We start from the raw sequence: 46,287 nt of genomic DNA, 5'->3' as shown, positions 1-46,287 counted from the left end.
TTCGCACCGGCCGATGGGCCCGGGACCGCGGACTGATGGACCTCTCCTTCCTGGTAGCTCCTGCCGCCGGGCATGCCCGGTGGGGTGACGGGTAGGGCCGATCCGTACGGGGTGTCGTGCCCCAGTGGTCGTGGAACGAAGGGTGGTCGGAGTGATCCGAAAGCTGCAGGCCGTCGCGCTGGACTGTGCTGATCCGGTGCGGCTCGCCGAGTTCTACGCGGAACTGCTCGGCGGCCGGGTGGTCGCGGACCCGGAGGAGCCCCGGTGGGTCGAGGTGCACGGTTTCGAGGGGGTCCCGCTGGCCTGCCAGCAGGCGGACGGTTACCGGCCGCCCGCATGGCCCGACCAGGAGCGTCCGCAGCAGCTCCACCTGGACTTCGACGTCGACGACCTCGACGCGGAGGAGGATCGGGCGCTCGCCCTCGGTGCGACCGTGCTGGAGCGGACGGACCAGATCCGCCCGGGGGCCAACTGGCGGGTCTACGCGGACCCGGCCGGCCATCCGTTCTGCCTCTGCCGGCACTGAGATCCGGACTGGCACTGTCTCGGCGGACTCCGGAGGAGTCGGGCGCTTAATGCTTTGCCGCCGGCCGGGCCGGTCGGATAGGAAGCTCGCATGCTGAAGGGCACCAAGATCGGGCTGAGGGCCCGGCACGAGGAGGACATCCCGGTCCTGCGGGCCGAGTTGTACGACGACGTGGTCAACGCGTCACGGGCCGAAGGCGGGCCGTGGCGGCCCATCACGCCGGGCTCGAAGGATCCGCGGCTCGTGGTGGACGACACGGAGCAGGGACACGTCCCGTTCTCCGTGGTGGAGCTGGCCGGCGGCACGCTGGTCGGTACCGCGACGCTGTGGGGCATCGACCACCACAACCGGGCCGCGCACATCGGGCTGGGCCTGCTGCCGGCCGCCCGGGGCAAGGGCTACGGCACCGACGTGGTCGCGGTCCTGTGCCACTACGGCTTCGTCGTAAGGGGCCTGCATCGGCTGGGGATCGAGACCCTGTCGGACAACGCCGCGATGCTGCGCTCCGCCGAGCGCAACGGCTTCGTCCGCGAGGGCGTGCTGCGCTCCTCGGCCTGGGTGATGGGCGAGTTCATGGACGAGGTCCTGCTCGGACTGCTGGCCCGGGACTGGAAGGCGGATAGGCACTAGAGCAGCGGTGCAGGCCCCGGGTACGCCCGTTCGGTGTGCCCGGGGCCGTTGTGTTCCCCCGCCGGGATGGTCAGGCGTGGGTCAGACGCGCTGCCACGGGGCCGGGACGTTCGGGGGCTGCCAGCCGGGCTGGGCCTGGTGGCCCTGGAGGCAGCGGTAGGTGGTGCCGCCGTAGGTGACCGTGTCGCCCGCCCGGTAGACGGTGCCCGCGGACCAGGTGCCGCCGGGCTCCTCCTCCCCGGGCGGGTCGTCATCGTCGCCGCCGGTCGTCTTCAGGGTGAGGCCGTAGTTCTGGAGCAGCGGGTTGATCGGCTGGTGGAAGGTCGCCCGGCACAGTCCGACCGCCCGGCCGACCTGCACCAGGTGGACCAGGGAGGAGGTGTCCGTCTCGTACATCCGGAGCGGGGTGAAGCCGGCCCGGGCGCAGGCCACGGTGAAGCAGTCCCCGAAGCAGCCGTCGCCGGGTACGCAGGCCCATTCCGCACCGGCCAGTTCGGCCAGGTCGACCTCGACCGCCCCGGCGAGGGCGTGCCCCTCCGGGACCATGACGAACACGGGGTCGACCGCGACCTCCTGCCAGACCAGTCCCTCCGCGCCGGGCGGCGGGGCCGAACCGCAGGTCCCCGCGAGGGCGAAGTCCAGCCGTCCTTCGGTCAGCAGCCCGGCCAGTTCCCGCTCGGACCAGGAGATGCAGGTCGTCACCCGGGCGTCGGGCACCACGCCCGCCAGCCGGTCCACCACGGCGCCCAGCAGCGGGCCGTGGGTGCCGCCCAGCCGGAAGCACGCCGTCGCGTGGGGCGCCCGGGCGAACCGGCTGCCTCCTGCTGGAGTTCGGTCACCGCGGGCAGCACGATCCGGCTGCGCTCCAGCACCAGTTCGCCCAGCGCGGTGGCCCGCACGCCGTGCCGGCCACGCTCGAACAGGGCACCGCCCAGGGCGCGTTCGATCCGCTTGAGCTGTGCGCTCAGCGCGGGCTGGGCAAGTCCCAGTTCGGTGGCCGCCCGGGTGAGGCTGCCCGCGTCCGCGATCGCCCGGATCGTCTTCAGATGCCGCAACTCCAGCTCCATGAGGGGAGCTTGCGGTGTAGCGGGGGCGGGGGCAAGAGGTTGGTACGGACCTGCTGTCCGGTCGGTCCCGCGGCCTCGTCGGTCCCGCGGCCCGGTCGGCCGTCAGTCCGGTCGGCGCAGCCCGTCGACGAGGACGCCGGCCAGTCGGCGTGCGTCGTAGTCGGGGTCGCTCTCCGCGCCGATGCAGAGGTTGCCGACACCGCGCATGAGGGTGAGGGCGTCGATGTCGGCGCGGATCTCGCCTGCGGTGACCGCGGAGTCGAGCAGTTCGGCGCAGACGGGAAGCAGGCGGTCGAGGAAGTAGTCGTGCAGTGCCCCGAATCCGGCCTGGTCGGAGCGCAGGACGGCGGCGAGGCCGTGCTTGGTGACCAGGAAGTCGACGAAGAGGTCGATCCACTGCCGCAGGGCGGAGTGCGGGGTCGCGGCGGTGGCCAGCAGGGCCGGTCCCGCCTCGGCGCAGGCTTCGACCTGGTGCCGGTAGACGGCGATGATCAGGTCCGCCCGGGTCGGGAAGTGGCGGTAGAGGGTGCCGAGACCGACGCCGGCGCGGGAGGCCACGTCGCGCACCGGGGCGTCCACACCCGAGGTGACGAAGACCGCGGCGGCCGCCTCCAGCAGCGTCTCCTTGTTGCGCCGGGCGTCCTTGCGCCGTGACGGGGCCGCCGGCCCCGCACCCTCGTCGCTCTGCTTCACCGCGTCGTTCCTTCCACCTCTCGCACGCCCCCGCATGGTCTCACGCAGGCTCGCGCGTGCCCATGCTTGCCAAAACGGAACAGTGTTCCGTATCGTCGGGGTGTACCGGAACGGTGTTCCGTTTCGGGTTCAGTCTGCCATGAGGAGATACGGACATGCAGTACCGCACCCTGGGCCGGACCGGCGTACAGGTCAGCGCTCTCGCGCTCGGCGCGATGAACTTCGGTGCGATCGGGCGCACCACCCAGGACGAGGCCACCGCCCTCGTCGACGCGGCCCTGGAGGCCGGCGTCAACCTCATCGACACCGCCGACATGTACAGCGGCGGGGAGTCGGAGGAGATGGTCGGCAAGGCCATCACCGGTCGGCGCGACGACATCGTGCTGGCCACGAAGGCGACCATGCCGATGGGGGAGGAGCGCAACCACAAGGGCGGCTCGCGCCGCTGGCTGGTCACCGCGCTGGACGACAGCCTGCGCCGGCTCGGCGTGGACCACGTCGACCTCTACCAGATGCACCGCTGGGACCCGGAGACCAGCGACGAGGAGACCCTGTCGGCGCTGACCGACCTGCAACGCGCCGGGAAGATCCGGTACTTCGGTTCCTCCACCTTCCCCGCGTACCGCATCGTGCAGGCCCAGTGGGCCGCCCGCGACCTGCGGCTCGGCCGGTACGTCACCGAGCAGCCCAGCTACTCGATACTGCAGCGCGGCATCGAGGCGGACGTCCTGCCGGTGACCGAGGAGTACGGACTTGGCGTACTGGTGTGGAGTCCGCTGGCCTCGGGCTGGCTGTCGGGCGCGGTCCGCAAGGACCGGGACGTCACGACCCACCGCTCGACGTTCATGCCGGACCGCTTCGACCTCACGCAGTCCGTGAACAGGACCCGGCTCGACGCCGTCGAGCGGCTGGCCGCGGTCGCGGACGAGGCCGGACTGACCATGATCCAGCTGGCGCTCGGCTTCGTCACCGCGCACCCCGGGGTGACCAGCGCGCTCATCGGCCCCCGCACGCCGGAACACCTCCGGTCGCAGCTCGCCGCCGCCGACACCGTGCTCTCCGCCGACGTGCTCGACGCGATCGACGAGATCGTCGCTCCCGGTGTCGACCTGGCCGCCCACGAGAAGTTCGACACGCCGCCCGCGCTGCTCGACGCGTCACTGCGCCGCCGCCACTGACCGTCCGGAGGTCCGGCAGTCCATGTCACCCGCACCCGCACTACGACCCCGTTTCGGGATCATGACCGCCCCCACGCAGGTGGGCTACGACGACATCCTGCGCGTCTGGCACGAGGCCGACGCGATACCGGAGATCGAGCACGCCTGGCTGTTCGACCACCTCATGCCCATCTTCGGCGACCCGGACGGGCCGGCGTACGAGGGCTGGACGCTGCTCTCCGCCCTCGCGGCGCGGACGCGGCGGCTGCGGCTCGGTGTGATGGTGACCAGCAACCGGTTCCGGCCTCCCGCGCTGCTCGCCAAGATCGCGACGACCGTCGACATCGTCTCCGGCGGGCGGCTCGACTTCGGCATCGGCGTGGGCTCACGCCCGAACCCGCCCGAGGCCCGGCGCGAGTACCCGGCCCACGGCCTGCCCTTCCATCCCCCGGCACAGGCGGTGGAGAGCCTCGCCGAAGCCTGCACGGTGATCAAAAGGCTGTGGACCGAGCCGGAGCCCTTCGACTTCCACGGCCGTCATCACCACCTCACCGGGGCGTTCGGCAACCCCAAGCCCGTGCAGCGGCCCTACCCGCCGGTCCTCATCGGCGGACGTTCCTCCGCGACGCTGCGCGTGGTCGCCGAGCACGCGGACCTGTGGAACATCCCCGGTGGGGACATGGCCGACGTGGTCCGCCGCAGCGCCCTGCTGGACCGCTACTGCGCGGACATCGGCCGCGACCCCGCCTCGATCGTCCGCTCGATCCACGTGCCCGTCGACGTCGACCGGCCCGGTGTCACGCGGGAGGCGATCGGCGAAGCCCTCGACGCCGGATTCCGGCATGTCGTCCTCGGGCTGCCGGTGCCGTATCCCGACGGCATCGCACGGTGGGCCGCCGACGAGCTGATCCGCCCGTCGCTCTGAACACCGCGCCTCTGCCCGTGCCGCGCCTCTGCCCGTGCCGCGCCTCTGCCCGCGCCGCCCCTCTGCCCGTGCCGCGCCTCTGCCCGTGCCTCCGATCGCGCCTCGCCCCCGGTTCGCGCCGGGGGCGAGGCGCGTCGGCGTGCGGACGACCGTTCGGCTACTCATCCACGCACGGGTATTGACGCGCCGTTCGGCCAGACCGTACCGTCCGCCCATCCCTAATGTTTCGAAGTCGATTTCGAAATATTCGAGAACGACGATGGGAATGAGACTCCCCGCATGAGATCCATTCGTTTCGCCACCGTGGCCCTCGCCACCGCCGCCCTCGCCCTGCCGCTCATGGCGGGCTCGGCGGCCGCCGATCCGTCGGCCGGACGGACGGCCGCCCCGCACTCCCACGCCACGTCCGACCGGCTGCGCGCCGCCGCTCCCGAGGGCTTCGTCGTGGGCACCGCCGTGGCAGGCGGCGGCCACCACCTGGAGCAGGACTACCCGGACCCCTTCACGTACGACAGGGAGTACCGGAAGGTCCTGGCACGCCAGTTCAGCTCGGTCTCCGCCGAGAACCAGATGAAGTGGGACTACATCCACCCCGAGCGCGACCGCTACGACTTCGGGCAGGCCGACGCCATCGTCGAGTTCGCCAAGCGCAACAAGCAGGTCGTACGCGGCCACACCCTCCTGTGGCACAGCCAGAACCCGGCGTGGCTGGAGGAAGGCGACTTCTCCAGAACGGAACTGCGCGCCATCCTGCGCGAGCACATCACCACCGTCGTCGGCCGCTACGCCGGCCGGATCCAGCAGTGGGACGTCGCCAACGAGATCTTCGACGACCAGGGCAACCTGCGCACCCAGAACGACATCTGGATCCGTGAACTGGGACCGGGCATCGTCGCCGACGCCTTCCGGTGGGCCCACCAGGCCGACCCCGGGGCGAAGCTGTTCTTCAACGACTACAACGTCGAGGGCCTCAACGCGAAGAGCGACGCCTACTACACCCTCATCCAGGACCTGCTGGAGCAGGGCGTGCCCGTGGACGGCTTCTCCGTACAGGGGCACCTCAGCACGCGCTACGGCTTCCCGGGCGACCTGAAGGACAACCTGGACCGCTTCGACGCGCTCGGCCTGGAGACCGCCGTCACCGAGCTGGACGTCCGCATGGACCTGCCGGAGAGCGGCGAGCCGACCGAGGAGCAGCAGCGGAAGCAGGCCGACTACTACCAGCGGACGCTCGAGGCGTGCCTGGCCGTCGACGGCTGCAACTCGTTCACCATCTGGGGCTTCACCGACAAGTACTCATGGGTGCCGGTGTTCTTCGAGGGCGAGGGCTTCGCGAACGTCATGACCGACGAGTACGAGCGCAAGCCCGCCTTCTACGCCCTGCGGGACACCCTGAAGGAGGCGGCGCGGGAGGACGACTGCGAGAAGCACGGCAAGCACCACCACCGGCACGGGAAGGGCTGAGACCGCCCCTCCCTGCGGACACCCCCGGGACCGGCGGCCCACACCCGGCCCCGGGGGTCTCCCCGCGCGTGACTCACCCCTTGCGGGCCACCGCCACATAGGCCCCGCTCCGCACGCCCTCCGACCCCGGCACCGGCTCACCGAGCTCCGGGTGCCACTCCTCGGCCGCCACCATGCCGGGCTCGACGACCTCCAGGCCCTCGAAGAACCGGGCGAACCGCTCCCGGCTGCGCATGTCCATGGTGAGCCCGCCCGCGCGGTAGAGGCCGACCACCTTCTTCGAGGCCTCCTCCGGGTGGAAGTCGGGCGTGAGGTGGGACATGATCAGGTAACTGCCCGGCGCCAGCTCCTCCTTGAGCCGCTCGACCAGCTCGTACGCCCCGTCCTCGTCGCCGATGAAGTGCAGCAGCGCGATCAGGGACAGCGCGACCGGCTTCTCGAAGTCCAGTGTCCTGCGCGCCTGTTCGACGATGGCGGCGGTGTCACGGGCGTCCGCCTGCACATAGTCGACGACCCCCTCGTCGGTGCCCCGCAGCAGCGCCTCGGCGTGGACGAGGACGATCGGGTCGTTGTCGCAGTACACGACCCGCGCGTCGGCGGCGACCTCCTGAGCCACCTGGTGCAGGTTCGGCTCCGTCGGTATCCCGGTCCCGATGTCGAGGAACTGGCGCACGCCCTGGCCCGCCACCCAGCGCGTGGCGCGGTGCATGAACGCCCGGTTCATCCGTGCCATGACCGGGATGACCGGCGCGAACCCCACGAGCTGCCGGCCCAGCTCCTCGTCCACCGGGTAGTTGTCCTTGCCGCCGAGGAACCAGTCGTACATCCGCGCGGGATGCGGCTTGCTGGTGTCGATCCGTAGGGGAGCGTCCCTGCCGGAGTCCTGCTGATCCACCGTGAGTCCCCTTGTCGCGCGCGGGAGTTGATCTGTGAAGGTGATGTGGACCGCCACGATAGCCAGCCCCGGGCCGGTGTGATCGGCCGGGCGTGACGCCCGCCCGGCTCCAGGGGTGGGAGCGGTCAGCGCCTGGGGACCTGGACGCTGATGTACCAGCGAACGGACTCCTCCGTCGTCACGGTGACATGGGTCCGTTCCGCTGCATCCAGAGTCAGCCGGTGACCCATCCTCTCGACCTGGACACCGGCGCACTTGCTGGTGAACGCCATGACCCCGTCGAGAGAGACCTCGAACCCGACCGGCTTCGACAGCGATATGCAGTTCACCGCGACCCAGAGCTCGCCCCTGGGCAGTCCGATCGTGCCGAACCGCCGGTCGCCGCGGTGCGGGCCCTCGGAGAGGACCTCTTCGTGTCCGTCCTCCGCACCGGGCGCGGTCAGCGGTTCCTGGGGAGGTGGCGCGACGCCGGACGGGGACGGGTCCGGGACGTGGGGCGTGTCCGGTCCGCCCTCGTCCGTACAGGCGGTCAGTAACGCGCACAGCGCGAATGCCGCAGCGAGCAGCGAACGCTTCATGTCATCCCCCACGATGGATCTGCCCGTGGCCGAAGGCTGGTCCGTCCCCCGACCCGTCGGTCGTGATCACATCACGAACCGGCCTCCCTGCGTCGTCGTACGAAGGAACGCATCCGTACTCCGTACAGGCTGTCCATATAGCGGACATTACGGCCCGGCCCTTGGTATCGCGTTAACGCAGGGGTAACACTGGGAGGGTCGGCCGACCTGTCGTATACAACGGGGCGGCCGCTGTCCCGCGGTCGGCAACGGCGCCGAGCGCCCCTCACCGGTCCCCGGACCGGTGTCCGCCGTGCCAGAAAGGGACCCCGTGACCCCACGCCCCGATCCCAAGAGCTTGCTCGACCGGCTGCGCGTCGAGGTGGAGCGCCGCAACCCGGCGGAGCCCGAGTTCCACCAGGCCGCGCGTGAGGTGCTGGAGACGCTCGCACCGGTGCTGACCGCCCGGCCCGAGTACGCGGTGCCCGGACTCGTGGAGCGGCTCGTCGAGCCGGAGCGGCAGATCATGTTCCGCGTGCCGTGGCAGGACGACGCCGGTCAGGTGCACGTGAACCGCGGCTTCCGGATCGAGTTCAACAGCGCCCTCGGCCCCTACAAAGGAGGCCTGCGGTTCCACCCCTCGGTGAACCTCGGGATCATCAAGTTCCTCGGCTTCGAGCAGATCTTCAAGAACGCGCTGACCGGGCTCGGCATCGGCGGCGGCAAGGGCGGCAGCGACTTCGACCCGCAGGGCCGCAGCGACGCCGAGATCATGCGCTTCTGCCAGTCCTTCATGACCGAGCTGTACCGGCACATCGGTGAGTACACCGACATCCCGGCCGGTGACATCGGCGTCGGCGCCCGCGAGATCGGCTACCTGTTCGGCCAGTACCGGCGGATCACCAACCGCTGGGAGGGCGGTGTCCTCACCGGCAAGAGCGCCGGCTGGGGCGGCTCGCTGATCCGCCCGGAGGCCACCGGATACGGCAACGTGCTGTTCGCCGAGGCCATGCTGCGCGCCCGCGGCGAGGACCTGGAGGGGCAGACCGCGGTCGTCTCCGGCTCCGGCAACGTCGCGATCTACACCATCCAGAAGCTGGCCGCCCTCGGCGCCAACCCCGTGACCTGCTCCGACTCCAGCGGCTACGTCGTCGACGAGAAGGGCGTCGACCTGGAACTGCTGCGGCAGATCAAGGAGGTCGAGCGCGGCCGGGTCATCACCTACGCCGAGCGCCGGGGCACCTCCGCGCGGTTCGTGCCCGGCGGGCGGGTGTGGGAGGTTCCCGCGGACGTCGCCCTGCCGTCGGCCACGCAGAACGAGCTGACCGCCGACGACGCCGCCGCCCTGATCCGCAACGGCGTGAAGGCGGTCTCCGAGGGCGCGAACATGCCGACCACGCCCGACGCCGTCGACCTGCTCCGGCAGGCCGGTGTCGCCTTCGGCCCCGGCAAGGCCGCCAACGCGGGCGGGGTCGCGGTCAGCGCGCTGGAGATGACGCAGAACGCGTCGCGCACCTCGTGGAAGGCGGACCAGGTCGAGCAGGAGCTGGCCCGCATCATGACCGACATCCACACCACCTGCGCCGAGACGGCCGAGCGCTACGGCTCCCCCGGCGACTACGTGACCGGCGCCAACATCGCCGGCTTCGAGCGGGTGGCGGACGCGATGCTCGCGCAGGGCGTCATCTGAGGCGTGCCGTCCGGCCCGGGAGGCGGGAAACCGGCGACGCCGTGTCCGTACCGCTGAGCGGGGCCGGACGGGCGTGCCGGACCCCGCGTCCGCGGCGCGGCCCGCACGGCGCCCCCGGGACACACGCACCCGCGTCACGGGGGGGGGAATGCCGGCCGGACGGGCCGGCCGGCCGAAGCGGGCGGGGACGCCCGGTGAGTACAGCACGCTCACCGGCTCCCCGGCCGGCGCCGGCGGACCCGCCGCCGTGATCAGGTCCTGCTCGCACTCCACCAGCTCGGCCCGCTCCAGCGGCCAGCGCGGATGCGCGTTGGGCAGATACACCGACCGCCCGAAGAACGCGCCGTGCATGCCCCAGCGGACGGTGACGAAGTGCATACGGCACCCCCGGCAGCCGCAGCCACCCCACCCGGTGCATCCGGAACGCGACCAGCCCCACGTACGTGACCCCGTCCAGTGTGTCGGGCACCGTACCCGGCGGCGGCAGACCGGCCACGTCGGCCGGGTCCACCGCCCAGTGCACGAACGTCAGGTCGAGCCAGGACTGCGTGAGCAGCGGACGTGCGATCGCCTCCGGCGGGTCGGGCGTGATGGGCTCCGGGGGCAGCGGTGTCGACGGCACAGCGCCAATATCACGGAGGGCCCCGCCGCCCGGTACGGCCCTACGACCGACCGTGGCCGACACCACGATGTGCCCCACATGGCCCTGGTAACTTCCGTGCCTGTGCGGGAAGGCTTGCAGCCATGCAGAAGCTCTCCCTCGACGCCCTCGCCCGCGAACACCTGGAACGCGCCGCCGCCTCCAACGGCCGCAGCGCCACCACCGTCTACGGCGGCCACGAACACACCCTGCACCAGACCCTCCTCGCCCTGACCGCCGGCACCATCCTCGCCGAGCACGAGAACCCCGGCGAGGCCACCCTCCTGGTCCTGCGCGGCCGCGTGCGCCTCACCAGCGGCGACACGGAATGGGAGGGCCGCACCGGCGACCTCATCACCATCCCCCCGGCCCGCCACGCCCTGGGAGCCCTGGAGGACGCGGCGGTCGTCCTCACGGTGGCCAAGACGGGCTGAAGGCCCACCCGGTCCGGCTGTCCTGCGGTCCTCGTCACGGGGACCGCAGGAGAACAGGCGCCGCCCTCGCGCCGGTGCGCGGGCCGGGACGCTTTCCGTGGGACGACAGACCGGGCCTCCGTGACGGCGGACACCGCGCGACGGGACGATGTCCGGACGGTCGACCGAGTCATCGAGTCACCGAGTCATCGAGCCAAGGGGGCGTCGGCGCCATGGCCCGCTGCCGGAGGCGCTGACCGTCGAACGGGGCGGCTTCCGGATCAAGGTGCCGGAAACATGGTGGGAGTTCGACGTGCGGCCGGAGTCGCGGGACGACTCGATCCGCCGGATGGTGAACGAACGCCTGTGCGAGCACCCGGAGCTGGCCCCGCACCGGGACACGTACGTCTCCTTCCTGCGGAAGGCCGCCGCGGACGCCTGGAAGTCGGGCGCACTGTACTGCGGCCGCATGGCGGAGAGCTTCGGCGGTGAGACCCCGATCACCGGATCGGTGACGGTGTCCCTGGTCGGCGGCCGTACGAGCAAGGGTGACCCGCTGCCCACCGACCCGGCCGCCATCGCTGCCCAACTCGTCGTCAAGGAGGCGAAGAAGCCGGGCGACTCCTGGCGCAAGGTCACCACCGTCGAGATACCCGGCGTGGGCCCGGCCGCACGGACGTACGGCATCGAGGACATCCCCGTCCCGGGCGACGAACCCGACCGGACCATCCGCGCCGTACTGATGCAGACCTTCATCCCCGTGCCCGGCCAGGAGGGCAAGGTCGCCCTGGTCGCCGGCAGCAGCCAGGTACTGGACCTCGCGGACTCTTTCTTCGACATCTTCGACGCGATCACGACGACGTTCCGGTTCGTGGACTGAGTGCCGTGGCGGACGGGTGGGACTGGGCGACCGGTGAAGGGTTGCTGGGTGTCGACGACCCCTCCGATTGGGATGCCGCGTACGGGCGCGGTGCGGACCATCTCGGTACGGCGGCGATCGGGTTGGCCTTCAACTGTCCGCTGGAGGAGGCGTCGCCCCGGATCGTCCGGGGCGACGCGGTTGCCGGATGTCGCTCAGCGCGGGTTTGCCTTCACGGCGGTGGGTACCGCGGCCCGGATCAACGGGGCGTTGACACCGGAGCTGTACGCCGTGTTGCGGGCGGCAGGCCCCGGACGCGGGAGCATCGCTGAGAACGCTGTCGACGACACCCTGACCTTTGTGCCCTTCCGGGAGCTGCCGCTGTGGCTCAAGTGGTGGAAGGTGGTGTCAAACGTGCTGGACAAACTGGAGGCCTGGCGGCTGGAGTGCGCCTGCGCGGTCAGTGACGCATGGAAGGCCCTGCGCGGTCGGCATTCCTGAGGAGTGACGGGCCGGGCCTTTCCGTCGGGCTTCAGGAAAGGTGCGAGGAAACGCACGATGACAGTGCCGGGCGGGCCGGATTCTTTGCGCCGGCACGCGGCGGGGGAGCTGGGCATCGAGGACGAGCTCGGATTCGATGAGGATGACACGTTCGGCGGGGCGTAGGCGCCATGGGCGTGGCACGTCAGGGCGCTGCACTCGCGGACCTGAGGCGGCTCCTTCCTCACTTTGCTCTGTGACGGCGGTACCACAGGCATGGACCTGACTGCGCACGCCGTACGACAGCAACCGGGCACCGCCGATCTGAGCATCGTCTCCGAGCGGGACCCGTACGCGGACCGGGCGAGGGCCGAGGTCCGCATCTGGACGCTGGAGGCCACGATGGGGACGTGGGCCGAGCTGCCCTCGCACGGCCGTCACGCGCCGAGCCGAGTCTTCGGTCACCGGGGCGGGACGACGGGCCGGGAACCGGCGGACCCGGTCCCCACCTCGGCCCAGACGGTCTTGAGCGGGGGTGGCCCGGGGACGACTCCCCAGCGGTCGGCGAGGGCGTCCACGAGCAGCAGACCGCGGCCGGACTCGGCGTCGGTGGCGGAGTGCTGTGGGCACGGCATCCGGTCACCGCGCGTGTCGGTGACCTCGATGCGGAGGATGCCGCCGACGACGTACAGCAACAGCCGGAAGTCCCGGCCGGAGACGCGGCCATGGGTGACGGCGTTGGCCGACAGCTCCGCGACGACGAGTTCCGCCGGGTGCGTCGGCAGTCCCCACGTGCGCAGTTGCTCGGTGGCGAGCAGCCGGGCGAGACGGGCGCCGCGCGGTGTGGAGGACAGCTGGAGGCTGAGGTTACGGACGGGGACGGCGGCAAGTCGGGTTGTGGGGTCACCGTGCGGCGCGGGACAGCATGAGATCGACCCGGCCGGGCCGACCGTCCTCGCGCAGGACAGGCCCCGGCGCGGGAACCTCACGGCCGAGCAGCCGACAGTGCTGGACGAGTACTTCGTGGAGGCTGCGATCACTGGCGTGCAGCGCGTACTCCTCGCCGAAGACCCAGCAGCTGTCCTCCAGGACGCGGTGGAGTTCGTCCCGTTCCTTGACGCGCGGTTTCGTCTCCGGAGCGAAGACGAGGTGTTCCAGGGCGGTGAGGAAGTCGATGCGGTCGGCCACCGCGGTCGAGGCCTTGATCAGCGCTGAGAGGGTGGTCCGCTCCAGGAGCCGGATCAGTTCGTCCCTCTCCTGCTTCGACAGGGCGAAGAGCTCGTCCGCGATCCGCAGAACGTCCGAAGGCTCATGCGCCAGTACCGACTGCAAGAGCGCGAAGGTCGTTCTGCGCGTGCCCTTCGACTTCGGCAGGTGACGGAAGACGGTGGTGGCCACCGCGTCGAAGGTCTCGCGCTCCGCCCGTTCCCGTTCGTCGGCCGGATCGGCGGAATAGGGGTAGATGCCGTCGCGCTGCCACTCGGCGACCTGCTCCCGTCGTCGTTCGTCGACACGGGCGCGGAAGTGGGTGCGCAACTGCTCGCGCGCTGCCGCGAGCATCTCGGTCAGGGGGCCGTCCGGCGCCCAGTCGGTGAAGGCGAGCTGCTCGGAGTCGACGTCGTCGAAGCCGCTCCAGCTCAGATGGGCGGTGAACTCGAAGCCGGGAGCCTGGATCCCCGGTTTGAGGTGGGCGCGGGACATCCCCTCGGCGTCGCACAGAAGCGGGACATCCCCTCGGCGTCGCACAGAAAGAGTGCGCGGGGGACCGGCCTGCGTCACTCGACGACTCTGAGCCGCGCGGGCCCGCCGCTCCCGCCGGAGGGTGCGTCGAGGAGGTAGTCGCCGGCGTGCAACTGTTCCGCCGCGGGGTCGAGATCACGGCCGTCGTACTCGATACGGACGCCCGGATACTTCTCCAGGTAGGTGGTGAAGGTCGCGGTGAGCGAGGATCTGGCGCGCTCCTCGGCGAGCACATCAAGCTCATCGCCGCCGAAGGCTTCGAACAGTGTGCCCGTGGGCTCGTCCGCCGGCTCGGGCTCGCCGATGTCGAACTCGTCCATGGAATGCCTGTCGGCCTCGATGACGAGTTGTCGTCTCCCCTGAGAGGTATCGCTCACGCTGGTCCGGCGTACGAAGGTACCCAGGGCGAAGGCGCGTACCCGACCCCGTCCGTTCTTGCCGTGCAGAGCGCGGTTCCCGACCGGTGTGCCCTTCGCCCGCTTCTTCCAGGACGAGCCGATCGGCCGGAAGTACTCTTCGCACTCTTCGGCGGACATTCCATGACCGTCGTCCTGGATCCGAACACGGTCCGCACCACCGAGGTCGTTTCGCTCCAGGGTGCGACGACGCATCCGCCGTCGGCGTCGAGGGCATTCCACAGCAGTTCTTCGACCGCACCGACCGGATCCCGCAGACGTGCCAGCTCGGCGACGTGCTCACGGCTGGTCTCCAGCCTCACCCTGACCATGATCGGGACCTCCCGTGTCCGTGATCCGTGAGAGCTCAGTCTGCCCTGCTCACATCGCGACGAGGGCAGCGATTCGGTGAGATCACCCGACAGTGGAAGTGATCCGGTACCCGAAGGATCTGCGCGTTGCCCGGCGGCACGCCTCGAAGCGGCGAGCCGGGTGCCGGCCGCTCCCGCGTTTGATCCACATCACCCCCGGGGTAGTGTCTTCCGCCCGATTGGCCAGGGGCCCGCCCACTGTGGCAAACTGTCGGAGTTGCTCGGTCGAGTGTTGATGCTGCGCGCCTCCCGCCGGGAGGGCTGGAAGCGAGTCCCACGGTACTCGTCGCCCCTGATGAGGGGCGGACGTACGGGAATCTTCCGGAAAGCGTGTGTGCGATGCCGACCAGGCGCCCGGTGGGCCTTTCGCCCCCGGTCCGCGGTTCTGGTAGGGCCGTGTCAAATCCCGCAGGGATGTTCGAACGTAGGACATCCATGTCAGCGAGAGTGCGACACGCCCGACCGCGTGGGTCGGAGGACGAGAGTGTGGAACGCCGGATGCCAGAGCGTTGAGAGAAACAGGACTACGGAGTAGCCATGGCGGGACAGAAGATCCGCATCCGGCTCAAGGCCTACGACCACGAGGTCATCGACTCTTCGGCGAAGAAGATCGTCGAGACGGTGACTCGCACTGGTGCGTCGGTCGCGGGCCCGGTGCCGCTGCCCACTGAGAAGAACGTGTACTGCGTCATCAAGTCGCCGCACAAGTACAAGGACTCGCGCGAGCACTTCGAGATGCGCACGCACAAGCGCCTGATCGACATCCTCGACCCGACCCCCAAGACCGTTGACTCTCTGATGCGACTCGACCTCCCGGCCGGTGTCGACATCGAGATCAAGCTCTGAGGGCGGTGATCTGAAGATGACCAAGCAGATCAAGGGCATCCTGGGCGAGAAGCTCGGCATGACGCAGGTGTGGGACGAGAACAACCGTGTTGTTCCGGTCACCGTCGTCAAGGCCGGCCCGAACGTCGTCACCCAGGTCCGTACGAACGATGTCGACGGCTACGAGTCGGTCCAGATCGCCTTCGGCGAGATCGACCCGCGCAAGGTGAACAAGCCCCTCAAGGGCCACTTCGCCAAGGCCGACGTCACCCCCCGTCGTCACCTCGTCGAGATCCGCACCGCGGACGCCTCCGAGTACACGCTGGGCCAGGAAGTCACCGCCGAGGTCTTCGAGTCCGGCGTGAAGGTCGACGTCACCGGCAAGAGCAAGGGCAAGGGCTTCGCCGGTGTCATGAAGCGTCACAACTTCAAGGGCCTCGGCGCCGGTCACGGCACCCAGCGCAAGCACCGCTCGCCGGGCTCCATCGGTGGCTGTGCCACCCCGGGCCGCGTGTTCAAGGGCCTCCGCATGGCGGGTCGCATGGGCAACGAGCGGGTCACCACCCAGAACCTGACCGTCCACGCCGTTGACGCGGAGAAGGGTCTGCTGCTCATCAAGGGCGCGGTTCCCGGTCCGAACGGCGGCCTCGTCCTGGTCCGCACCGCGGCCAAGGGGGCCTGAGGTAACCGATGAGCACTGTTGACATCCTTTCGCCTGCCGGCGAGAAGACCGGAAGCGTCGAGCTCCCCGCGGAGATCTTCGGCGTGGAGAAGATCAGCATTCCGCTGATCCACCAGGTCGTCGTCGCGCAGAACGCCGCTGCCCGCCAGGGCACGCACAAGACCAAGCGTCGCGGTGAAGTCCGTGGTGGCGGCCGCAAGCCGTACCGCCAGAAGGGCACCGGCCGCGCCCGTCAGGGTTCGACCCGCGCCCCGCAGTTCGCCGGCGGTGGCGTCGTCCACGGCCCGCAGCCGCGTGACTACTCGCAGCGGACCCCGAAGAAGATGAAGGCCGCGGCCCTGCGCCACGCCCTCACCGACCGGGCCCGCCACAACCGCATCCACGTCGTCACCGGCGTGATCGAGGGTGAGACGCCCTCCACGAAGGCCGCCAGGACGCTGTTCGGCAAGATCTCGGAGCGCAAGAACCTGCTCCTGGTCGTCGACCGCGCCGACGAGGCCGCGTGGCTGTCCGCCCGCAACCTGCCCCAGATCCACATTCTGGAGCCGGGCCAGCTGAACACGTACGACGTTCTCGTCTCGGACGATGTGGTCTTCACCCAGGCCGCTTTCGAGTCCTTCGTCGCCGGCCCGAACAAGGCCAACGACAACGAAGGGAGCGAGGTCTGATGGCTGCCCGTCACCCCTCGATCGCCTCGAAGGCCGCCAAGGCGGCCAAGGCCCGTCGCGTCGCCAAGGCGCGCCGCCACGAGGCCGAAGGCAGGAACACCGTCGTCACCCCGGTGAGCAAGTCGTACACGGACCCCCGTGACGTGCTGCTCAAGCCGGTCGTGTCGGAGAAGAGCTACGCGCTGATCGACGAGAACAAGTACACGTTCCTCGTCGACCCGGGCGCGAACAAGACCCAGATCAAGCAGGCCGTCCAGGCGGTCTTCGAGGTCAAGGTCACCGGGGTCAACACGATCAACCGCATCGGCAAGCGCAAGCGGACCCGCACCGGCTTCGGCCAGCGTGCGGCGACCAAGCGCGCGATCGTGACCCTCGCAGAGGGCGACCGTATCGACATCTTCGGCGGTCCGACCGCGTAAGCGGTCAGGATCGTCCAGATTTCGGAATAGCTTCCGAGGACTGAGAGACAATGGGTATCCGCAAGTACAAGCCGACGACTCCGGGCCGTCGTGGCTCCAGCGTCGCCGACTTCGTCGAGGTCACGCGGTCCACGCCGGAGAAGTCGCTGGTCCGTCCCCTGCACAGCAAGGGCGGCCGTAACAATTCCGGTCGTGTGACCGTCCGCCACCAGGGTGGTGGCCACAAGCGCGCCTTCCGCGTGATCGACTTCCGTCGTCACGACAAGGACGGCGTGCCGGCGAAGGTCGCGCACATCGAGTACGACCCCAACCGCACCGCGCGCATCGCGCTGCTGCACTACGCCGACGGCGAGAAGCGCTACATCCTCGCCCCGCGCAACCTGCAGCAGGGCGACCGCGTGGAGAACGGTCCCGGGGCCGACATCAAGCCGGGCAACAACCTGGCCCTCCGCAACATCCCGGTCGGTACCACGATCCACGCGATCGAGCTCCGTCCCGGTGGCGGTGCCAAGTTCGCCCGCTCCGCCGGTGCCTCCGTGCAGCTGCTCGCGAAGGAGGGCTCGATGGCCCACCTCCGCATGCCGTCCGGAGAGATCCGCCTGGTCGACCAGCGCTGCCGCGCCACGGTCGGCGAGGTCGGCAACGCCGAGCAGAGCAACATCAACTGGGGCAAGGCCGGCCGTAAGCGGTGGCTGGGCGTCCGCCCGACCGTCCGTGGTGTCGTGATGAACCCGGTCGACCACCCGCACGGTGGTGGTGAGGGCCGGACCTCCGGTGGCCGTCACCCCGTGTCCCCCTGGGGCAAGAAGGAAGGCCGTACTCGTTCGCCCAAGAAGGCGTCGAACAAGTACATCGTCCGCCGCCGCAAGACGAACAAGAAGCGCTAAGGACGGGTTGAGATGCCTCGTAGCTTGAAGAAGGGACCCTTCGTCGACGACCACCTGATCAAGAAGGTGGACGTCCAGAACGAAGCCGGTACCAAGAACGTCATCAAGACCTGGTCCCGTCGCTCGATGATCGTCCCGGCGATGCTGGGCCACACGATCGCGGTGCACAACGGCAAGACCCACATCCCGGTGTTTGTCACCGAGTCGATGGTCGGCCACAAGCTCGGCGAGTTCTCGCCGACCCGCACCTTCCGGGGCCACGTCAAGGACGACCGGAAGTCGAAGCGCCGCTAGTCGGCGGGGTGCAATCGACCATGACAGACACTGAAGGGACAACCATGGAAGCCAGGGCCCAGGCGCGGTACATCCGCGTCACGCCCATGAAGGCCCGCCGCGTGGTGGACCTCATCCGTGGCATGGATGCCACGGAGGCTCAGGCGGTCCTGCGTTTCGCCCCGCAGGCCGCGAGCGTGCCGGTGGGCAAGGTGCTGGACAGCGCCATTGCCAACGCCGCGCACAACTACGACCACACCGACGCCGACAGCCTCTTCGTTGCCGAGGCCTACGTCGACGAGGGCCCGACCCTGAAGCGGTTCCGTCCGCGTGCCCAGGGCCGCGCCTACCGGATCCGCAAGCGGACCAGCCACATCACCGTGGTCGTCAGCAGCAAGGAAGGAACCCGGTAATGGGCCAGAAGGTTAACCCGCATGGGTTCCGGCTCGGCATCACCACCGACTTCAAGTCGCGCTGGTACGCCGACAAGCTGTACAAGGACTACGTCAAGGAAGACGTCGCCATCCGTCGGATGATGACGTCCGGCATGGAGCGCGCCGGCATCTCGAAGGTGGAGATCGAGCGCACCCGTGACCGGGTCCGTGTGGACATCCACACCGCGCGTCCGGGCATCGTGATCGGCCGCCGTGGCGCCGAGGCCGACCGCATCCGCGGCGACCTCGAGAAGCTCACGGGCAAGCAGGTCCAGCTCAACATCCTCGAGGTCAAGAGCCCGGAGACGGACGCTCAGCTGGTGGCCCAGGCCGTCGCCGAGCAGCTGTCCTCCCGCGTCTCCTTCCGTCGTGCCATGCGCAAGAGCATGCAGGGCACGATGAAGGCCGGCGCCAAGGGCATCAAGATCCAGTGCGGTGGCCGCCTCGGCGGCGCCGAGATGTCCCGCTCGGAGTTCTACCGCGAGGGCCGTGTGCCCCTGCACACGCTCCGCGCGAACGTGGACTACGGCTTCTTCGAGGCCAAGACGACCTTCGGCCGCATCGGCGTGAAGGTCTGGATCTACAAGGGCGACGTCAAGAACATCGCCGAGGTCCGCGCCGAGAACGCCGCCGCCCGTGCCGGCAACCGCCCGGCCCGTGGCGGTGCCGACCGCCCGGCCCGTGGTGGCCGCGGTGGCGAGCGTGGCGGTCGCGGTCGCAAGCCGCAGCAGGCTCCCGCTGCCGAGGCCCCCAAGGCCGAGGCTCCGGCTGCCGCTCCGGCTGAGAGCACCGGAACGGAGGCCTGACCGACATGCTGATCCCCCGTAGGGTCAAGCACCGCAAGCAGCACCACCCGAAGCGCCGTGGTCAGGCCAAGGGCGGTACGACGGTCGCGTTCGGCGAGTACGGCATTCAGGCCCTCACGCCGGCGTACGTGACCAACCGCCAGATCGAGGCGGCCCGTATCGCGATGACCCGCCACATCAAGCGTGGCGGCAAGGTCTGGATCAACATCTACCCGGACCGCCCGCTCACGAAGAAGCCGGCCGAGACCCGCATGGGTTCCGGTAAGGGTTCGCCGGAGTGGTGGATCGCGAACGTGCACCCGGGCCGGGTCATGTTCGAGCTGTCCTACCCCAACGAGAAGATCGCCCGTGAGGCCCTCACTCGCGCAGCCCACAAGCTGCCGATGAAGTGCCGGATCGTCAAGCGCGAGGCAGGTGAAGCGTGATGTCGGCCGGTACCAAGGCGTCCGAGCTGCGCGAGCTGGGTGACGAGGAGCTTCTGGCGAAGCTCCGCGAAGCCAAGGAAGAGCTGTTCAACCTCCGCTTCCAGGCGGCGACCGGACAGCTTGAGAACCATGGCCGTCTGAAGGCGGTCCGCAAGGACATCGCGCGGATCTACACCCTGATGCGCGAGCGTGAGCTGGGCATCGAAACGGTGGAGAACGCCTGATGAGCGAGAACAACGTGACTGAGACCAACCCCGAGGTCCGGGGCGACCGTAAGACCCGCGAGGGCATCGTCGTCAGCGACAAGATGGACAAGACCGTCGTCGTCGCCGTCGAGGACCGCAAGAAGCACGCGCTGTACGGCAAGGTCATCCGCAGCACGAGCAAGCTCAAGGCCCACGACGAGCAGAACGCCGCCGGTGTCGGCGACCGCGTCCTCCTGATGGAGACCCGGCCGCTGTCGGCGACGAAGCACTGGCGCATCGTCGAGATCCTCGAGAAGGCCAAGTAGGTAATTCCCGCAAGGGAATTCCCCAGACGTTCCTGCGGGGCATCCCTCGCAGGGCAGTTCCGCCAGGCTCCGGGGTCCGCTCGCCCGACAGGGTGAGCGGCTCCCGGGGAACCGGCAGACAAACAGGAGATAGACGTGATCCAGCAGGAGTCGCGACTGCGCGTCGCCGACAACACGGGGGCGAAGGAAATCCTTTGCATCCGTGTGCTCGGTGGCTCCGGTCGCCGCTACGCGGGCATCGGTGACGTCATCGTCGCCACCGTCAAGGACGCGATCCCCGGTGGCAACGTGAAGAAGGGTGACGTCATCAAGGCGGTCATCGTTCGCACCGTCAAGGAGCGCCGCCGTCCGGACGGCTCGTACATCCGCTTCGACGAGAACGCCGCCGTCGTTCTGAAGAACGACGGCGACCCTCGTGGCACCCGTATCTTCGGCCCGGTCGGCCGAGAGCTGCGCGAGAAGAAGTTCATGAAGATCATCTCCCTCGCGCCGGAGGTGCTGTGAGCATGAAGATCAAGAAGGGCGACCTGGTCCAGGTCATCACCGGCAAGGACAAGGGCAAGCAGGGCAAGGTCATTGCCGCTTACCCGCGCGACGAGCGTGTCCTGGTCGAGGGTGTCAACCGGGTCAAGAAGCACACCAAGGCCGGCCCGACCGCCAGCGGTTCGCAGGCCGGCGGCATCGTGACCACCGAGGCTCCGGTCCACGTCTCCAACGTCCAGCTGGTCGTGGAGAAGGACGGGAACAAGGTCGTCACGCGCGTCGGTTACCGCTTCGACGACGAAGGCAACAAGATCCGCGTTGCCAAGCGGACGGGTGAGGACATCTGATGACGACCACCACCACTCCGCGTCTGAAGACGAAGTACCGCGAGGACATCGCGGGCAAGCTGCGTGAGCAGTTCTCCTACGAGAACGTCATGCAGGTTCCCGGCCTCGTCAAGATCGTGGTCAACATGGGTGTGGGCGACGCCGCCCGCGACTCCAAGCTGATCGAGGGCGCCATCCGCGACCTCACCACGATCACCGGTCAGAAGCCGGCCGTCACCAAGGCCCGTAAGTCCATCGCGCAGTTCAAGCTGCGCGAGGGCCAGCCGATCGGTGCCCACGTCACGCTTCGTGGCGACCGCATGTGGGAGTTCCTGGACCGCACCCTGTCGCTCGCGCTCCCGCGCATCCGCGACTTCCGTGGTCTGTCCCCCAAGCAGTTCGACGGCCGTGGCAACTACACCTTCGGTCTCACGGAGCAGGTCATGTTCCACGAGATCGACCAGGACAAGATCGACCGCACCCGGGGTATGGACATCACCGTGGTGACCACGGCGACCAACGACGAAGAGGGCCGCGCCCTTCTCCGTCACCTCGGCTTCCCGTTCAAGGAGGCGTGAGCGAGATGGCGAAGAAGGCTCTCATCGCGAAGGCTGCTCGCAAGCCCAAGTTCGGAGTGCGCGGCTACACCCGCTGCCAGCGCTGCGGTCGTCCGCACTCCGTGTACCGCAAGTTCGGCCTGTGCCGGGTGTGCCTTCGTGAGATGGCTCACCGTGGCGAGCTGCCGGGCGTGACCAAGAGCTCCTGGTAGTCCCGGTAGTTCCGGACTCCAGGGCTCTCGGTAAGCAAGGGGAACGGCGGGAGGCCCACTCCGCATGGCTTAGGCTTGTGGGGTTGGGCGCCTGCCGTGCCCGCACGCACGCGGGCAACGCCCGCTCATGTTTGCTTACTACGCCGTAGGTCCACCGCGCCGCACCCGTCCCGTCTCGGATCGGGGAGAGGGATGGCGCACCAGGAAACCCCGGCGAGAGAGGCCGAAGGCCAATTCATGACCATGACTGATCCGATCGCAGACATGCTTACGCGTCTGCGGAACGCGAACTCGGCGTACCACGACACCGTGGCGATGCCGCACTCGAAGATCAAGTCGCACATCGCGGAGATCCTCCAGCAGGAGGGCTTCATCACGGGCTGGAAGGTCGAGGACGCCGAGGTCGGCAAGAACCTCGTCCTGGACCTCAAGTTCGGTCCCAACCGTGAGCGCTCCATCGCGGGCATCAAGCGGATCTCCAAGCCCGGTCTCCGGGTGTACGCGAAGTCCACCAACCTGCCGAAGGTCCTGGGCGGCCTGGGCGTGGCGATCATCTCCACGTCCCACGGGCTCCTCACGGGACAGCAGGCCGGCAAGAAGGGCGTAGGCGGAGAAGTCCTCGCCTACGTCTGGTAACGGAAGGGAACGGAGGAAACAGCTATGTCGCGCATCGGCAAGCTCCCCATCGCGGTTCCCGCCGGCGTGGACGTCACCATCGACGGCCAGACGCTCTCGGTCAAGGGCCCCAAGGGCTCGCTGACCCACACCGTCGCGGCGCCGATCGAGATCGCCAAGGGTGAGGACGGCGTGCTGAGCGTCACCCGCCCCAACGACGAGCGTCAGAACAAGGCCCTGCACGGCCTGTCCCGCACGCTGGTGGCGAACATGATCACCGGCGTGACCCAGGGTTACGTGAAGAAGCTCGAGATCAGCGGTGTCGGTTACCGCGTGCTCGCCAAGGGTTCGAACCTGGAGTTCTCCCTCGGCTACAGCCACTCGATCACGGTCGAGGCCCCCGAGGGCATCACCTTCAAGGTCGAGAACCCGACGCACTTCTCGGTCGAGGGAATCGACAAGCAGAAGGTCGGCGAGGTCGCGGCCAACATCCGCAAGCTGCGCAAGCCCGACCCGTACAAGGCCAAGGGCGTCAAGTACGAGGGCGAAGTCATCCGGCGCAAGGTCGGAAAGGCGGGTAAGTAAGCCATGGCATACGGGCAGAAGATCCTCAAGGGCGACGCCTACAAGCGTGCTGCTATCAAGCGCCGTCACATCCGGATCCGCAAGAATGTCTCTGGTACCGCAGAGCGTCCCCGCCTGGTCGTGACCCGCTCCAACCGCCACATCGTGGCGCAGGTGATCGACGACCTCAAGGGCCACACGCTGGCTTCGGCGTCCACGCTGGACGCATCGATCCGTGGTGGCGAGGCCGACAAGTCCTCGCAGGCCAAGCAGGTCGGTGCCCTGGTCGCGGAGCGCGCCAAGGCCGCCGGTGTCGAGGCTGTCGTATTCGACCGCGGTGGCAACCAGTACGCGGGGCGCATCGCCGCCCTGGCGGACGCCGCCCGCGAAGCCGGTCTGAAGTTCTAGAGCCGCCCGTCGCGGTAGCGACTGTTGTTGCTGCGAGCTAGCGGAAACAGAGAGAGGTAATTCCAATGGCTGGACCCCAGCGCCGCGGTGGCGGTGCCGGTGGCGGCGAGCGGCGGGACCGGAAGGGCCGTGACGGTGGCGCATCCGCCGCCGAGAAGACCGCGTACGTTGAGCGCGTAGTCGCGATCAACCGCGTCGCCAAGGTTGTGAAGGGTGGTCGTCGCTTCAGCTTCACCGCGCTGGTCGTGGTGGGCGACGGTGACGGCACCGTGGGTGTCGGATACGGCAAGGCCAAGGAGGTGCCGGCCGCCATCGCCAAGGGTGTTGAGGAGGCCAAGAAGCACTTCTTCAAGGTCCCCCGCATCCAGGGCACCATCCCGCACCCCATCCAGGGTGAGAAGGCTGCCGGCGTCGTGCTGCTCAAGCCGGCGTCCCCGGGTACCGGCGTGATCGCCGGTGGTCCGGTGCGCGCCGTGCTCGAGTGCGCCGGTATCCACGACGTGCTGTCGAAGTCGCTCGGCTCCGACAACCAGATCAACATCGTGCACGCGACCGTGGAGGCCCTCAAGGGCCTGCAGCGTCCCGAGGAGATCGCGGCCCGCCGTGGTCTGCCCCTCGAGGACGTCGCCCCCGCGGCTCTTCTCCGCGCACGTGCCGGGGCGGGTGCGTAGGTCATGGCGCAGCTCAAGATTACGCAGGTCAAGTCCTACATCGGCAGCAAGCAGAACCACCGTGACACCCTGCGTTCCCTTGGTCTCAAGGGCATCGACACGCAGGTCGTCAAGGAGGATCGTCCCGAGTTCCGCGGCATGGTGCACACCGTCCGCCACCTCGTGACGGTCGAGGAGGTCGACTGATCATGGCGGAGCAGAACCCGCTCAAGATCCACAACCTCCGTCCCGCCCCCGGCGCCAAGACCGCGAAGACCCGTGTCGGTCGTGGTGAGGCGTCGAAGGGTAAGACGGCCGGTCGTGGTACCAAGGGCACCAAGGCCCGTTACCAGGTTCCGGAGCGCTTCGAGGGTGGCCAGATGCCCCTCCACATGCGTCTCCCGAAGCTCAAGGGCTTCAAGAACCCGTTCAAGACCGAGTTCCAGGTCGTCAACCTGGACAAGCTCGCCTCCCTCTACCCCGAGGGTGGAGAGGTCACGGTCGAGGACCTGGTCGCCAAGGGTGCCGTGCGCAAGAACAGCCTCGTCAAGGTCCTGGGCCAGGGCGAGATCTCCGTGGCGCTGCAGGTGACGGTCGACGCCGTCTCCGGCTCCGCCAAGGAGAAGATCACCGCCGCCGGCGGTACCGTCACCGAGCTCGTCTGACTTCTTCAGGTGTCCCGATGACGTAGAGCGATCCCGACCGGGGATACCCCACAAATGGGGTATCCCCGGTTGGTCGTTCCTAGGGGGGCGGTGTCGCCGGTAAGGTGGCCTGCGCTGCCCATTGACCTCGGGTGCCCCGTACGGGGCACTCACGGCGGCAGTTGACCGTTACGTAATCGTCCTTAGTCGGAATCTCAAAACCGTCACCCTTGACGCAGTTGCGCGGGGGGTCGCAGGAGGCACCGTGCTCACCGCGTTCGCCCGGGCGTTCAAGACGCCCGACCTGCGCAAGAAGCTGCTCTTCACGCTCGGCATCATCGTCGTGTACCGCATCGGTACGAACGTCCCGATTCCTGGTGTCGACTATCGCAACGTCCAGGCCTGTATCAACGCGGCCGAAGCGAACCAAGGTTTCCTCGGTATCGTCAACATGTTCAGCGGCGGCGCGCTGCTCCAGATTACGATCTTCGCGCTGGGCATCATGCCCTACATCACCGCGAGCATCATCCTGCAGCTGCTGACCGTCGTGATCCCGCGTCTGGAAGCCCTGAAGAAGGAGGGCCAGGCCGGTACGGCGAAGATCACGCAGTACACCCGTTATCTCACGGTCGCGCTCGCCATCCTCCAGGGCACCGGCCTGGTGGCCACCGCCCGCAGCGGTTCCCTCTTCCCGGGCTGCCCCGTCGCCGGCCAGATCGTCCCGGACCAGTCGATCTTCGTGACCATCACCATGGTCGTCACCATGACCGCCGGTACGGCCGCCGTCATGTGGCTCGGTGAGCTGATCACCGACCGCGGCATCGGCAACGGTATGTCGATCCTGATGTTCATCTCGATCGCCGCGACCTTCCCCTCCGCCCTGTGGGCCATCAAGGAGCAGGGCAGCCTGGCGGGCGGCTGGATCGAGTTCGGCACCGTCATGGTCGTCGGCTTCGTCATGGTCGGCCTGGTCGTCTTCGTCGAGCAGGCTCAGCGCCGGATCCCGGTGCAGTACGCCAAGCGTATGATCGGCCGCCGCTCCTACGGCGGCACGTCGACCTACATCCCGCTCAAGGTGAACCAGGCGGGCGTCATCCCCGTCATCTTCGCCTCGTCGCTGCTGTACATCCCGGCGTTGGTCGCGCAGTTCGCGGGTGGCACGGCCGGCTGGAAGACCTGGGTCGAGAAGAACCTGGCGGATCCGGGAGCGGCGCCGCACATCGTTCTGTACTTCTTCCTGATCGTGTTCTTCGCGTTCTTCTACGTGGCTATCACCTTCAACCCCGAAGAAGTCGCCGACAACATGAAGAAGTATGGTGGCTTCATCCCGGGCATCCGGGCTGGCCGACCGACCGCTGAGTACCTGAGCTTCGTACTCAACCGGATCACCTGGCCGGGTTCGCTGTATCTGGGGCTGATCTCTCTCGTGCCGACGATGGCGTTGGCTGGTTTCGGGGCAAACCAGAACTTCCCGTTCGGCGGGACCAGCATCCTGATCATCGTGGGTGTCGGTCTCGAGACCGTGAAGCAGATCGAGAGCCAGCTTCAGCAGCGCAATTACGAAGGGTTCCTCCGCTGATGCGAATCGTCCTCGTCGGGCCGCCGGGTGCAGGTAAGGGTACGCAGGCCGCCCGCCTTGCCGAGAAACTGCGCATCCCGCACATCTCCACGGGCGACCTGTTCCGCGCCAACATCGGCCGGCAGACCGAGCTGGGAAAGCTCGCGAAGTCCTACATGGACGCGGGCGATCTCGTTCCCGACGAGGTCACCATCGCCATGGCCAAGGACCGTATGAAGCAGCCCGACGCCGAGGGCGGCTTCCTGCTGGACGGCTTCCCGCGCAATGTCTCCCAGGCCGAGGCGCTGGACGAGCTGCTCGAGGCCGAGGACATGAAGCTCGACGCGGTGCTGGACCTGGAGGCCCCGGAGGACGAGGTCGTCAAGCGGATCGCCGGCCGGCGCGTCTGCCGCAACGACTCGGCTCACGTCTTCCATGTGACGTACACCCCACCGAAGCAGGAAGGCGTCTGCGACGTCTGCGGCGGCGATCTGTACCAGCGGGATGACGACTCCGAGGCGACCGTCCGCACGCGGCTCGAGGTCTACCACACGCAGACCGAGCCGATCATCGACTACTACAAGGCCCAGGGCCTTGTGACCACGGTCTCCGCGATGGGGAAGGTGGCTGACGTCACGAAGCGGGCCATGTCGGCGTTGTCCGGTTCGTAACAGCTTGCGAAGGAAGGCAGCGGCCCCCCCGGCGGGGGCCGCTGCCTTCCTTCTTGGGCACCCCGGAAGTGCTCTGCCGAGGAGGTACGGCCATCAAGCCCGAACAGTCGCCACGGTCCGACGATTCCACCGAGCGGGAGCAGCGTTCGCTGCCCCGCCGCAGGAGCCGCGGCCTGGCGGTCGCCGTGGTCGCCGCAGTCGTCGGGGTGTCGGTGGCCCTGACGGGTGGTGACCCGGAAGGGCAGTCCGAGGTCTCGGACGTGGTGGCCCGTCCGGACCGGTCCCCGCCGCGCGAGACGATAGCCGCGGGGCAGGTCGCCGTCTCGGCGTACTGCACGACGCAGCTCGTGCAGCAGCCGGACGGGGACGCGGTGAACGGGGCGTGAGTGGAGTCTGTACAACGCCGCGACCGAACGGTACGAGAAGACCGACTGGGCCTGGCTCGATGTCGCTCCCGGGATGAGGACGGCCGCGGTGCTGGAGGGCGATCTGCCCGTCAGCCGCATAGGCCTGATGAATCTGTCGACGGGCAAGGTCCGGCGCTGGATCGAGGTCGAGAAGGGCGTTGGCGGTATGCAGTTCTCGCCGGACGGCGAGCGCCTGGTGGCGACGACGTACAGCCACCACCCGGACGGCCTCTTCCAGGACGCGCCGGTGCGTGCGGAGGGTGCGTCGGAGGGTGGCGAGAGTCAGGACATGCCGGGGCCGAAGCAGAGCCGTACCGGCTTCTATGTCATCGACGTCGACTCCGGCCGGGCGGAACTCAGTGAGCTGCCGGCCAAGTAGGACAGTCTTGCGGCCATGGCCGGCACCGGGCGTCAGGACTTCTTGATTACGTATACCTCTATCTCTGGGGACCGTACAGCCGGTCCTGAGCGTAGGAGCTGTGTGCTGCCAGTCGAGGTCACCGGGTGGCAACTGTGAGGCTAGGTTGGCCAGTTGGGTCCGTCAACGGCTTCTATCGCAGACAGTACGGGTGTGACTACCGCCACGTTGCCCCTGACAGGGCGATCGGAGGCCGGTCGCGCGAGGCCTCTCCGGGAGGGCCGCCACCTCGGCTTCGGCTCGAGCGGGCGCGTATCGTGGAGGGGTTGGACATGAACCCGCGGCAGGAGGCGTCAGCCCAGATGGTGCAGATCAAGAACCCCGAGCAGATCGCCAAGATGCGTGAGGCGGGGCTGGTCGTCGCCGCCATCCACGCGGCCACCCGTGAGGCCGCCGTGCCCGGGGCCTCGACGAAGGATCTGGACCAGGTCGCCCGCAAGGTGCTCGCCGAGCACGACGCCAAGCCGAACTTCCTCGGCTACGGCGGCTTCCCGGCGACCATCTGCACCTCCGTGAACGAGGTCGTGGTCCACGGCATCCCCTCCGACGACGTCGTCCTCAAGGACGGCGACGTCATCTCCATCGACTGCGGCGCGATCATCGACGGCTGGCACGGTGACGCCGCGTACACCGCGTTCGTCGGGTCCGGCCACTCCCCGGAGCTGGTCGAGCTGTCCCGGGTGACCGAGGAGTCGATGTGGGCCGGCATCGCGGCCATGAAGCAGGGCAACCGGCTCGTCGACATCTCCCGCGCGATCGAGACGTACATCCGCCGGCAGCCGAAGCCGGGCGGCGGCAAGTACGGGATCGTCGAGGACTACGGCGGCCACGGCATCGGCACCGAGATGCACATGGACCCGCACCTGCTGAACTACGTCGAGCGCAAGCGGGGCAAGGGGCCGAAGCTGGTGCCCGGTCTCTGTCTCGCCATCGAGCCGATGGTCTCCCTGGGCACCCCGAGGACCGAGGTCCTCTCCGACGACTGGACGGTCATCACGACCGACGGCACCTGGTCCTCCCACTGGGAGCACTCCGTCGCCCTCACCGAACAGGGCCCCCTGGTCCTGACCGCCCCCGACGGTGGCAAGGCCAAGCTGGCGGAGATGGGCATCACGGCCGCTCCGGATCCCCTTGGTTAAGGATCTCCCGTGCGGGGCAGGATTCCACGATTCGTGTTTCAGGGTGCGCTGACGTAGACTGACTCGTCGGCTCTTGTGCACCCGCATGTCTGCATGTACTCACAATGTACTCACGCGGTGCACGCCAGAGTCGATCAAGGTAGTCGATTCGAAGGGCGAAGCGTGGCCAAGAAGCAAGGTGCCATCGAGATCGAAGGCACTGTCGTCGAGTCTCTCCCGAACGCCATGTTCAAGGTGGAGCTCCAGAACGGCCACCAGGTCCTGGCTCACATCAGCGGCAAGATGCGTATGCACTACATCCGCATCCTCCCTGACGACCGGGTCGTGGTGGAGCTGTCTCCGTACGACCTGACGCGTGGCCGGATCGTCTACCGGTACAAGTAGATCTTGCCCCCGCCCCGGCTCGCGCCGGGGTGATGGCACTGACCCGGAGAACCTCACACCCATGAAGGTCAAGCCGAGCGTCAAGAAGATCTGCGACAAGTGCAGGGTGATCCGCCGTCACGGCCGGGTCATGGTCATCTGCGACAACCCGCGCCACAAGCAGCGCCAGGGCTGACCGCAGCACGATCCACCCTCTGCGACTTCGCAGAACTTCGCGCGACGCGAGCAGTACACGTTCATACGCAGGTCCCGAGCCGCAAGGCTCGACACCCCCGGCTCGGAGGCCGGGGACCCGGTCCGTACCTCGTACGGCGGGCTGGGAAGCGGGCCTGTGGAAGACCTCCGACAACTAACTGGAGCCATTGAATGGCACGCGTTTCCGGTGTTGACATCCCGCGCGAAAAGCGCGTGGAGATCGCCCTCACCTATGTGTTCGGCATCGGCCGGACCCTTTCGCAGCAGACGCTGGCCGCCACCGGCGTCGACCCGAACACCCGCGTTCGCGACCTCTCCGAGGAGCAGCTCGTCGCGATCCGTGAGTTCGTGGACAACAACATCAAGACCGAGGGTGACCTCCGTCGCGAGATCCAGGCCGACATCCGCCGCAAGGTCGAGATCGGTGCCTACCAGGGTCTGCGTCACCGTCGTGGTCTGCCCGTCCGCGGTCAGCGCACCAGCACCAACGCGCGTACCCGCAAGGGCCCGCGTCGCGCCATCGCCGGCAAGAAGAAGCCGGGCAAGAAGTAGTCCTCAGCGGACGCTCATCCAGCGGTCTTGCTGCAGGACCGACCACCTCCCGTAGGAGTAATAGATGCCCCCCAAGGGTCGTCAGGGCGCTGCCAAGAAGGTGCGCCGCAAGGAAAAGAAGAACGTCGCTCACGGCCACGCGCACATCAAGAGCACGTTCAACAACACGATCGTCTCCATCACGGACCCGTCCGGCAACGTGATCTCCTGGGCCTCCGCCGGCCACGTCGGCTTCAAGGGCTCCCGGAAGTCCACGCCGTTCGCCGCGCAGATGGCCGCCGAGTCGGCCGCCCGCCGCGCCCAGGAGCACGGCATGCGCAAGGTCGACGTGTTCGTCAAGGGCCCGGGTTCCGGTCGTGAGACCGCGATCCGTTCCCTGCAGGCCACGGGCCTCGAGGTCGGCTCCATCCAGGACGTCACCCCGACCCCCCACAACGGCTGCCGCCCGCCGAAGCGCCGCCGCGTCTGATCCGGCGCGACGGCCGTCCCCGCCGACGTGGGGGTGATCCGCGCCGTCGCGTCTGATCTCGCTTCACCAGGGTTTTCCGGGCGGTACGGCTCTTTCGGGTCGTATCGCCCGTACCCTTGCCGTAATGGTCGGGCGTCAAATAGCGGGCGCCCCTGACTGAAGGATCTCCACATGCTGATCGCTCAGCGTCCCTCGTTGACCGAAGAGGTCGTCGACGAATTCCGCTCCCGGTTCGTGATCGAGCCGCTGGAGCCGGGCTTCGGCTACACCCTCGGCAACTCCCTCCGCCGTACCCTCCTGTCGTCGATCCCCGGAGCCGCTGTCACCAGCATCCGCATCGACGGCGTCCTGCACGAGTTCACCACCGTGCCGGGCGTCAAGGAGGACGTCACCGACCTGATCCTCAACATCAAGCAGCTGGTCGTCTCCTCGGAGCACGACGAGCCGGTCGTGATGTACCTGCGCAAGCAGGGCCCGGGTCTGGTCACCGCCGCCGACATCGCCCCGCCGGCCGGTGTCGAGGTGCACAACCCCGACCTCGTCCTCGCCACGCTCAACGGCAAGGGCAAGCTGGAGATGGAGCTGACGGTCGAGCGCGGCCGCGGTTACGTCTCGGCCGTCCAGAACAAGCAGGTCGGTCAGGAGATCGGGCGCATTCCGGTCGACTCGATCTACTCGCCGGTTCTCAAGGTCACCTACAAGGTCGAGGCGACCCGTGTCGAGCAGCGCACCGACTTCGACAAGCTGATCGTCGACGTCGAGACCAAGCAGGCCATGCGTCCCCGTGACGCCATGGCGTCGGCCGGAAAGACCCTGGTCGAGCTGTTCGGTCTGGCCCGCGAGCTCAACATCGACGCCGAGGGCATCGACATGGGCCCGTCCCCCACGGATGCCGCTCTCGCCGCCGATCTGGCGCTGCCGATCGAGGAGCTGGAGCTCACCGTTCGGTCGTACAACTGCCTCAAGCGTGAGGGCATCCACTCCGTGGGTGAGCTCGTCGCGCGCAGCGAGGCCGACCTGCTCGACATCCGCAACTTCGGTGCGAAGTCGATCGACGAGGTCAAGGCGAAGCTGGCGGGCATGGGTCTCGCGCTGAAGGACTCGCCCCCCGGATTCGACCCCACCGCCGCGGCGGACGCGTTCGGCGCGGACGACGACGCGGACGCCGGGTTCGTGGAGACCGAGCAGTACTGAGCGCTCCGCGAGGAGGCCTGATTCTCGGGTGCGGGTCCGCTGTGGCTTGTCGCGCCCCCGCGACGGAGTCGCATATCGACACCGTCCCGCGCCCCTTCCGGGGCGCCCCTTCGGGGTCGCCCCGGATCTCCGACAGACAACCGTCTGCTCGGATACTGACTCCGGTACCTGATACGGCCGGGGCAGACACCTAGGAGAAACACCATGCCGAGGCCCACCAAGGGTGCCCGTATGGGCGGCAGCGCCGCGCACGAGAAGCTCCTCCTCGCGAACCTCGCGAAGGCGCTGTTCGAGCACGGCCGCATCACCACCACCGAGGCGAAGGCGCGCAAGCTGCGTCCGTACGCCGAGCGTCTGGTCACCAAGGCGAAGAAGGGCGACCTTCACAACCGCCGTCAGGTGCTCCAGGTCATCACGGACAAGAGCATCGTCCACACGCTCTTCACCGAGATCGGCCCGCGGTACGAGAACCGTCCCGGTGGCTACACCCGCATCACCAAGATCGGCAACCGCCGTGGCGACAACGCGCCCATGGCCGTCATCGAGCTGGTCGAGGCGCTGACGGTTCAGCAGACCGCGGTCGGCGAGGCCGAGGCTGCGACGAAGCGTTCCGCGAAGGACGCGGAGGGCGCTGCCGCCGAGGCGAAGGCGGACCTGTCCAAGGACGAGGCTGCCGAGGCCCCGGCCGAGGAGTCGAAGGACGCGTAAGCGTTCTGGTGGGGGACTGTTCGGCTGCGGCTGCGGCTGCGGCTTCGTGGTCGCTTGTCGCGCCCGCGCGGCGGAGCCGCTGGTCGACACAGCCCCGCGCCCCCCTGGGGCGCTGTTGCGGGCCCGCTCCTTCTGAGGAGCGGGCCCGCTTCTTCGTGGGTGAGAGGATCTCCGTGTGAGTGACGATGTGCGGGTGCGGTTGGACCTTTCCTATGACGGGGCCGAGTTCTCCGGGTGGGCCAAGCAGGCCGGGGGGCGGCGGACCGTGCAGGGGGAGATCGAGGACGCGCTGCGGACCGTGACGCGGTCCGCGGGGACGACGTACGAGCTGACCGTGGCGGGGCGGACCGACGCCGGTGTGCACGCCCGGGGCCAGGTCGCGCACGTCGATCTGCCGCGGGAGGTGTGGGCCGAACACCACCCGAAGCTGTTGAAGCGGCTCGCCGGGCGGCTGCCGAGGGACGTGCGGGTGTGGGCGCTCCGAGAGGCGCCGCCCGGGTTCGACGCGCGGTTCTCCGCGATCTGGCGGCGCTACGCCTACCGCGTCACCGACAACCCCGGGGGAGTCGACCCGCTGCTGCGCGGCCATGTCCTCTGGCACGACTGGCCGTTGGACGTCGACGCGATGAACGAGGCCGCCCGCGGGCTGCTCGGGGAGCACGACTTCGCCGCCTACTGCAAGAAGCGGGAGGGGGCCACGACCATCCGGACCCTCCAGGAGCTGAGCCTGGTGCGGGGCGAGGACGGGATCGTCACCGCCACGGTCCGGGCGGACGCCTTCTGCCACAACATGGTGCGCTCGCTGATCGGCGCCCTGCTGTTCGTCGGCGACGGCCACCGTCCGCCGGACTGGCCCGGGAAGGTCCTGGCGGCGGGCGTACGGGATTCGGCCGTGCATGTCGTACGCCCGCACGGCCTGACCCTGGAAGAGGTCGGCTACCCGGCCGACGAGCTGCTGGCGGCCCGCAGCAGGGAAGCCCGCAACAAGCGGTCCCTGCCGGCCGGCAGGTGCTGCTGACTCCGTCCCGGCGGCGGCGCTACTCGTTCGCCGCCGCCGACGCCTGGGCCTCGCCCCGGCGGCGGATCTGACGGAACGTGAACTCCTGGAGGTCGTCGCCCGTGGCGAAGACCGCCTTGTCCTTCTCCGTCACGTTCTTGCCGTCGGTGAAGCCGGCCAGGGTGAAGTAGGCGTAGCGTCCCAGGGAGTTGCGGGTGGAGCGGCAGACCGCGCCGGAGCAGAAGTCCTTCACACCGCCGCCCGACAGCGACTTGACGATGCTCTTGCCGTCGGTCTGCTGCCGGGCCCTGGTCGCCTGCGCCTGGGTGTCGAACACGGCCACGCCGACCGTCACCGCCACGTTGTCCTTGGTGTAGGTGACCCGGATCAGGCGTGTGCAGCCGTTGCCGGTGAGCGCCTTGGGGAGCGTGGCCTTCGCGGCCGAGGCGCAGTTCTCGGTGTCCGCCGTCGGGCCCTTCTTGTACACCGTCTCACCCATGGTCAGCTGCGTGCCCGGGAAGAGGATGTCGGGACTCAGCGGGGCCTTGTCCTTCACCGCGCTGGCGATGAAGTCGTCCGGGTCCAGCGGAGGCGGGGCGCTCGTCGGCGCGAACGACGGGACCGTGCCCGTCGGGCTCTGTATGCCGACATCGGAGGCCCCGGGCAGCTGGGACGACCCGCCAGGCGAGGCCTGGCTGCCGCCGTTCGCCGAGACGACGGCGACCGCGACGGCCGTGCCTATCGCGACGGTCGCGAGCGCGCCGCCGCCTATGAACAGCAGCCGGCGCCGCTTGGCGCGGGCCTCGGACGCGTCGGCGAGCGCGGCCCAGTCCGGCGACTGGCCCCCGCCGTCGCTGCTCCACGGCTGCTGGGAATTCGGTTTCCAGGGATCCCACTGCTGCGGAGGTCCCCCCTGCCCAAAGCTCATGGGGCGCATCTTAGACGTGCCTTGGGGTGTGCTGGTCCGCCTCAACGGCTGGCACAGGCCTTAGCGTTGCCCGCATGGTGACGGGCAAAAGCGACATCTCGGGGTGGTTGGTGCGACCCGCGAGCGGCGTCCTGTGGGCCGGACTGGCTGCCGTGCTGGGGGCACTGACGGTCCATACGGTGCTGGTGACCTCGGGCGGAGGCATGGACAACGAGATCGTCGTGGACGCAGCGCGTACCTGGCTGGACGGCGGATCGCCCTATGACGACCGGCATTTCCTCTACTTCCCGAGCGCCGTCATGGCGGCCGTCCCGCAGGCGCTGCTGCCGCGGTCCGTGCTCGACGCGCTGGTGCCGGTGGCGGTGGCCGTCGCCCTCGCGCTGGGCTGGGCCTGCGCGCTGCGGCTGCACCGCGTGCCGCTGCGGAGCCGGCTCGCCGCCCTCGGGCTGCTGGGCCTCGCAGCCGGATTCGCGCCCTTCGGGCAACTGGTGCGGCTGGGCAACTGGACGGTGACGGCCGTGCTGGCGCTGCCCCTGTGCCTGCTGCTGGTGAGCCGGGGCCGCTGGGTCGTGGCGGGCGCGGTCATCGGGGTGGCGGTGGCGGTGAAGCCGCTGCTCGCGCCGATGGCGCTGCTGTTCCTCTTCGCGCGCCGGTGGGGGGCGCTGGCCCTGGTGATCCTCGTGCCGGCGGTCTCCTCGGTGGTGGCGGCGCTCTTCCTCCCCGACCCGACGGGATTCCTCACCCGCACCCTGCCGTTCCTGCTGAAGGGCGACGACGCCTTCGTGCGGCTCTACGAGGCGGGGCCCGCGGCCGTGCTGCCCCGGCTCGGCGTGCCCCAGGCGGCGGCCACGTCGCTGGCGGTGCTCGCGGCCGCCGTCGGAGTGCTGTGCGCGTACCGGCGCTGGCGGGGGCCGGGGCCCGTGCCGCTGCGCCTCGCCGAGACGTCCGCGGCGCTGATGCTGTCGGCGTTCCTGGTGTCACGGCCCTCCTACAACCACTACCTCCTGGTCGTCCTGCCGCTGCTGATCGCCGGCCTGCCGTACGCCGGGTCGGTGGCCCGGCGGCCCTGGTTCTGGCTCGCGCTGGTGCCCCAGCTGCCGGGGGTGACCTGGCCGTGGCTGGAGTCGGGGAAGCGCCGGGCCTTCCGGGACGCGGTCACGCTGTGTGTGCTGGCGGGGACGGTCGCGTATCACTGCGTGCGGGGGGACAGAGGGGACAGGGGAGGCAGGGGGGACGCGGAAGCCATCGGAGACAGGGGGGACGGAGAAGCCATCGGAGACGCGGGAGACAGGGGAGACACGGGGGAACGTGGGGAGCGGGGGGTGTCTGGAGCGCCTGGGCCTTCCGAAGGGTCCGTGGCGGCCGAGACGCCGCCGGGACGCGGCTGAACGCGGGCGAGTGGCGAGGGTGTGTGGGGTGCGGGGCGCGTGCGGCGTGGGAGGGGCCGGGCGGGGCCGTAGAATCGGCGGAGGCCACCGGCGGTGAGCTCGTTTTGACCCGCCTGGCCGAGCATGGGTATTCTGCATGTTCGTTGTGTGTAGTGGCTTGCTCATTCTCACGTGAGGGGCCCTTACACCGGTCCACCGGACCGATGACCAGCGACCAGCGCGCGGTTTGCGTCACCGCAGTGCGGTCAAGGCTGTCGTGATCGTCTTCGGTGACCTTGTCAGGACCACATTCACTGAAGAAGCGAAGGCTACGAACCGTGCGTACGTACAGCCCCAAGCCCGGCGATGTGACGCGCCAGTGGCACGTCATCGACGCTCAGGACATCGTCCTGGGTCGTCTGGCCTCCACTGCGGCCTCCATCCTGCGCGGCAAGCACAAGCCGATCTACGCGCCCCACGTCGACACCGGTGACTTCGTCATCGTCGTCAACGCGGACAAGGTGCACCTCTCCGGCAACAAGCGGACCCAGAAGATGGCGTACCGCCACTCGGGCTACCCGGGTGGTCTGCGCTCCGTCCGCTACGACGAGCTGCTCGCGAAGAACCCCGAGAAGGCCGTCGAGAAGGCCGTCAAGGGCATGCTCCCCAAGAACACCCTGGGCCGTCAGATGCTCTCGAAGCTGAAGGTCTACTCGGGCGACCAGCACCCGCACGCTGCCCAGCAGCCGGTGCCGTTCGAGATCACCCAGGTCGCGCAGTAAGTCCGGCCACCCCCTAAGACTGAACAGAATCTGAGGAGCATCGTGGCCGAGACCACTGCCGAGCAGCCGCTCGAAGAGCTTGACATCGACAGCTACACCACCGAGTCCGAGGTGCCCGTCGAGGGCGAGTACACCTCGGAGTCCATGGCCGCCCGCTTCGGCGAGCCCCAGCCGGCCGCCGGCCTGGGCCGTCGCAAGAACGCCATCGCCCGCGTCCGGATCGTCCCGGGCACCGGCAAGTGGAAGATCAACGGTCGCACCCTCGAGGACTACTTCCCGAACAAGGTGCACCAGCAGGAAGTCAACGAGCCCTTCAAGGTGCTCGAGCTCGAAGGCCGTTACGACGTCATCGCCCGCATCGCGGGTGGCGGTGTCTCCGGTCAGGCCGGTGCGCTCCGTCTCGGTGTCGCCCGTGCGCTGAACGAGGCGGACGTGGACAACAACCGCGGCGCCCTGAAGAAGGCCGGCTTCCTCAAGCGCGACGACCGTGCGGTCGAGCGCAAGAAGGCCGGTCTGAAGAAGGCCCGCAAGGCCCCGCAGTACAGCAAGCGCTGATCCCAGGCGCTCGCGCGTACTCCGAACGCCCCGGCGGCACGCCACAGTGCTGCCGGGGCGTTCGTTTATTCAGTGTCGTGGGCGTATAACGGCACAAGGCGCTCAAACGCTAATGTGATCGGATGGTCGGGGCGTCGGCCGTCGGGTACGGCCGCTGCGGTACGTGCCCGGTGATGCGGAGCCGCACTCTCGCATCGTGACCGTCGCGACCGTCGGAACACATCACAAGCTTCGTCAGTGGCACAACCGTCGGCCGTACGGGTGGGTCCAACCCCCCGGCGGGAAGTCGGCGGCGCGGCCCGGCCCCGGTTCGGCCTTCGACACTGGCGCATCCTCAGGAGGACAAGTGGGACGACTCTTCGGCACGGACGGTGTGCGCGGTGTCGCCAACGTGGACCTGACGGCGGAAATGGCGCTCGGTCTGTCCGTCGCCGCCGCGCACGTACTGGCCGAGGCGGGCACGTTCGAAGGACACCGGCCCACAGCCGTGGTCGGGCGTGACCCCCGCGCGTCCGGAGAGTTCCTCGAAGCCGCCATGGTCGCCGGCCTCGCGAGCGCGGGCGTCGACGTCCTGCGCGTCGGCGTGCTGCCGACGCCGGCGGTGGCGCACCTCACCGGCGCGCTCGGTGCCGACCTCGGTGTGATGCTCTCCGCCAGCCACAACGCCATGCCCGACAACGGCATCAAGTTCTTCGCCCGCGGCGGGCACAAGCTCGCCGACGAGCTGGAGGACCGGATCGAGTCCGTGTACGAGGAGCACCGCACCGGCGCTCCCTGGGACCGCCCGACCGGCGCCGGCGTCGGCCGCGTGCGGGACTACGCGGAAGGGCTGGACAAGTACGTCGCCCACCTCATCGGCGTTCTGCCCAACCGGCTGGACGGTCTGAAGATCGTCCTCGACGAGGCGCACGGCGCCGCCGCGCGGGTCTCGCCGGAGGCGTTCACCCGTGCCGGGGCCGAGGTCGTCACCATCGGTGCCGAGCCGGACGGGCTCAACATCAACGACGGCTGCGGCTCGACCCACCTCGGCCTGCTCAAGGCCGCCGTCGTCGAGCACGGGGCCGCCCTGGGGATCGCGCACGACGGCGACGCCGACCGGTGCCTGGCCGTGGACCACACCGGTGAGGAGGTCGACGGCGACCAGATCCTCGCGGTGCTGGCACTCGCGATGCGGGAGCGGGCCGCGCTGCGGTCCGACACCGTCGTCGCGACGGTGATGTCCAACCTCGGCTTCAAACTGGCGATGGAGCGGGAAGGCATCCAGCTGGTGCAGACCGGTGTCGGGGACCGGTACGTGCTGGAGGAGATGAAGCGGGAGGGCTACGCCCTCGGGGGCGAGCAGTCCGGCCACGTCATCATCCTCGACCACGCGACGACCGGTGACGGCACGCTGACCGGGCTGCTGCTCGCGGCGCGGGTCGCGGGAAGCGGGCGTCCGCTGCGGGAGCTGGCGTCGGTGATGCAGCGTCTGCCGCAGGTGCTCATCAACGTGCCGGATGTGGACAAGTCCCGGGTGAAGACCTCCGCGGAGCTCGCTGCCGCGGTGGGCGAGGCGGAGCGTGAGCTGGGCGAGACGGGGCGCGTGCTCCTTCGGCCCTCGGGCACGGAGCCGCTGGTCCGCGTCATGGTCGAGGCCGCGGACATCGACCAGGCGCGGTCGGTCGCGGGACGGCTGGCGGACGCGGTGAAGTCGGCGCTGGGGTAGTCGGCGGTCGGGTAGTCGGAGGTGCGGGCTGCGTGGGCCGCGGCGTCGTCCCTTCGGGGCGGGCGTGGCGCTCCTCGTTCCGGCCGGTGCGGCTTTTCGGCCGGCGGTGGTGGGTCGTATGCCTGCGGCGCAGCTTTCGGTTCGGTGGGGGTGTGCGTAGCGCCCACGGTCGGTGGGTGGGTCGGGGCCGGGTCGGGGGTGTCCGTCCTCGGACCGGCGCGGAATCGGTCGCTCGGCAGGGCTCGGGGCGTTGACGCGCCAGTCGCTGCGGGCGGGCACCCCCGTCCCGTCCCCTTCCCGCCGCGCGCGAGCGGTTCCGCCCACCTTCGCGGCTGTGCCGCGCCATGCAGCCGCGGGCAGTCGTGCCTCCCCCAGTGCCTTGAAGGCCTGGGAGGTACCCCCAGGGCGGCACGGGTGGGCGATGGGGGTCCCCCCGCTCGAGCGCAGCCGAGAGTGGGGGAGGCACCCCGCAAGCGCCGGGCTGCGCGACACCCCCCGCCCAGCCCGGCCGGAGGTCAGCCTTGACGGGGTGTTCGTGGGTCCCCCGGGAGGGGTCCTTACAGCTTGCGCAGGCTGAGGCGCTGGACCTTGTGGTCGGGGCCCTTGCGCAGGATGAGGGTGGCCCGGCCCCGGGTCGGGGCGATGTTCTCGACGAGGTTCGGCTTGTTGATGGTGCGCCACATCGTGCGGGCGTAGTCGAGCGCCTCCTCCTCGGAGACCTGGGTGTACGTGCGGAAGTACGAGGACGGGTCCTGGAACGCGGTCTCCCGCAGCCGCTTGAAGCGGTTGAGGTACCAGCGCTCGATGTCCTCGGTGCGGGCGTCGACGTACACGCTGAAGTCGAAGTAGTCGGCGAGGCCGACGCGGGTGCGGCCGTCCTGGCCGGGCAGCGCGGGCTGGAGGACGTTGAGCCCCTCGACGATCAGGATGTCCGGGCGGCGCACGGTGAGCTCTTCACCGGGGACGATGTCGTAGATCAGGTGGGAGTAGACGGGGGCGGTGACCTCGCCCTTGCCCGCCTTGATGTCGGCGACGAAACGGGTGAGCGCGCGGCGGTCGTAGGACTCGGGGAATCCCTTGCGCGACATCAGCCCGCGCTCCTGGAGTTCCTCGGTCGGCAGCAGGAAGCCGTCCGTCGTGACCAGCTCCACCCGCGGATGCTCCGGCCAGCGCGACAGCAGGGCGCGGAGCAGCCGGGCGACCGTGGACTTGCCGACGGCGACGGAGCCGGCGACCCCTATGACGAACGGCGTGCCCGACTGGGAGCCCTGCTCGCCGAGGAACGTGTTCAGCGCGCTCCGCAGCCCCTCGGTGGCGCCGACGTAGAGGTTGAGCAGCCGGGACAGCGGGAGGTAGATGTCCCGCACTTCGTCGAGGTCGATGACGTCACCGAGTCCGCGCAGCTGTTCGACCTCCGCCGCCGACAGCGGCAGCGGCGTCTTCTCGCGCAACGCGCTCCATTCGGCGCGAGTGAGGTCGACGTAGGGAGTCGCCTCCGGCCGTTGCCGGTGGGCGCTCCGGGGGATCGAGGAGACCGGATAGATCACAGTCCATTGTTAACGGAGTTCGAACGGGGCGGCAGGTGGGCTGCGTCACGCTTGTGCGTCTCCGGCCGTCCCTCCGGTGATCCTCCGAGATCACGTGGTGATCACGGTCGGGTCCCCGAGTGGCGACGTGGTGATCATCGGTGGGTCGGTTGTGTTTACAGTGCGGCCATCGTGTCGCGGATCTCCTCCGCGCTTTTGAGAATCGTCTGTGAGAACTGGCCCCGTCCGCCGTACGCTGTTCGCCGCTTCTGCTGCCGCGCTCGCCCTGTTGGTCACCGCCTGCGGTGGCTCCGGCGACGAGGACAAGGCCGACGACAGCAAGGCGAAGGCGGACTCGAGCGCTCCCGCGGCCGAGGCGCTGACCGCCGCCGAACTGGAGAAGGCCGCGCCGGCGCAGGCGGACGTCAAGGACGGCAAGGTGACGAAGGTGCCCGCCGCGGAGGACATCGCTGCCGACAAGGTCAAGGCCGCGGACGCGGCCTGCAAGTCGCTCGCCCACCTGCAGATGAGTGTGCCCGCCGGCTCGCCCGCCGCCACGGTGAAGCGGGCCTGGACGAGCGAGCCGCAGAAGCCGGCCGCTGATGTCAGCCCCGAGGACGCCCTGCTCGCCGGGCTCAACGTGAACAAGATGATCGTCACGCTCGCCTCCTACGAGGACGGCGGCGCCGAGCAGGTCGTCAAGGACGTGGACGCCGCCGTCGGCACGTGTGCCGGAGGCTTCGCCTATGACGCCATGGGTGAGTCGTTCAAGATCCTGAAGGTCGAGAAGACCCAGGCGTCCGGCGGCGACGAGACGGTCGGGATCACGGCGACCCTGGCCGCGGAGGAAGGCGTGAAGGCGCCCATGAAACTGGTCGTCGCCCGCAAGGGCGCCACCGTCGCCTCCTTCACCGTCACCAACTTCGCCTCCGCCGCCACCGGCGAGGACTTCGACTTCCCGACGGCGGTCTCCGACACCCAGCTCGGCAAGCTCGCCTGACGCATCCCGTGTTCCGTTCCCACCGGTGCCCGGGACTTTCGTGCACCGGTGGGAATTTCCGATTTCGGGCACGCGAAGGCGGTTTGCGGCGGCTGACGGATCGTAGGCTGCCGGGCATGTGCGGAATCGTGGGATACGTGGGGCCGCAGTCGGCGCTGGACGTCGTGACGGCCGGACTGAAGCGACTGGAGTACCGGGGCTACGACTCGGCGGGTGTCGCCGTGCAGGCCGACGGCGGACTGGCCACGGCGAAGAAGGCCGGGAAGCTGGTCAACCTGGAGAAGGAGCTGGCCGACCGGCCGCTGCCGGCCGGGACGACCGGCATCGGCCACACCCGCTGGGCCACGCACGGCGGCCCGACCGACGCCAACGCCCATCCGCACATCGACAACGCGGGCCGTGTCGCCGTCGTCCACAACGGCATCATCGAGAACTTCGCCGCCCTGCGCGAGGAGTTGGCCGAGCGCGGCCACGAACTGCACTCCGAGACGGACACCGAGGTCGTCGCCCATCTGCTCGCCGAGGAGTTCTCCGGCTGCGCGGACCTCGCCGAGGCGATGCGGCTGGTGTGCCGGCGTCTGGAGGGGGCGTTCACGCTGGTGGCCGTCCACGCGGACGAGCCGGACGTGGTGGTGGGAGCGCGGCGGAACTCGCCGCTGGTGGTGGGCGTGGGGGAGGGGGAGGCCTTCCTCGCCTCGGACGTGGCCGCGTTCATCGCGCACACCCGGGACGCCATCGAGCTGGGTCAGGACCAGGTCGTCGAGCTGCGCCGCGACGCGGTCACCGTCACCGACTTCGCCGGGGCCGCGGCCGACGTCCGCGAGTACCACGTCGACTGGGACGCCTCCGCCGCCGAGAAGGGCGGCTACGCCTCCTTCATGCTCAAGGAGATCGCCGAGCAGCCGAAGGCGGTCGCCGACACCCTGCTGGGCCGCATCGACGGGGCGGGCTCGCTGACGCTGGACGAGGTCCGGATCCCGGCAAGCGTGCTGCGCGAGGTCGACAAGGTCGTCATCGTCGCCTGCGGTACCGCCTTCCACGCCGGACTGATCGCCAAGTACGCCATCGAGCACTGGACGCGGATCCCGTGCGAGGTGGAGCTGGCCAGCGAGTTCCGCTACCGGGACCCGATCCTCGACCCGCAGACCCTGGTCGTCGCCATCTCCCAGTCCGGCGAGACCATGGACACGCTGATGGCGCTGCGGCACGCCCGCGAGCAGGGCGCCAGGGTCCTCGCGATCTGCAACACCAACGGCTCCACGATCCCGCGCGAGTCGGACGCGGTGCTGTACACGCACGCCGGGCCGGAGGTGGCCGTCGCGTCCACCAAGGCGTTCCTGACGCAGCTGGTCGCCTGCTACCTGGTCGCGCTGTACCTGGGCCAGGTGCGGGGGACCAAGTGGGCCGACGAGATCCGCGCGGTGGTACGGGACCTGTCCTCCGTCTCCGGCGCGGTGGACCGCGTCCTGGAGACCATGGAGCCGGTACGGGAACTGGCCCGGTCGCTGGCGGCCAAGAACACGGTGCTGTTCCTGGGGCGCCACGTGGGCTATCCGGTGGCACTGGAGGGGGCCCTGAAGCTGAAGGAGCTCGCCTACATGCACGCGGAGGGCTTCGCGGCCGGTGAGCTGAAGCACGGGCCGATCGCGTTGATCGAGGACGACCTTCCGGTGGTGGTCGTCGTCCCGTCGCCGCGCGGGCGGTCGGTGCTCCACGACAAGATCGTCTCCAACATCCAGGAGATCCGGGCGCGCGGTGCCCGCACGATCGTCATCGCGGAGGAGGGCGACGAGGCGGTGGTGCCGTACGCGGACCACCTGATCCGCGTCCCGGTCACCCCCACGCTGCTCCAGCCGCTGGTGGCGACCGTCCCGTTGCAGGTGTTCGCGTGTGAGCTGGCCACGGCCCGCGGCAACGAGGTGGACCAGCCCCGCAACCTGGCGAAGTCGGTGACCGTGGAGTAGGCGCGGGTCGCCGTAGGGTGCCCGTGTGAGCATCATCGGAGTCGGGATCGACGTGGCCGAGATCGAGCGGTTCGCGGAGTCGTTGGAGCGGACGCCGGCGCTGGCCCGGCGGCTCTTCCTGGAGAGTGAGCTGTTGCTGCCCAGTGGGGAGCGGCGCGGTGTGGCCTCCCTCGCCGCGCGGTTCGCCGCCAAGGAGGCCCTGGCCAAGGCGCTGGGTGCGCCGGCGGGACTCTCCTGGACCGATGTCGAGGTGTGGTGCGAGGACAGCGGGCAGCCGCGGTTGCGGGTGGAGGGGACGGTGGCGGCCCGGGCGGCCGAACTGGGCGTGCGGTCCTGGCACGTGTCCCTCAGCCATGACGCCGGGGTGGCCTCGGCGGTAGTCGTCGCGGAAGGGTGAGGCCGGTCACATGGGATCGCTGCTCGCCTTTCCGGGGGCCGGGGTCGACCTGCCGGTCCGGGGGGACGCGTTCCTCCTCGTGGCCGCTGTGCTCACCCTCGTCTTCGCCTTGGTACGGCTGTTCCGGAAGCGTCGGCGGTGACCTCCGGCGGGATACGTCGGAAGCGCCGCCGGTGACCTCCGCGGGGGGATCCGGGTGTGTGGTCCGTGACTCTCGTAGGATTGTTCCGGAATGGCGGTGTGTGCATCGCCCGGATGGGGGTAATCGCTGGGAGCCGGAGCCCGGGACCGGGAGCCGATCGATTTGGGAGGGCTAGCTGTGACGTCGACGATGGCGCGGACGGACCGAGCTCAGAGCGTGACCGAGCTGCCGGAGGTCGCCGATCCTGGCCAGGTCGCGCCCCAGGACGCACGTGAGCTGTCCAAGCAGTTCTTCCGCCGGCTCACGGAGCTGGAGGAGGGCACGCACGAGTACCAGTACGCGCGCAACACGCTGATCGAGATGAACATGTCCCTGGTCCGCTACGCGGCCGGCCGGTTCCGCAGCCGCGGACCGGAGGAGATGGAGGACATCGTCCAGGTCGGCATGATCGGTCTGATCAAGGCGATCGACCGGTTCGAGCTGTCCCGCGAAGTGGAGTTCACCTCCTTCGCGATCCCCTACATCGTCGGTGAGATCAAGCGGTTCTTCCGGGACACCTCCTGGTCGGTGCATGTGCCGCGGCGTCTTCAGGAGGCCCGGGTGCAGCTGGCCCGCGCCACCGAGGAACTGCGCAGCCGGCTGGGCCGTACGCCCTCGACCGCCGAACTCGCCCAGCTCATGAGCCTGACCGAGGCCGAGGTCAACGAGGCCCGGATCGCGTCCAACGGCTACAACTCCTCCTCGCTCGACGCCGCCATCGGCAGCGAGCCGGACGGCGAGAGCGTGCTCGCGGACTTCATCGGCACCGAGGACGCCGCACTGGGACTGGTCGAGGACTTCCACGCGCTCGCCCCGATGATCGCCGACCTCGACGAGCGCGAGCGGAAGATCGTGCACTGGCGGTTCGTCGAGGAGCTGACCCAGGCGGAGATCGGTGAGCGGCTGGGCTGCTCCCAGATGCATGTGTCGCGGCTGCTGTCCCGGACGCTGAAGAAGCTGCGGGCGGGGATGCTCAGCACCAGCTGAGGCGAGCGCGGCGGAGACGTGTGGTGCGGGGTGCGGCCTGACGGGCCGCACCCCGCGTTCGTGCGCTGGCAGATCGACTGGCTGCTGTTCACCAGACGGTTGTTGCGGAACGTCGTGTTCTCACCGCAGGGGCTCTCGCGGATCGACGAGTTCGTCATTGTCAGGTTCTGGACGGTGATGTCCCGGTTGTTCGCGAACTCGGAGCGCGCGGCGAGGCGGATCTCGCCGCCGCCGGTGACCGTGCCGCTCCGGGCGGCGAGGTTCACGTTGAAGCAGTTCTCGATCAGGATCGCGTCGTTGCCGGTGTTCGAGAGGGTGATCCCGTCGATCGTGGCGCCGCCGCTCTCCGACACGCAGAAGACTCCCCGTCCGCCGCCGCGCGCGATGATCTCGCCGACGCGGATGTTGGTGGGGTAGGAGCTGCCGATCCGTCCGTTGCGGTTGGCCATGCGGAACGCCGCGTACCCGGTGCCGGTGCCCGCGTTCTCCGCGTCCACCCGGGAGACGGTGGCGTTGACGGTCTGGTTCAGCAGCAGGCCCGACTCGCCGACGCCGCGGGCGGTCACCGTACCGATGGTGAGGCCGTCGACGCCGTACGTCTCCACGGCGTGGCTGGACGCGCCGGAGACGTGGACGTCGTCGATGCGGACGTTGCGCGTCCACTGGCTGGTGTCGCCCCGGGGCAAGGGTGGGACGAGTGGCGGTCGTGGGGGGTGTTGCCGCGGTGGCGGGGGCCGTCATGGTGCCGACGGTGGTGAGGAGTGCGGTGGCGCCGGCTGCTGCGAGAAGTGCGGCTCTGCGTCGCATGGGTCCTCTGTCTCTGTCTCTGTCTCTTGTCTCGGTCGTCAGGTGGCGTCGAACGATTCGACTGAATCGATTCACCCGGTGGGGGGCGGAGAGTTTGGCAAGGGCATGGCAGGGAGTCAAGGAGTCGGGCGGGTGCGGCCGGGGAAGCGGGTGAAGCGGGTGAAGCGGGTCAGCGGACGGAGCGCCGGATACGAGAGCCGGCCGCTCTCGTGCGGGAGACTCGGACACATGCGTACTGCGTACAGCGTGGAGACGGTCAGGGCGGCGGAGCGGGAACTGATGGCACGGCTGCCGGAGGGTGCACTGATGCGGCGCGCGGCCGCCGGACTCGCCGCGGCCTGCGCGGATGTGCTCGGGCGGGTGTACGGCAGCCGGGTCGTGCTGCTGGTGGGCAGCGGGAACAACGGGGGCGACGCCCTCCACGCCGGTGCCCGGCTCGCCCGGCGCGGCGCGGGAGTGAGCGCGGTTCTGCTCGCGCCGGAGCATGCCCATCCCGGAGGGCTCG

General features: G+C 69.2%; 62 protein-coding genes and 2 pseudogenes. 52 read left to right on the top strand and 12 right to left on the bottom strand.

The window, feature by feature from the left end; translation table 11 throughout:
- The first annotated feature begins 151 nt into the window (after positions 1–151).
- A complete protein-coding gene (locus tag B9S61_RS40015) occupies positions 152–526 on the top strand; it encodes a VOC family protein (RefSeq protein ID WP_103546621.1) in 375 nt (124 codons plus the stop codon).
- 90 nt (positions 527–616) lie between these two features.
- Complete coding sequence (locus B9S61_RS40010; RefSeq protein WP_103546612.1) at positions 617–1,156, top strand: GNAT family N-acetyltransferase; 540 nt, start codon at positions 617–619, stop codon at positions 1,154–1,156.
- A gap of 81 nt (positions 1,157–1,237) precedes the next feature.
- Here B9S61_RS40010 and B9S61_RS43210 read toward each other — a convergent pair whose 3' ends face one another.
- The 3 genes from B9S61_RS43210 to B9S61_RS40000 form a co-directional block, all read right to left on the bottom strand.
- Entirely contained in the window at positions 1,238–1,858 is a 621-nt protein-coding gene (locus B9S61_RS43210; protein ID WP_258040141.1) for a carbohydrate-binding protein, read from the bottom strand.
- Positions 1,855–2,223, bottom strand: coding sequence for a LysR family transcriptional regulator (locus tag B9S61_RS43205; RefSeq protein ID WP_258040140.1), 369 nt, complete (start codon positions 2,221–2,223; stop codon positions 1,855–1,857). The genes B9S61_RS43210 and B9S61_RS43205 overlap by 4 nt, the downstream gene beginning before the upstream one ends.
- 102 nt (positions 2,224–2,325) lie before the next feature.
- Positions 2,326–2,952, bottom strand: a complete 627-nt coding sequence (locus B9S61_RS40000) for a TetR/AcrR family transcriptional regulator (protein ID WP_181007755.1) — start codon at positions 2,950–2,952, stop codon at positions 2,326–2,328.
- A gap of 119 nt (positions 2,953–3,071) precedes the next feature.
- Between B9S61_RS40000 and B9S61_RS39995 the strand changes: the two genes are divergently transcribed.
- The 3 genes from B9S61_RS39995 to B9S61_RS39985 all read left to right on the top strand — a co-directional run bounded on the left by B9S61_RS39995 (position 3,072) and on the right by B9S61_RS39985 (position 6,462).
- Positions 3,072–4,094 (top strand): aldo/keto reductase, encoded by a 1,023-nt coding sequence (locus B9S61_RS39995; RefSeq protein ID WP_103546610.1) that lies wholly within the window; start codon positions 3,072–3,074, stop codon positions 4,092–4,094.
- A 61-nt stretch (positions 4,095–4,155) separates the two neighbouring features.
- Positions 4,156–4,998 (top strand): LLM class flavin-dependent oxidoreductase, encoded by an 843-nt coding sequence (locus tag B9S61_RS39990; RefSeq protein WP_258040139.1) that lies wholly within the window; start codon positions 4,156–4,158, stop codon positions 4,996–4,998.
- A 279-nt stretch (positions 4,999–5,277) separates the two neighbouring features.
- Entirely contained in the window at positions 5,278–6,462 is a 1,185-nt protein-coding gene (locus tag B9S61_RS39985) for an endo-1,4-beta-xylanase (protein WP_103546608.1), read from the top strand.
- Positions 6,463–6,535: 73 nt separating this feature from the next.
- On the opposite strand, the gene B9S61_RS39980 is transcribed toward B9S61_RS39985, so the two are convergent.
- Both B9S61_RS39980 and B9S61_RS39975 read right to left on the bottom strand, forming a co-directional pair.
- Positions 6,536–7,357, bottom strand: a complete 822-nt coding sequence (locus tag B9S61_RS39980; protein ID WP_103546607.1) for an SAM-dependent methyltransferase — start codon at positions 7,355–7,357, stop codon at positions 6,536–6,538.
- Between the two features lie 125 nt (positions 7,358–7,482).
- A complete protein-coding gene (locus B9S61_RS39975; protein WP_103546606.1) occupies positions 7,483–7,935 on the bottom strand; it encodes a hypothetical protein in 453 nt (150 codons plus the stop codon).
- Between the two features lie 310 nt (positions 7,936–8,245).
- On the opposite strand from B9S61_RS39975, the gene gdhA reads away from it, so the two are divergent.
- Complete coding sequence (gene gdhA, locus B9S61_RS39970) at positions 8,246–9,604, top strand: NADP-specific glutamate dehydrogenase (protein WP_181007754.1); 1,359 nt, start codon at positions 8,246–8,248, stop codon at positions 9,602–9,604.
- Positions 9,605–9,742: 138 nt separating this feature from the next.
- Here the strand turns inward: gdhA and B9S61_RS39965 are convergent.
- A pseudogene (locus B9S61_RS39965) lies at positions 9,743–10,226 on the bottom strand (DUF2071 domain-containing protein); the annotation flags it as partial.
- A 122-nt stretch (positions 10,227–10,348) separates the two neighbouring features.
- Here B9S61_RS39965 and B9S61_RS39960 point away from each other — a divergent pair.
- The 3 genes from B9S61_RS39960 to B9S61_RS43200 all read left to right on the top strand — a co-directional run bounded on the left by B9S61_RS39960 (position 10,349) and on the right by B9S61_RS43200 (position 12,017).
- Positions 10,349–10,678 carry a cupin domain-containing protein gene (locus B9S61_RS39960; protein ID WP_103546604.1) on the top strand — a complete coding sequence of 110 codons (330 nt, stop codon included), beginning with the start codon at positions 10,349–10,351 and terminating at the stop codon, positions 10,676–10,678.
- 148 nt (positions 10,679–10,826) lie between these two features.
- Positions 10,827–11,537, top strand: coding sequence for a hypothetical protein (locus tag B9S61_RS39955; protein WP_258040138.1), 711 nt, complete (start codon positions 10,827–10,829; stop codon positions 11,535–11,537).
- Positions 11,538–11,756: 219 nt separating this feature from the next.
- Positions 11,757–12,017, top strand: coding sequence for a hypothetical protein (locus tag B9S61_RS43200; RefSeq protein ID WP_258040137.1), 261 nt, complete (start codon positions 11,757–11,759; stop codon positions 12,015–12,017).
- 440 nt (positions 12,018–12,457) lie between these two features.
- Here the strand turns inward: B9S61_RS43200 and B9S61_RS39945 are convergent, their stop codons facing one another.
- From B9S61_RS39945 to B9S61_RS43190, 3 genes are all read right to left on the bottom strand, one after another.
- Complete coding sequence (locus B9S61_RS39945; protein WP_103546619.1) at positions 12,458–12,928, bottom strand: ATP-binding protein; 471 nt, start codon at positions 12,926–12,928, stop codon at positions 12,458–12,460.
- Positions 12,900–13,697: a hypothetical protein gene (locus B9S61_RS43195; RefSeq protein ID WP_258040136.1), complete on the bottom strand. Its 798-nt coding sequence runs from the start codon at positions 13,695–13,697 to the stop codon at positions 12,900–12,902. Before B9S61_RS43195 ends, B9S61_RS39945 begins: the two co-directional genes overlap by 29 nt.
- A gap of 74 nt (positions 13,698–13,771) precedes the next feature.
- Positions 13,772–14,272, bottom strand: a complete 501-nt coding sequence (locus B9S61_RS43190) for a hypothetical protein (protein ID WP_258040135.1) — start codon at positions 14,270–14,272, stop codon at positions 13,772–13,774.
- Between the two features lie 767 nt (positions 14,273–15,039).
- Between B9S61_RS43190 and rpsJ the strand changes: the two genes are divergently transcribed.
- From rpsJ to truA, 33 genes are all read left to right on the top strand, one after another.
- Positions 15,040–15,348, top strand: a complete 309-nt coding sequence (gene rpsJ / locus B9S61_RS39935; RefSeq protein ID WP_003948644.1) for a 30S ribosomal protein S10 — start codon at positions 15,040–15,042, stop codon at positions 15,346–15,348.
- Positions 15,349–15,364: 16 nt separating this feature from the next.
- Complete coding sequence (gene rplC / locus B9S61_RS39930) at positions 15,365–16,009, top strand: 50S ribosomal protein L3 (RefSeq protein ID WP_030220985.1); 645 nt, start codon at positions 15,365–15,367, stop codon at positions 16,007–16,009.
- A gap of 8 nt (positions 16,010–16,017) precedes the next feature.
- Positions 16,018–16,677 (top strand): 50S ribosomal protein L4, encoded by a 660-nt coding sequence (gene rplD, locus B9S61_RS39925; RefSeq protein WP_103546603.1) that lies wholly within the window; start codon positions 16,018–16,020, stop codon positions 16,675–16,677.
- Entirely contained in the window at positions 16,677–17,096 is a 420-nt protein-coding gene (gene rplW, locus B9S61_RS39920; RefSeq protein ID WP_103546602.1) for a 50S ribosomal protein L23, read from the top strand. Before rplD ends, rplW begins: the two co-directional genes overlap by 1 nt.
- 50 nt (positions 17,097–17,146) lie before the next feature.
- The gene (gene rplB, locus B9S61_RS39915) at positions 17,147–17,983 is read left to right on the top strand and encodes a 50S ribosomal protein L2 (protein WP_103546601.1); all 837 of its coding nucleotides are present in this window, start codon (positions 17,147–17,149) and stop codon (positions 17,981–17,983) included.
- Positions 17,984–17,995: 12 nt separating this feature from the next.
- Positions 17,996–18,277 carry a 30S ribosomal protein S19 gene (gene rpsS / locus B9S61_RS39910; RefSeq protein WP_003948639.1) on the top strand — a complete coding sequence of 94 codons (282 nt, stop codon included), beginning with the start codon at positions 17,996–17,998 and terminating at the stop codon, positions 18,275–18,277.
- A gap of 44 nt (positions 18,278–18,321) precedes the next feature.
- On the top strand, positions 18,322–18,669 hold the full coding sequence (rplV, locus tag B9S61_RS39905) for a 50S ribosomal protein L22 (protein WP_103546600.1): 348 nt from the start codon (positions 18,322–18,324) through the stop codon (positions 18,667–18,669).
- A complete protein-coding gene (rpsC, locus tag B9S61_RS39900) occupies positions 18,669–19,496 on the top strand; it encodes a 30S ribosomal protein S3 (RefSeq protein ID WP_030220998.1) in 828 nt (275 codons plus the stop codon). The genes rplV and rpsC overlap by 1 nt, the downstream gene beginning before the upstream one ends.
- A gap of 5 nt (positions 19,497–19,501) precedes the next feature.
- A complete protein-coding gene (gene rplP, locus B9S61_RS39895) occupies positions 19,502–19,921 on the top strand; it encodes a 50S ribosomal protein L16 (protein ID WP_004927269.1) in 420 nt (139 codons plus the stop codon).
- Positions 19,921–20,145 (top strand): 50S ribosomal protein L29, encoded by a 225-nt coding sequence (rpmC, locus tag B9S61_RS39890; protein WP_030831683.1) that lies wholly within the window; start codon positions 19,921–19,923, stop codon positions 20,143–20,145. The genes rplP and rpmC overlap by 1 nt, the downstream gene beginning before the upstream one ends.
- A complete protein-coding gene (gene rpsQ, locus B9S61_RS39885; RefSeq protein WP_103546599.1) occupies positions 20,145–20,432 on the top strand; it encodes a 30S ribosomal protein S17 in 288 nt (95 codons plus the stop codon). The genes rpmC and rpsQ overlap by 1 nt, the downstream gene beginning before the upstream one ends.
- Positions 20,433–20,567: 135 nt before the next feature.
- Positions 20,568–20,936, top strand: a complete 369-nt coding sequence (rplN, locus tag B9S61_RS39880; protein WP_006376015.1) for a 50S ribosomal protein L14 — start codon at positions 20,568–20,570, stop codon at positions 20,934–20,936.
- A gap of 2 nt (positions 20,937–20,938) precedes the next feature.
- Positions 20,939–21,262 carry a 50S ribosomal protein L24 gene (rplX, locus tag B9S61_RS39875; protein ID WP_016645174.1) on the top strand — a complete coding sequence of 108 codons (324 nt, stop codon included), beginning with the start codon at positions 20,939–20,941 and terminating at the stop codon, positions 21,260–21,262.
- Positions 21,262–21,819 carry a 50S ribosomal protein L5 gene (gene rplE / locus B9S61_RS39870; protein ID WP_103546598.1) on the top strand — a complete coding sequence of 186 codons (558 nt, stop codon included), beginning with the start codon at positions 21,262–21,264 and terminating at the stop codon, positions 21,817–21,819. The genes rplX and rplE overlap by 1 nt, the downstream gene beginning before the upstream one ends.
- A gap of 5 nt (positions 21,820–21,824) precedes the next feature.
- Positions 21,825–22,010: a type Z 30S ribosomal protein S14 gene (locus tag B9S61_RS39865; RefSeq protein WP_003948630.1), complete on the top strand. Its 186-nt coding sequence runs from the start codon at positions 21,825–21,827 to the stop codon at positions 22,008–22,010.
- A gap of 237 nt (positions 22,011–22,247) precedes the next feature.
- The gene (gene rpsH / locus B9S61_RS39855; RefSeq protein ID WP_103546597.1) at positions 22,248–22,646 is read left to right on the top strand and encodes a 30S ribosomal protein S8; all 399 of its coding nucleotides are present in this window, start codon (positions 22,248–22,250) and stop codon (positions 22,644–22,646) included.
- Between the two features lie 24 nt (positions 22,647–22,670).
- A complete protein-coding gene (gene rplF / locus B9S61_RS39850) occupies positions 22,671–23,210 on the top strand; it encodes a 50S ribosomal protein L6 (RefSeq protein WP_103546596.1) in 540 nt (179 codons plus the stop codon).
- 3 nt (positions 23,211–23,213) lie between these two features.
- Positions 23,214–23,597: a 50S ribosomal protein L18 gene (rplR, locus tag B9S61_RS39845; RefSeq protein WP_055592173.1), complete on the top strand. Its 384-nt coding sequence runs from the start codon at positions 23,214–23,216 to the stop codon at positions 23,595–23,597.
- Between the two features lie 65 nt (positions 23,598–23,662).
- The gene (rpsE, locus tag B9S61_RS39840) at positions 23,663–24,268 is read left to right on the top strand and encodes a 30S ribosomal protein S5 (protein ID WP_103546595.1); all 606 of its coding nucleotides are present in this window, start codon (positions 23,663–23,665) and stop codon (positions 24,266–24,268) included.
- Positions 24,269–24,271: 3 nt separating this feature from the next.
- Complete coding sequence (gene rpmD, locus B9S61_RS39835) at positions 24,272–24,454, top strand: 50S ribosomal protein L30 (protein WP_103546594.1); 183 nt, start codon at positions 24,272–24,274, stop codon at positions 24,452–24,454.
- A gap of 2 nt (positions 24,455–24,456) precedes the next feature.
- Complete coding sequence (gene rplO / locus B9S61_RS39830) at positions 24,457–24,912, top strand: 50S ribosomal protein L15 (protein ID WP_004927223.1); 456 nt, start codon at positions 24,457–24,459, stop codon at positions 24,910–24,912.
- A gap of 244 nt (positions 24,913–25,156) precedes the next feature.
- The gene (gene secY, locus B9S61_RS39825) at positions 25,157–26,470 is read left to right on the top strand and encodes a preprotein translocase subunit SecY (protein WP_103546593.1); all 1,314 of its coding nucleotides are present in this window, start codon (positions 25,157–25,159) and stop codon (positions 26,468–26,470) included.
- Positions 26,470–27,120, top strand: a complete 651-nt coding sequence (locus B9S61_RS39820) for an adenylate kinase (protein ID WP_103546592.1) — start codon at positions 26,470–26,472, stop codon at positions 27,118–27,120. Before secY ends, B9S61_RS39820 begins: the two co-directional genes overlap by 1 nt.
- A 53-nt stretch (positions 27,121–27,173) precedes the next feature.
- Positions 27,174–27,506, top strand: a complete 333-nt coding sequence (locus B9S61_RS43185) for a hypothetical protein (RefSeq protein ID WP_258040134.1) — start codon at positions 27,174–27,176, stop codon at positions 27,504–27,506.
- A 73-nt stretch (positions 27,507–27,579) separates the two neighbouring features.
- On the top strand, positions 27,580–27,906 hold the full coding sequence (locus B9S61_RS43180; RefSeq protein ID WP_258040132.1) for a hypothetical protein: 327 nt from the start codon (positions 27,580–27,582) through the stop codon (positions 27,904–27,906).
- Positions 27,907–28,247: 341 nt separating this feature from the next.
- Positions 28,248–29,084: a type I methionyl aminopeptidase gene (map, locus tag B9S61_RS39810; protein WP_103546618.1), complete on the top strand. Its 837-nt coding sequence runs from the start codon at positions 28,248–28,250 to the stop codon at positions 29,082–29,084.
- A 162-nt stretch (positions 29,085–29,246) separates the two neighbouring features.
- On the top strand, positions 29,247–29,468 hold the full coding sequence (infA, locus tag B9S61_RS39805) for a translation initiation factor IF-1 (protein ID WP_003948620.1): 222 nt from the start codon (positions 29,247–29,249) through the stop codon (positions 29,466–29,468).
- A 61-nt stretch (positions 29,469–29,529) separates the two neighbouring features.
- Complete coding sequence (gene rpmJ / locus B9S61_RS39800) at positions 29,530–29,643, top strand: 50S ribosomal protein L36 (protein ID WP_003974245.1); 114 nt, start codon at positions 29,530–29,532, stop codon at positions 29,641–29,643.
- Between the two features lie 191 nt (positions 29,644–29,834).
- Positions 29,835–30,215 carry a 30S ribosomal protein S13 gene (gene rpsM / locus B9S61_RS39795; protein WP_103546591.1) on the top strand — a complete coding sequence of 127 codons (381 nt, stop codon included), beginning with the start codon at positions 29,835–29,837 and terminating at the stop codon, positions 30,213–30,215.
- A gap of 64 nt (positions 30,216–30,279) precedes the next feature.
- Positions 30,280–30,684, top strand: a complete 405-nt coding sequence (gene rpsK, locus B9S61_RS39790) for a 30S ribosomal protein S11 (protein WP_003956432.1) — start codon at positions 30,280–30,282, stop codon at positions 30,682–30,684.
- A 171-nt stretch (positions 30,685–30,855) separates the two neighbouring features.
- A complete protein-coding gene (locus tag B9S61_RS39785) occupies positions 30,856–31,878 on the top strand; it encodes a DNA-directed RNA polymerase subunit alpha (RefSeq protein ID WP_003966937.1) in 1,023 nt (340 codons plus the stop codon).
- Between the two features lie 204 nt (positions 31,879–32,082).
- Positions 32,083–32,586: a 50S ribosomal protein L17 gene (gene rplQ, locus B9S61_RS39780; protein WP_103546590.1), complete on the top strand. Its 504-nt coding sequence runs from the start codon at positions 32,083–32,085 to the stop codon at positions 32,584–32,586.
- Positions 32,587–32,761: 175 nt separating this feature from the next.
- Positions 32,762–33,604, top strand: a complete 843-nt coding sequence (truA, locus tag B9S61_RS39775) for a tRNA pseudouridine(38-40) synthase TruA (protein ID WP_103546589.1) — start codon at positions 32,762–32,764, stop codon at positions 33,602–33,604.
- Between the two features lie 19 nt (positions 33,605–33,623).
- Here the strand turns inward: truA and B9S61_RS39770 are convergent, their stop codons facing one another.
- Positions 33,624–34,511, bottom strand: a complete 888-nt coding sequence (locus tag B9S61_RS39770) for a hypothetical protein (RefSeq protein ID WP_103546588.1) — start codon at positions 34,509–34,511, stop codon at positions 33,624–33,626.
- A 74-nt stretch (positions 34,512–34,585) separates the two neighbouring features.
- Here B9S61_RS39770 and B9S61_RS39765 point away from each other — a divergent pair, with 74 nt between their 5' ends.
- From B9S61_RS39765 to glmM, 4 genes are all read left to right on the top strand, one after another.
- The gene (locus B9S61_RS39765; RefSeq protein ID WP_103546587.1) at positions 34,586–35,899 is read left to right on the top strand and encodes a glycosyltransferase family 87 protein; all 1,314 of its coding nucleotides are present in this window, start codon (positions 34,586–34,588) and stop codon (positions 35,897–35,899) included.
- 317 nt (positions 35,900–36,216) lie between these two features.
- Positions 36,217–36,660 carry a 50S ribosomal protein L13 gene (gene rplM / locus B9S61_RS39760; protein ID WP_103546586.1) on the top strand — a complete coding sequence of 148 codons (444 nt, stop codon included), beginning with the start codon at positions 36,217–36,219 and terminating at the stop codon, positions 36,658–36,660.
- A gap of 42 nt (positions 36,661–36,702) precedes the next feature.
- Positions 36,703–37,215, top strand: coding sequence for a 30S ribosomal protein S9 (gene rpsI, locus B9S61_RS39755; protein WP_103546585.1), 513 nt, complete (start codon positions 36,703–36,705; stop codon positions 37,213–37,215).
- A gap of 346 nt (positions 37,216–37,561) precedes the next feature.
- A complete protein-coding gene (glmM, locus tag B9S61_RS39750) occupies positions 37,562–38,920 on the top strand; it encodes a phosphoglucosamine mutase (RefSeq protein WP_103546584.1) in 1,359 nt (452 codons plus the stop codon).
- 557 nt (positions 38,921–39,477) lie between these two features.
- Here the strand turns inward: glmM and coaA are convergent.
- On the bottom strand, positions 39,478–40,467 hold the full coding sequence (gene coaA / locus B9S61_RS39740) for a type I pantothenate kinase (protein ID WP_103546582.1): 990 nt from the start codon (positions 40,465–40,467) through the stop codon (positions 39,478–39,480).
- A gap of 208 nt (positions 40,468–40,675) precedes the next feature.
- Here coaA and B9S61_RS39735 point away from each other — a divergent pair, with 208 nt between their 5' ends.
- The 5 genes from B9S61_RS39735 to B9S61_RS39720 all read left to right on the top strand — a co-directional run bounded on the left by B9S61_RS39735 (position 40,676) and on the right by B9S61_RS39720 (position 44,975).
- Complete coding sequence (locus B9S61_RS39735) at positions 40,676–41,446, top strand: hypothetical protein (RefSeq protein WP_103546581.1); 771 nt, start codon at positions 40,676–40,678, stop codon at positions 41,444–41,446.
- Positions 41,447–41,562: 116 nt separating this feature from the next.
- The gene (gene glmS, locus B9S61_RS39730) at positions 41,563–43,410 is read left to right on the top strand and encodes a glutamine--fructose-6-phosphate transaminase (isomerizing) (protein ID WP_103546580.1); all 1,848 of its coding nucleotides are present in this window, start codon (positions 41,563–41,565) and stop codon (positions 43,408–43,410) included.
- A 25-nt stretch (positions 43,411–43,435) separates the two neighbouring features.
- Positions 43,436–43,807 carry a holo-ACP synthase gene (locus tag B9S61_RS39725; protein ID WP_103546579.1) on the top strand — a complete coding sequence of 124 codons (372 nt, stop codon included), beginning with the start codon at positions 43,436–43,438 and terminating at the stop codon, positions 43,805–43,807.
- A gap of 10 nt (positions 43,808–43,817) precedes the next feature.
- The gene (locus B9S61_RS43175; protein WP_258040131.1) at positions 43,818–43,949 is read left to right on the top strand and encodes a hypothetical protein; all 132 of its coding nucleotides are present in this window, start codon (positions 43,818–43,820) and stop codon (positions 43,947–43,949) included.
- Between the two features lie 189 nt (positions 43,950–44,138).
- The gene (locus tag B9S61_RS39720; protein WP_181007756.1) at positions 44,139–44,975 is read left to right on the top strand and encodes an RNA polymerase sigma factor SigF; all 837 of its coding nucleotides are present in this window, start codon (positions 44,139–44,141) and stop codon (positions 44,973–44,975) included.
- Between the two features lie 68 nt (positions 44,976–45,043).
- Here the strand turns inward: B9S61_RS39720 and B9S61_RS43660 are convergent.
- Positions 45,044–45,655 (bottom strand): annotated as a pseudogene (locus B9S61_RS43660) (hypothetical protein); the annotation flags it as partial.
- A 355-nt stretch (positions 45,656–46,010) separates the two neighbouring features.
- Here B9S61_RS43660 and B9S61_RS39710 point away from each other — a divergent pair.
- Positions 46,011–46,287 (top strand): NAD(P)H-hydrate epimerase (locus B9S61_RS39710; protein ID WP_308457818.1); only part of this gene is annotated, 277 nt, incomplete at its 3' end.

Origin of the sequence: Streptomyces sp. SM1, from assembly GCF_002910825.1 — a bacterium.
Taxonomy (GTDB): domain Bacteria; phylum Actinomycetota; class Actinomycetes; order Streptomycetales; family Streptomycetaceae; genus Streptomyces; species Streptomyces okerensis.
The sequence above is the reverse complement of the archived record's forward strand: the minus strand, read 5'-3'. Positions and strand labels throughout refer to the sequence as shown.

Excerpts from the sequence above, each read along its gene's own strand:
- B9S61_RS40010 (WP_103546612.1), top strand. The coding sequence starts at position 617 with ATGCTGAAGGGCACCAAGATCGGGCTGAGGGCCCGGCACGAGGAGGAC.
- B9S61_RS43205 (WP_258040140.1), bottom strand. The coding sequence starts at position 2,223 with ATGGAGCTGGAGTTGCGGCATCTGAAGACGATCCGGGCGATCGCGGAC.
- B9S61_RS40000 (WP_181007755.1), bottom strand. The coding sequence starts at position 2,952 with ATGCGGGGGCGTGCGAGAGGTGGAAGGAACGACGCGGTGAAGCAGAGC.
- B9S61_RS39995 (WP_103546610.1), top strand. The coding sequence starts at position 3,072 with ATGCAGTACCGCACCCTGGGCCGGACCGGCGTACAGGTCAGCGCTCTC.
- B9S61_RS39990 (WP_258040139.1), top strand. The coding sequence starts at position 4,156 with ATGACCGCCCCCACGCAGGTGGGCTACGACGACATCCTGCGCGTCTGG.
- B9S61_RS39985 (WP_103546608.1), top strand. The coding sequence starts at position 5,278 with ATGAGATCCATTCGTTTCGCCACCGTGGCCCTCGCCACCGCCGCCCTC.
- B9S61_RS39975 (WP_103546606.1), bottom strand. The coding sequence starts at position 7,935 with ATGAAGCGTTCGCTGCTCGCTGCGGCATTCGCGCTGTGCGCGTTACTG.
- B9S61_RS39960 (WP_103546604.1), top strand. The coding sequence starts at position 10,349 with ATGCAGAAGCTCTCCCTCGACGCCCTCGCCCGCGAACACCTGGAACGC.
- B9S61_RS39955 (WP_258040138.1), top strand. The coding sequence starts at position 10,827 with ATGTCCGGACGGTCGACCGAGTCATCGAGTCACCGAGTCATCGAGCCA.
- B9S61_RS43195 (WP_258040136.1), bottom strand. The coding sequence starts at position 13,697 with ATGTCCCGCGCCCACCTCAAACCGGGGATCCAGGCTCCCGGCTTCGAG.
- B9S61_RS43190 (WP_258040135.1), bottom strand. The coding sequence starts at position 14,272 with ATGTCCGCCGAAGAGTGCGAAGAGTACTTCCGGCCGATCGGCTCGTCC.
- rpsJ (WP_003948644.1), top strand. The coding sequence starts at position 15,040 with ATGGCGGGACAGAAGATCCGCATCCGGCTCAAGGCCTACGACCACGAG.
- rplC (WP_030220985.1), top strand. The coding sequence starts at position 15,365 with ATGACCAAGCAGATCAAGGGCATCCTGGGCGAGAAGCTCGGCATGACG.
- rplD (WP_103546603.1), top strand. The coding sequence starts at position 16,018 with ATGAGCACTGTTGACATCCTTTCGCCTGCCGGCGAGAAGACCGGAAGC.
- rplW (WP_103546602.1), top strand. The coding sequence starts at position 16,677 with ATGGCTGCCCGTCACCCCTCGATCGCCTCGAAGGCCGCCAAGGCGGCC.
- rplB (WP_103546601.1), top strand. The coding sequence starts at position 17,147 with ATGGGTATCCGCAAGTACAAGCCGACGACTCCGGGCCGTCGTGGCTCC.
- rpsS (WP_003948639.1), top strand. The coding sequence starts at position 17,996 with ATGCCTCGTAGCTTGAAGAAGGGACCCTTCGTCGACGACCACCTGATC.
- rplV (WP_103546600.1), top strand. The coding sequence starts at position 18,322 with ATGGAAGCCAGGGCCCAGGCGCGGTACATCCGCGTCACGCCCATGAAG.
- rpsC (WP_030220998.1), top strand. The coding sequence starts at position 18,669 with ATGGGCCAGAAGGTTAACCCGCATGGGTTCCGGCTCGGCATCACCACC.
- rplP (WP_004927269.1), top strand. The coding sequence starts at position 19,502 with ATGCTGATCCCCCGTAGGGTCAAGCACCGCAAGCAGCACCACCCGAAG.
- rpmC (WP_030831683.1), top strand. The coding sequence starts at position 19,921 with ATGTCGGCCGGTACCAAGGCGTCCGAGCTGCGCGAGCTGGGTGACGAG.
- rpsQ (WP_103546599.1), top strand. The coding sequence starts at position 20,145 with ATGAGCGAGAACAACGTGACTGAGACCAACCCCGAGGTCCGGGGCGAC.
- rplX (WP_016645174.1), top strand. The coding sequence starts at position 20,939 with ATGAAGATCAAGAAGGGCGACCTGGTCCAGGTCATCACCGGCAAGGAC.
- rplE (WP_103546598.1), top strand. The coding sequence starts at position 21,262 with ATGACGACCACCACCACTCCGCGTCTGAAGACGAAGTACCGCGAGGAC.
- B9S61_RS39865 (WP_003948630.1), top strand. The coding sequence starts at position 21,825 with ATGGCGAAGAAGGCTCTCATCGCGAAGGCTGCTCGCAAGCCCAAGTTC.
- rpsH (WP_103546597.1), top strand. The coding sequence starts at position 22,248 with ATGACCATGACTGATCCGATCGCAGACATGCTTACGCGTCTGCGGAAC.
- rplF (WP_103546596.1), top strand. The coding sequence starts at position 22,671 with ATGTCGCGCATCGGCAAGCTCCCCATCGCGGTTCCCGCCGGCGTGGAC.
- rplR (WP_055592173.1), top strand. The coding sequence starts at position 23,214 with ATGGCATACGGGCAGAAGATCCTCAAGGGCGACGCCTACAAGCGTGCT.
- rpsE (WP_103546595.1), top strand. The coding sequence starts at position 23,663 with ATGGCTGGACCCCAGCGCCGCGGTGGCGGTGCCGGTGGCGGCGAGCGG.
- rpmD (WP_103546594.1), top strand. The coding sequence starts at position 24,272 with ATGGCGCAGCTCAAGATTACGCAGGTCAAGTCCTACATCGGCAGCAAG.
- rplO (WP_004927223.1), top strand. The coding sequence starts at position 24,457 with ATGGCGGAGCAGAACCCGCTCAAGATCCACAACCTCCGTCCCGCCCCC.
- B9S61_RS39820 (WP_103546592.1), top strand. The coding sequence starts at position 26,470 with ATGCGAATCGTCCTCGTCGGGCCGCCGGGTGCAGGTAAGGGTACGCAG.
- B9S61_RS43180 (WP_258040132.1), top strand. The coding sequence starts at position 27,580 with ATGAGGACGGCCGCGGTGCTGGAGGGCGATCTGCCCGTCAGCCGCATA.
- map (WP_103546618.1), top strand. The coding sequence starts at position 28,248 with ATGGTGCAGATCAAGAACCCCGAGCAGATCGCCAAGATGCGTGAGGCG.
- rpmJ (WP_003974245.1), top strand. The coding sequence starts at position 29,530 with ATGAAGGTCAAGCCGAGCGTCAAGAAGATCTGCGACAAGTGCAGGGTG.
- rpsM (WP_103546591.1), top strand. The coding sequence starts at position 29,835 with ATGGCACGCGTTTCCGGTGTTGACATCCCGCGCGAAAAGCGCGTGGAG.
- rpsK (WP_003956432.1), top strand. The coding sequence starts at position 30,280 with ATGCCCCCCAAGGGTCGTCAGGGCGCTGCCAAGAAGGTGCGCCGCAAG.
- B9S61_RS39785 (WP_003966937.1), top strand. The coding sequence starts at position 30,856 with ATGCTGATCGCTCAGCGTCCCTCGTTGACCGAAGAGGTCGTCGACGAA.
- rplQ (WP_103546590.1), top strand. The coding sequence starts at position 32,083 with ATGCCGAGGCCCACCAAGGGTGCCCGTATGGGCGGCAGCGCCGCGCAC.
- B9S61_RS39770 (WP_103546588.1), bottom strand. The coding sequence starts at position 34,511 with ATGAGCTTTGGGCAGGGGGGACCTCCGCAGCAGTGGGATCCCTGGAAA.
- B9S61_RS39765 (WP_103546587.1), top strand. The coding sequence starts at position 34,586 with ATGGTGACGGGCAAAAGCGACATCTCGGGGTGGTTGGTGCGACCCGCG.
- glmS (WP_103546580.1), top strand. The coding sequence starts at position 41,563 with ATGTGCGGAATCGTGGGATACGTGGGGCCGCAGTCGGCGCTGGACGTC.
- B9S61_RS43175 (WP_258040131.1), top strand. The coding sequence starts at position 43,818 with ATGGGATCGCTGCTCGCCTTTCCGGGGGCCGGGGTCGACCTGCCGGTC.
- B9S61_RS39720 (WP_181007756.1), top strand. The coding sequence starts at position 44,139 with ATGGCGCGGACGGACCGAGCTCAGAGCGTGACCGAGCTGCCGGAGGTC.